This is a genomic window from Arthrobacter gyeryongensis (genome assembly GCF_039543785.1).
GTDB classification, from domain to species: Bacteria; Actinomycetota; Actinomycetes; order Actinomycetales; family Micrococcaceae; genus Arthrobacter; species Arthrobacter gyeryongensis.
This window is the reverse complement of sequence record NZ_BAABKK010000023.1, coordinates 1-40,632: the sequence shown is the minus strand read 5'-3', so window position 1 is coordinate 40,632 and position 40,632 is coordinate 1. Positions and strand designations below refer to the sequence as shown.

Sequence of the window (40,632 nt, the reverse complement as noted above, 5' to 3'; positions counted from 1 at the left end):
CTTTAACATGAACTGCTCCCCGTAAGTCAGAACTGAATTCTCAGTCCAACTTTCGGGGAGCAGTTCACGCTCTGTGAAGAGTGCGGACCCGGCCTTCGTCGTGAAAATGTTCCCTTGAGTACGGTGCCGCTATGCCGAGCGGCGCTCCCCGCGACGTTCGCGCAGGATGTTCAGGCGGTCTTCGAGGATCTGCTCGAGCTCGGGAAGGCTGCGGCGTTCCAGCAGCATATCCCAGTGGGTGCGGACGGCCTTTTCGTTGGTGTCAACGGGGCGTTCGCCATCAACCAGGAGCGCTTCCTTGCCGGTCTTGGAAACCCAGACGGGAGGGATCTCGGCTTCGGAGGAGAAGGTAACGAAGACCTGCTCTCCGTCCGCGCAGCGGTATTCAACCCGCTGACGCGGCGCCGGCTCCACACCGGATTCGGTTTCCATGCTCTGGGCGCCAAGACGCATGCCCCGCAGGCTGCGATCGCTCATGATTACTCCCTCTGTCTGTTCGCGGAACCATGCTCCGCGCTAGCCGGGCGCCGCAAGGCGCCGCCCGGACTACTGTCTGCACACGTTGCATCACTAGATGAAACGCCTGACCAAGCGTTAATGTTCCGTTCGGATTGAACCGGCCGGACAAATACACCATAGTACGCGGATCGAAGCTGACAGGACAACGCGAAGGGGACCGGCCAGGGAATTTGGCCGGTCCCCCTGCAAACTATCCGCGGTTACGCCGACGGTTCTTGTGTGGAATCGCTGAACAGGTCGGCGACGCCTGATCCGCCGTTGGCGCCACCCAGCGCACCGCCGATGCCTTTGAGGGCTTCACCTACCTCGCTGGGGATGATCCACAGCTTGTTGGATGATCCCTCCGCAATCTTCGGCAGGATCTGAAGGTACTGGTAGGCCAGAAGCTTTTGGTCCGGGTTGCCCTTGTGGATGGCGTCGAAGACCTTCTGAATGGCCTGGGCTTCGCCATCGGCGCGGAGGATGGCCGCCTTGGCGTCACCCTCTGCCGCCAGGATTGCAGCTTGCCGTTGCCCCTCGGCCGTCAGGATCTGCGATTGCTTGGTTCCTTCGGCGGTCAGAATCGCAGCACGACGGTCACGCTCGGCCCGCATCTGCTTCTCCATTGAGTCCTGGATGGAGTGCGGCGGGTCGATCGCCTTGAGTTCGACCCGCGAAACGCGGATTCCCCAGCGTCCGGTGGCTTCGTCGAGGACCCCCCGGAGCTGGCCGTTGATCTGGTCGCGGGAGGTGAGCGCTTCTTCAAGATTCAAGCCGCCCACGACGTTGCGGAGCGTCGTGGTGGTGAGCTGTTCAACAGCCTGGATGTAGTTGGCGATCTCGTAGGTCGCGGCCCGGGGATCCGTGACCTGGAAGTAGACCACGGTGTCGATCGAGACAACCAGGTTGTCCTCGGTGATCACCGGCTGGGGCGGGAAGGAAACCACTTGTTCGCGAAGATCCAACAGCGGCAGCAGGCGGTCGACAAACGGGATCAGGATGGTGAGCCCGGGGTTGAGCGTGCGCTGGTACTTACCGAGGCGTTCTACGACGCCGGCGCGCGCTTGCGGGATGATCCTGATCGAGCGGACCAAAACGATAATCACGAATATGACGAGAACTAGCAGCACGATCGCGGCTGCAGTTCCTCCCAAGCTGTCCATACATCTCCTTCATTCCCCAGTTACGTTTTTGATGCGGTTAAGTGCGGTAACGGGCCGATCGCTCGTCGTCGAACGCAGCGGCTTGTGCCATGGCGGGACACTGCTCAGTGCGGGCTGTCTTCCGCTGTGGAGGCGACTACCGCCGTCGCGCCGTCGATCCTGGTGACCTGCACGGTCTGGCCGGCGTCGATGATTCCAGCCGCGCTGCGGGCGCTCCACACGTCGCCGCCGATCTTGACCAGTCCGGCGGTCGCGGTGACCGGCTCCATGACGAGCGCTGATTGGCCGATCAGGCGATCCACATTGGTACGTTGCTCGGCGGGCCCCTTGTGCAAATGCTTGAGTGCGATAGGGCGGACGAACGCGATCATCAGCAGGGACACGATGCAAAAGACGACGATCTGCAACCAGAGATCGGCTCCGGCAAAGTCAGCGACGAGGGCAGCCAGCGCGCCGGCCCCGAGCATGATGAAGAAGAAGCTGAGCGTCAGCATCTCCACTACGGCGAAAGCCAGAAACACCGTGAGCCAGAGGGCCCACCAGTTGCTGCCAAGCCATTCAAACATCGTTCCCCCTGTTTCCGGACCTGCGGCAGCAGCCGGCCTGATCCGGACTGCAGCGTCGGCAAGATCACAGTCGCTGTTTTTCCATCCTAGCCCGGCGCGAAGGTTCCCGTTAGGATCCGTCCTCCGGGGCTGTGAAAACGCTGAGGGTGAACTTCGCAGTGGCGTGGACGGACGTTTCCGTGGCCGTCGACGCCACGAGGGCGGGACGTTCAAGGTGGTGGCCTGCCGGTCCCATGAAGGCGACATCGGCGAGGTCCCGGCCGTCCAGCTTGAGGTCCACGTCGAGTTGAATGGTGTCCGCGAGGGCGAAGAACTCCTGCATGGACTCCGCAAGACGCTCGTCTTTACCCGGTTCAATGCCAAGCATTCCGGTCCGTTCGGCAATCTCCCCAAGGTGTCCATTGCGCGGAGTCACCACGATCACCCGGCCGCCGGGACGCAGCACCCGGGCAAATTCCGGGGGATTCCGCGGTGCGAAGACCACGATGATGGCATCTACGGCATGGTCGGCGATCGGCAGGGGACGCCAGATGTCCCACACGAGATTGATGGCGCCGGGATTCAACCGTGCTGCGCGGCGGAGGGCGAACTTCGAGATGTCGATGCCGATTGCCGCTGTAGGAGTGCGGTCCAGCACTGTGCGCAGGTAGTGGCCGGTGCCGGTCCCTGAATCCAGGATGAGGGATCCCGCCGCCGACAGTACCGGTGACACCAGCTCCGCGATCGCCTCAGCGAGCGCAGCGTAATGGCCCGCGCCCAGGAAGTCGTTGCGGGCTGCGACCATCTCTGCCGTGTCGGCCTCGAAGACCGTGCCCTTGCCGCTGAGCAGGTTGAAGTAGCCCTGTTTGGCGGCGTCGAAACTGTGGCCGGCGACGCAACGCAACGAAAACGGCGCTGGCCCGCTCAGGCCGAACGGACCCTGGCATACCGGGCAGCGCAGGGCAGGGACGGCGTCGGAAAGCATACGGACAATCCTACGGCGGCCGGAGTGGCACATATCGTCATGCCATGACGGCCGCTAGGCTCACCAGCGTGAAAGCCGAACAACTCCCGCTGCTGAATTCCGTCTCCGCCCCCGCCGCCCATCCCGACGGCACCCGCGCCGTCGTGTCGGTGACGCGGCCCGACTTCGACGCCGATGCGTACGTCGGGCAACTTTGGAGTGTTCCCTTTGACCCCGCGATACCGCCCCGTCGGATCACCCGTGGCTTCCGGGACACCGCACCCGCGTTTTCGCCCGACGGCCGCGCGTTGGCATTCCTCCGGGCGACGCCGGACGGCAAGCCGCAACTGCATGTGGTCGAGGCCGACGGCGGGGAGCCGCAAGCGATCACGGAACAGAAGTTGGGAGTCTCGGAGTTTTCCTGGGCGCCCGATGCGCGCAGGATTGTGTTTTCCTCACGGGTTCCCGAAGAAGGCCGTTACGGAACGGTTGACGGGGTCGGGGCAGGCAGCGAAGACGCACGGTTGATCACCGACAACCAATACAGGCTCAATGGACTGGGCTACACCGCGGACAAACCCGCCCAACTCTTCGTCGTCGACGTCCCCGAGCTCGGAGCGGAACCTGCTGTGGTTCCTGTGGGGAGGGCCGCCAAAGCCCGCGGGGCGGAGGCGGCGGCACAGTTGCCGCCTGCGGTGCAGTTGACGTTCGGCGAAGCCGACCACACTTCGCCGTCCTTCAGCCGCAACGGCGAGAGCGTCTACTTTGTCGCCTCGCTCCATGAAGGGCACGACGCCGATATCGCCTCGGGTATCTATAGCGTCCCCGCCGCGGGCGGCGAGGCGACAGCGCTGCGTCCAGGCGCTGCGCCGCAGTCCGTCCAGGAAGCCTGCGAATCCGCGAACGGTGAATGGCTGTTCTTTACGGCACAGGACCTCGGCGACGACGGCCTGGACTTCGTCGCGAGGAATACTGCCCTGTACGTCATGCCGGTCCGGGGCGGCAAGGCAACGATGCTGAGCGACGTCGAAAACCAGGACATCGGCGGCCGCCTCGAAGCTTTTGGAATCGATGGGGTGCTCGCACTCAACACGAGCCGTGGAAGCGTGCAGCTGATCCAATGGACGGCCGACGGCGAGAGCGAGGTCCTCGTCAAGGAGCCCCTGGTAGTGATTGGCGCTTCCGCGGTGGGCGAGCTGGTGTCTGTCTCTTACGGTGACGCCTTCAGAAATGGTGAGCTCGGCGTTCTGGAGAAGGGTGGACTCCGGGTCCTCACCGATTTCACCAAGGCGCTCCGGGACGAAACAACCGTCTTTGAACCGCATGAGTTCACTGCCACCGGCCGTGATGGCTATCCGGTCCATGGCTGGGCGGTCCTGCCGGAGGGGCCCGGCCCCCACCCCGTGCTGCTCACGATCCACGGCGGCCCTTTCGCCCAGTACACGGGGGCCTTCTTTGACGAAGCCCAGGTGTACGCCGAGGCGGGATACGCCGTGCTGATGTGCAACCCGCGTGGTTCCGCCGGGTACGGTCAGGCGCACGGCGGCGCCATCAAGGAAAAGATGGGCACTGTGGACATGTCGGATGTGCTCACCTTTCTGGAGGGGGCACTGGAAGCCTTCCCGGCGATGGACAGGGAATCGATCGGCATCATGGGCGGGTCCTACGGCGGGTATCTGACTGCCTGGGTTATCGGCCACGAACACCGCTTCAAGGCAGCAATTGTGGAGCGCGGATTCCTTGACCCTGTGAGCTTTACGGGTTCCTCGGATATCGGATGGTTCTTCGGCGGTCAATACACGGGCGGCTCGCCCGAGCAGATGGCGGCCCAAAGCCCCATGGCCGTGGTGACTGCAGTCCGCACGCCCACCCTGGTGATCCACAGCGAAAACGATCTCCGATGCCCGGTTGAACAGGGCCAGCGCTACTTTGCCGCGCTCAAGGCGCAGGGCGTGGAGACGGCGTTGCTCCTCTTCCCCGGTGAAGACCACGAACTATCGCGGTCGGGCACGCCACACCACAGGCGACAGCGCTTCGGGCAGATCCTCGCATGGTGGGCAAAGCACCTGCCTTCCGCAGTGAACCCGCCGCGCGAAGACGGTTCAGCTACCGCCTGAGGAAGCCCAACCCGCGGCTTGCCTCCTCGATTCCGGGGTACGCCCAATGGGCCGAATATTCTGCATCGTTTGCCAACGACCGGAGCTCGGCGCGGTCCAAATAGAGTCCGCCGTGCAGGTGGTCGGTCTCGTGCTGGACTATCCGGGCCTGCCATCCGGAGAATGCGGCCGAGGCCGCACTGCCGTCCGGACGCTGGTAGTGCAGGCGAACGTCGCGGTGCCTTGTGACCACGGCCTGGAATCCGCGCATCGACAGGCAGCCCTCATAGAACGACGCCGTGGATGTCCCCTCGGGCTCGTAGCGGGGATTCAGTATCGCGAAGAAGCCCAGAGGCGTCCTTTGCCGTAGCTCCGAGGCAACAGGATCAACATCGAAATGGTCTTCGAGCACAGCCAACTGCAAGGGGATGCCGAGCTGCGGCGCTGCGAGCCCCACACCGGGAGCGGCATGCATGACATCCCGCATCCGCTCGATCAGCTGCGCCAATTCGGTGTCCCCAAGCTGGCCGTCATAGGGAGCGGCCCGCTGGCGCAGCACGGGATGGCCGACCTGCACGATGGGCGGGAGCCCATCGAGACCGAGTAAGTCCAGAACTGCGCTGCGGATTTCCGAGGCAGTAAACGTCGTGTCCGGGCCGGAAGTCAGGGGGCGGGTCTCAAAGTCCATGGATTGAGCTTAGTGTCAGTGCATCGTGAATCTCCGGGCAACAAGCTCCGAGAACATCGGCAAGGTGATTGCCCGGCCGATCAACGCGTTCCTTGCGCTGAGGACCTTAGGCGGCAAGGGTCGGCCCAGCGCCATGTTCAGGCTGGCCTGCCAGATGGCTTTCTTCGCCGCGCGCTGCCGGTCGCGCTCGAAGCCCGCGAGTTCTTTGCCGGCAGGGCCTCCCACCGATGTTCGCAACGCTTCGCCGACAATCGGCGCGAGGGCGACGGCGTCCAACCAGCCCAGGTTCATGCCTTGACCACCGATCGGGCTGATCTCGTGGGCGGCGTCTCCAATCAGGGCGACCCGTCCATGGACCATCCGGGAGACCAGCCTCGAGGTGACGCCGAAGGCACTGATCATCGTATTGCTTGCGGAGTCCACCGCGCTGCCGGTCCGCTTTTTGATGAGGGCGGCGAGCGCGTGGGGAGTGGGTTCCTGGCACGGGGCACCAAGCCGGACAACCCAACGGCGGATGCCTCCCGGCAAGGGAAAGGACTCCACGATTCCGCCCGGTTCAAGGAAAAGGACCGCGTTGTTGCCGTACACCGATTCATCCCGGAAATCACCCATGACGTAGTAGTCGGGATAGGTGCGCAAGCGAGGCTCCAGTCCCAGTCCTGCGCGCACTGCTGAATGGACGCCGTCGGCAGCCACGACGAAGCGGCCCAGAAACTCCATCGGAGCCCCCTCTTGCTGTCCCCGCAGACGCAAGCGCCCGCCGTCGTCGACAACTTCCTCGACCTGCACGCCGCGGTGGAGCGCGTTCGGATCGAGGTCGATCACCCTGGACTCAAGGGCGTTTGTGGTGAGATATTGCGGAACGGAGAGGATGAAGGGGTACTCGGACGAGGGGCGGGCAAAGTCCATGTCGGCAACTTTCCTGCCGCCGCTGTACGCGGCGCCGTGGGTGATCCGGACACCTGAAGAGACCAGCGGATGCGCGGCGCCTACTGCGTCCAAAGCTGCGAGGGCGGGAGGATGGATTCCGATGGCACGGGTCTGGCGGCTCGACGTCGCGCGCCGTTCCAGAACTGCGACGCGGTGTCCGTCTTGCAGCAGCAGGGCTGCCATGAATAGCCCGACAGGTCCGGCTCCAACCACCACGACGTCAAACATCGGGGACCTCTCCGGGCCGGTAGACCAGCAGGTTGTGCCATAAGCCGCTCGGTTCTACCGTCCACGCCGGGGGAGTGGCGGTACGGAGTTCCGCTGCGGTGTAGCTCCGTCTGATGGATGTGAGGCCGTCACCGTGGATATAGGATCCAATGCCAAGTGGCCAGGATGCGGCCCAGAAAAGTGCGTACGCCACGCGGCTGCGCTTGAGGTCGTTGTGCAGGGCGATCCGGCCGCAAAGCTGTTCGGAGTCGTGGAGGAACGAGGCGAGTTCCGAGGTAGTCAAGTGGTGCAGGACATGGTTGGAAATAACGACGTCGAACGTGCGCCCCTCTGACACGAGCTCTGAGCTGAGGGCCTTTCTGTAGTTGACGCCTTCCACGGGCGGGGCAGAGTTCGCGAACAGGAAGGCGCGTTCGTCCGGGTCGATTCCGGTAACTTCCAGGCGGTAGCCGTCTGCCGCGGCCCTGCGCGCGAGGCCGCGGGCGACGTCTCCACCGCCGCAGCCGATGTCAAGGACCGTGGTGGGGGCCGCCGTCGTGAGCAATGGCTTGATCCGTGAGCTGTAGGTGTCCCGCCAGCCGGACACCACAGCGTTGACGATCGGAAACCGCGCGTAACTCCGGTTGAGCCTGTCAAGCTCGCAATCGGGCCGGTCCATGTCTTCAATTGCGGTCACGTCCCGTGCACCGAGAAAGCCGCCTGGGCGGCGGAGGGCAGGCATCACAGAGCCGGTATCACAGAGCCGGGGAGACCCGGGTGAATAGTCCAGTCTCCACCGTGAGGCCGGGCCCGAATGCCATGGAACAGATGCGTTCCTCCCGCTCTGCCGGAGTTTGTCCGAGGATGTGCTTCAAGACGAAGAGAACGGTGGCACTGCTCATGTTGCCGTAGTCGCGGAGGACTTCGCGCGCGGGAAGCATTTGCTCTTCGGTGAGTTCAAGTTTCGACTCGACTTTGTCGAGGATGCTGCGGCCGCCGGGATGGATGGCCCAATGCGTAATGTCCCGGTAGGGGAGTCCCGCCAGGGACGGGTCCCGGGCAAGCAGCGGCTCGAGCGCGCCGGTGATGTGTTCCTCGATGATGTGCGGCACGTACGTGCCGAGGACCATTTCGAAGCCTTCGTCGCCAATGTTCCAGGCCATCGCTTCTTCGCCGACCGGCGTCAGGACAGTTTCGAAGTGATCCAGCCTGATCACCGGGTCCGGCCCCTCAGGTTCACGGGACGTCACGACGGCGGCCGCCGCGCCGTCCGCAAAGATCGCCGATCCCATGATGGTGTCCGGATCATTCGAGGTCCGGACATGGAGTGAGCAAAGCTCTACGCAGATAACCAGGACCACCGCAGAGGGATCGGCCTGGCAAAACTGCCGGGCCGCACGGAGTGCGGGGAACGCGGCATAGCACCCCATGAAGCCAAGGTGATAGCGCTGCACGGCGGGGCTGAGTCCGAGGGCCCGGACTACTTTGTAGTCGGGGCCGGGATTGAAAAATCCAGTGCAGGAAACAGTAATGACGTGGGTTATGTCAAGTAAATCGATATCGGGACATTTCCCGACGGCGGCTTTGGCGGCCTCAATGAACAATTTGGTAGCTTCGACGGCAAATATTTCGTTGCGGACTTTGGTGCTGGGGCTAAGTACACGGCCGGTGGCGGGGTCGAAGAACGAGGGATTCTCGGAGTGGTTGTCCAGGGACAATTCGGCGACGGCGGTGAATCGGGTATCGATCGCTGCTGAGTCAAAGCATGTTCGCACGAGCCTGGATCCGAGCCGTGTCAGCCCGGGTTGGGATGCAAAAACGTCGCGCGCCTGTGGTTGCACAAGCACTGTGGGCGGTACGGCAGTTTCCAGAGACCTCACGTAGACCGGCATGCTTCATTGTTGGCGACGAAGATGCCGTTGACAATGGCAGAGTGTGGAAATGTGGACGTTTTGAGGAGTCCCGGCTGTTTCCCGGGGGTCCGCGGACTCAATCGCATTCAGGGCTTCCAAAGCTTCTGCGACACAAATTGAAGCGACGGGCCACTAGTTCTAATAGCAGCCCATTTGTCCGTTTTGCCGAGTTCGCCGAGCGGCTGGACGGCAACTGGGCAGTCCTTAGTGCATTTGGGGAGGTGCGCAGGTATGCAGGGGGATCTGGATGTCGGGGGTGCGCTTGTCAAAGTGAAGCGGTTGCGCCTGCGTTTGGCTGAGCTGGACCGCCAAGTGGGCGTGGTCGACCGGTTGCTCGACCAGGTCGTGAAGCTTGCTTTGGAGCTGTACCAAGCGAGGGCGTGGAAGGCCTTTGGCCTGAATACGTGGGCTGAGTTGGTGGAGGCTGAGCGGCTGGTCCTTCCGAACCTGGGAGGCAGCGCCCGGGTGAGTGTCGCCATGGAGTTGGCCGCCGGAAATTTGTCGCTTCGTGCCATCGCCCCGGTCCTGGGCGTATCCCACGAGACCGTGAAGACCCTCCTCGCAAAGGGCGTTGCGGAGGGTGGAACGCTGCCATCCGTGAGATTGTCACTGGACGGCAAAATGCGCCGCATTGCACCCGCAGTACCAAAGAATGTGATCGCGGGCGAACTGGTTCACTCGGATTCCAACTCTGATTCCAACTCTGATTCCAACCGGGGAATCTTCGATGTGGAGGGGTTTTTGGCTGACGTCGGCGCCTTGGGCGTGGATCACGGTCCTTCCGACGCGGCTGTGCTGGCGGAACTCCAGCTGCGGGAGTTGATGGATTCCATCCGGAGTATGGGAACCTCCGAGCTTGTCATCCAGCGGTTGCCCGAGGCACATCCCGCACGACGACGCCGGCTGGCCGCCCAGTTCCACGCGGCGGCGGAACTGATGAGCGATGTTGCGAGGCAGTGGGGTGTCGCCGCGTGAGTCCCGGAACCGATGGGCGGTTGTCGACGTCGGCCGAACGCGACGCCCTCCTGCGGGACCTCGTAGCAAGATGGCAGCGGGAAGGCCGGAACGGTCCATCGGCCCGGCTGCTGTTCGGTTCGTTTCTTCCGGCGCTATTGTCCCGTTTCCAGCACGAGTTCTCCTCGATTGCCCCCGAAGATGCACTGTTCTATGCCACGGAAGTTCTTTGCGACCGGGGGATTCCCGTGGACGTCCCGTCTTGCGCGTGGCTGCTGACGGTTGTCCGCAACGGGCTGCGAACCTGGACGGTCAGCCAACGCCACTGGCTCTCAGAGCGAGATGTGCGGGATGGCGTGTGGGCAGACGTGAAGAAGAACCACGCCCTGGGGGAGGGGGCGCCGCTGGTGTCGGTGTACGGCCATGAGTGCGAATGGCCTCAGCTTCCGTTGGCCATTTCGCCAATGCCCGCCGGTTCATCGCCTCTCTGGGATGAACTAAAGACGTTGTTGATCAGGGCTGGCTGGGATCGCGACGTCGCAGAGCAGGGTCTGCAGGTGATCGAACATCGAGCATCCAGGCATATGGAGGAGACCTGCTTCAGATCAGAGCCGGAAACCGCGCTCTCCCGTTTGGAAACGAACAGGGCGTTGAGCTGCGTGCCCAAGGGGCACAAGAGGGCGCTCGTGGACTTCGTGTGCAGCGAACGCGGATATCTCTGGGGCCGTCTCCAAGGAATTTCCCCTGCCAACGCTCTTTCCCTGCCCGGGGTCCAGGAGGCGTTGGCTTCGCTGGTATGGAGCAAGGCGAGACCCAAGAACGCCCGAACCGGGAGCTACGCGTCACTTGGAATGCATTCGCGAGAGGACATCCCTGCCTGACGGAGCCAAACCCGCTCTGGTCCGGCGTGCGGAGTCATGGCCAGGGGATTGCGGTGGCCACGGTGTTGTTGGCGAACTGGGCATGCCCGGCAATCGTCACGAAGGGACTGGCAAGATCACAGGTGACGACCCGAAGTAGGTGTGGGCCCTCGGTGGCAAAGGTGTCTGCCGGCAGGGACGTTTTGCCCAATGATTCCAAACCGATGATCTTGTATCTGCAGGTAGCGCCGGCGTTGTCGGATACGTAGAGGGGCATGCCCTTGGTTACCAGGACGAGGGAAGCCATCGGCGCGAGCGACCCATCCGGGAAGTTCACGTGCCCGGCCAGCAGGGTCGATCCCTTCGCGGCACACACAGCCGCCGACCCTCTGTAGCGGGCAGCTTTGGAGGCATCCGGGACCACCAGGTAGCCGGAACCGTCACGGCCTTGGTCCACGAGCCCTACTTTGAGGTCCACGCCCGGGATGGAAAGCGTGTTAGGTGGAAGGTTGCGGATCGCGGCCGGGCCGGTGAACGTGTCCGGTCCTGCGGCTGTAAACGGCGCCAGCACAGGTGCCTGCGGAGCCGCTGGGGGAGCGGGTGGTGAGGTGAAGGCCAAGACGCTTGCGGTGGCTCCGGCCACGCTACAGGTGACGACCGTGGTCAGTGCAACGTTATTCCACCGGGCGCGGGGATAGCTGCGGGTTTTGATCATTTGTATTTTCCTTGGGTGTGGGGCGGGGCACCCGGTCATCAGCATGGGTGGCTGGATCCGGGTGCCCCGCGTCAATCTGACAGCTGGGTGCTTCTAGTCAGCATGTTCGTCCGCTGGGACGTTGTCCGTTTCAACTCCGCGGTTGTCGAAGCGTTTGCGGTACAACAGCCCTGCTCCTCCGAGGAGAGCCAGTGCGAAGGCGGTGCCGCCCGCGATCAGCAGCGGCATGTTTGGCCCGGCTTCCCGTGCGGTGCCGGTGGTGGGCGCGAATCCGGTGTTGACCATCAGGGCCGGCTTGTGGGGCGTTACGGTGACGGCTTCGGGGAAGGCGATGACAGTTTCGTTCTTCTCGCCGCAGTTGCCCTTATGCAACTGCGCGGTGAAGGGTGCCTTGCCCTCGCCCTTATCGATCGTCAGCTTAAGTTCCTCGACGTATCCGTAGGTGCCCTTGTGGGCGATGGTGTGGCTCGGGTAGGTGATTTCACCCGCACCGGTGACGTCCTTGTCCGGGGAGGACCAGGACGGGTTGGCGCAGACGGCCTGGGCGGAGCCGTCGGTCGAGTCGTCAAACTTGTACTGGTTCACTTTGGTGGTGACTTTGATGCCCGTACCGGAAGGGATGGTGCCCGAGACTATTCCGATGTCGTGGGCCACGAGCGGCACGGTGCCGTTCTCGGAGGCTTTGGTGATGATCGAAGGTTTCTTGACCGGGACGGTTTCGTTGGGCAGCAGTTCCTTGCCGTCCCACGCCTTGGTGGACTCGGTACCGTCGACCTTCTCGGAGAAGTACAGATTGGCATTCAGGCCTTTGGACCATTTCTCGGCGACGATTTTCTCCCATGGAACCTCGACGGCCGCGGTCTTGAATTCGCCGTTCCCGGCGACCTTCGTGGTGACGGTACCGATGACGTCGGCATCAGCAGGAACGGTGTCGGTCCCGCCGGCAACCGGGGCGGCGGAGGTCAGAACCAGATCCGTGGTCACGGAGAGTTCCTTGCCGGGCTCGTTGCCGGTCACGGTGATGATGTCGAAGATCTTGCCGTTTTCAATGGCCGATGCCTTGGTCACCACCGCCGGCTGGTACTTCTGGATGGTCTCCTCATGAGGATCATTGAAGCCAGCGGTCCAGTCAGCACGGAAGTACTGCTGTAGCTCGGCGGGCTGGGCCCCCTTTGAGAAGCGGGCCACAGGGTAGTAATAGCCGGCCCTGTCCGCGTTTTTGTCAGCGGTCACCTTCACGTCACCCGGTCCCGTTGCGGTGCCGGTTCCGGAGGCAACCTTCACGACTGCAGCCGGAATCTGGGCGGTCGGGGCGAGTCTGACCGGGCTGTAATACCAGTCGATGTCGAAGCGGGCCGGCACGTTGCCGCCGTTCACGAAAGCCCAGTCATTGGTGTTTCCCGTGGACGTGTTCACGTGCAGGACGTCCACCAGGGGCTGGCCGCCCTCCACAAACCGGGCCGCGGTCGAGGCCGCTTCGGGTTGGAAATCGAAGATCACCTTGGCGTCGGCTGACGTTCCCGCGACGGGTTGAGCCCCGCCGGCAACGAGAAGGTTCTGGAAGCCGGGCACCGAATACGTGGTAGCCGACGACCCGGGTGCGTCGATCGTCAGCGTCACGGACACCGTTCCGTTTCCGGTAGCCGCGAAGCCGAGCGGATCTCCGGTATGGAGGTTGACTGCCTGGGAGTTCGTTCCTGCCCACACGGCGGGGCCGTTCAGGATGGCGCGGGCCGAGAACCCGCCCAGCTTGTTCCCGGCCGCGGAAACCAGTTCCGTCGAGGTGACCGTGCCGCCGCGACCGTTCGCGTCCATCGAGAGCTTAGGTTGCGTGGAATACGGACCCGAATTGGCTTGGGCGTCGGCGAGCATCGCCGCCGCCTGGGCGCGGACACCGGGCAGTTGCGGATCTGATGAGTCCCGGAGGTTAGGGTAGGGAGCCCCGTTGCCGTTCCACGGCACGTTGAACCTCGGATCTGCGAGCTCGTGCGCCAAGTACGCCAAGGCGGCGTGGTTAGCAGGGTCACCCTGGTACTTCTGGATCGCGTAATTAAGCTGCGGGTTTCCCAGGGAACCCACCGCCCCGGATCCGGCGGGCCCGGCCGGGATCCCGACGTCGAAACAGAAAGCCGTGGGATCCCCGGCGGCACCGTTCAGGTTCAGGGATCCCAGCCACATCGACCAATCTCCAAACGCCCGGGGCGGCGGAGCCTGGACGGTGATGCCCGATCGGTGCATGCCCGGCAGGTCAGTTGCGGCGTGCGCCGCAGGCGCCGCCAGGATGCCACCGGTCCCGATAGCGGAGAGGGCCAGGGCGCCGGCGGCTGCCAAGGCACCGGTCTTGACGAACGCCGACCAGCCCTTTGCCTGTCCCGGCGGGTTGCCCGCGTCTCGTTCGAATCTTCCTTGAGTCACTTATGTCCCTTTCTCTTCAACCGCGCCCATACACGCGATGACCACGCTTCGGGTGGTCCTGTTTGTAGAGAGCCGGACAAATCGCAATCCGAGAGAAGGGTGTAGTTCTCGACTGTCAGTTTTTGAGGGAGACATTTTTCAGAGCCTTCAACTGTCAGAAGTTTGACAGTTGAATCGCTGGCTTTGCGCGGACCTCTTTCATATTTCCAAGGACATCGGGCTGGTGTTTCCGGTAGTCGGCATGGCGGTCAGGGTTCTTGACCCGGTGGGGCAGGATGATGGAATTCTTCTGCATCGAGGGCACTTTGAAGCCCGAGACCGCAAGAATCCCGGCGTGGCGGTCGATTCTTGCGCTTGTTGTCACCGGCCGTGTCTTGGACTGCGGCTACGTTCTGGCCGCAGTGACGAGTCGTTGTCCGGCCAGTGTTGCAGCGTCGTCAGGTTCTTGCTTGTGCACGAAGGTGTTGGCGTAGGCCGGGGATGGCGAAGTCGACCTTCCCGTGGCCACTTGATTCGATAAGACCCGCGGCTAAGAGCCTCGCTCGGTAGTTCGCGACAAGGTTGGTCCTTGCTCCAAGGCGGTGCCCAATGTCTGCCGCAGTGGAGGGTCCATTGTCTTCGGCCATAGCGAGCAGGAAGTCCACGTCCTTCGGGGAGGCCGTGGCCAAAGCTGCCTCAATCACGGTCCGGGCATGACGGCGCTGTGCCGCGTCAATCGCATGCCCGACTTCGATTTCGGTGAGTGTGCCGCCATTGTTCTCGGCTTCACGCCATAGGAAGTATCCGACGAGTTGGATCAGGAAGGGGTAGCCTCCCGTGGCCTCGGCCGCCCGGCGGACCGAGTCGGGTGACAGTCCGATCTCCGCTCTGGCGAAGGTCGCGGCGTAGGAATTCTCAACTTCCATGACCGCTGCGGCATGGAGGTCGATTTTGTCCGCCCGGCGGAGGAAGGTCGCCACGCCTTCGTTGAGGAGATCAGAGACCGCGGCCGGCAGGCCGGCGAAGACCAGACCAATGGGGAGCCGGTCCTGGATGAAATGCTGCACGCTGGCGGCTAGCTGCGCCAATTCATTGCGGTCCGCCGCATGGATCTCGTCAACGGTGATGATTAGACCTGACTTGCGCTCATCCAGAAGTCGCAAAAGACCTTCTCCGAGGGTCCGCCAGGCGACCTGCCGTTCGGGCGGAAGCTGGGTGGTAATGCTGAATCCAGCAGCGGCAATGGCGGTAATTCGGCGGGTCTGCGGGCCCGTGCCAAGCTCCTCAGCAAGTTGCCGCATGGATTCCCCGATGCGCCCCATAAAGCCTTCGGTCGCTGTCTCGGAAATGACTGCCCAGCCCTGTTCGCGGGCAAGATCATGGGCTGCGCCGATCATGACGGTCTTGCCGATGCCGCGTGCTCCCGTGAAAATAGTCAACAGTCCCGGGGCCCCGGAACCCAGACGCAGTCCGTACTCAAATTCGTCCAGCACGCCATTGCGCCCGAGTATTTCCGGGGGAGTAGCACCGGCCGAAGGGCGGAAAGGGTTGTCCATCGGCGCTCCCGTGAGTCGTTGTGTATCTTGTGAGTTTGCCCGCTGCCAGCTTACACCTGGCGATGTGAGTATCTATGAGTTTTGTGAGTTTGATGGCTAAGGTGCGAAGGCTTTTCCCAATGTCCGGTGACCAGCTGACGCCATCACCTCACGGCCATGGTGACGCGTCACCTCGGCCGTCCGTTCCATGCTGGCATTTTCGTTCAGAGAGTGACGGATGGCCTGTTTCGCAAGAACTGCGTCGAAGACACTGACGCAGCTTTCACGCGCATGGGGACGGCCGGCTGCATGTTGACTGGCATCGACGATCCCGGCTATGCCAGCTCCCGGCGGTGCGCCTTTGGGAACGCCCGAGTCTTCGGTTATCGGGAATGTCGCACCCAATGCAACTCCCAAGGAACCGGAGTTCCGAGCCTTGACCTAGCGGGGGGCTGCAGACGTCGGAGCGGTGTTCGATGCGGCGGACGGAGGACGCGCGCTTCGATATCCAGGGTGAACAGCACGCGGTAGTCGCCGCGCCCTGCGGTGTGGAGTTCTTTCATGAGAGGCTTGCTCAGCCGGGGTCCGCTCGCGATCTGCTTGAACGCGCTCGTTCGTCTCGTCAGCTGCCCGCACCGCTGGCCGACCAAGGTCACATGGATTCCTGCTTCGGCCACTCTCTTCGGCGCGCGAAGGATGACGGACGCTTCTTCGGGCTGAGCTGGGGGGAGACCGCCCAACGCATCTTTCCTCGACGAGTATCGGCTAACGCGGCTTGTAGACGTCGGACCGGTGTTCGATGCGGTGGACGTACAGGATGTGCTCTTCGGTGTCGAGGGTGAACAGTACCCTGTAGTCGCCGCGCCGTGCGGTGCGGAGTCCGAGGAGTTCGTTCGTGAGGGGTTTGCTGAGCCGGTGGGGATTGTCGGCAAGTGCGCCGGTGACGAATTCGATGATCGCGGTTGCTGCTTTCTCCGGCAGTCGCCGGAAACCCTTCAGTGCCGGGCTCGTGACCTCAACGTTCCATCGGGCGGAACCAGTGGATTCTGCGTCGGTCACCGCGGCGGCAGCCCGAATTCACGGCGAAGGTCTGCGCCGCTGGTCGTGTTGCCCTCGACGATGTCGCGCCGGGCCTGATCCAGGTCTTCGCGGATGCCCGGCTGTGAGAGCCAATGAATGGTCTCCTGCAGGGATTCCAGGTCATCGGCGGACATCAGCACCGCTGACGGGTGCCCATGCCGGGTGATCTGGATGATCTCGTGCGTCGTGTCTGCTTCCTCCACGAGGGCGGACAGCTTGTCCTTGGCTTCGCTGAGCGGTACGGTTCTCATGCTGGGAATTATAGCCTGATATCAGGCCATCAACTAGCCTGACTTTTAGCCACCCTAACTGGCATGCGCGGGTATTCATGGGCCGGGAGTAAAGGCCTGTCGTCACGCGCTAGCGACAAGCGCAAGACGGGAGTTGTCCGTTCTCATCCAATCTGTCAGTGCTGACCTGGGAACTGACAGGTTGGATGAGACAATTCCAGCGAATTTTGACTCACTGAAGCTGTCAGTTCCGTATGGGCCGGCCACGAGAAGAGAGTCGATCGCGGAGCCCTCCAACAGTTATCGCCATCGCTGCAGGCCGTTGCCCGCGCGGCTGCAAATGTCTCCTGGATCCCGCAAATCGCGCCGACAAGTTGAGTGAGAATCTCGCAAAATCCGTAGGCTCACACGTTGAATGCGAAAACTGACATCCGGAATGAGAACGCCGATAATCTACATTATGTAAAGTTGAAGTGATCCAATTGCAGAATCTGCAGATTAGGACCCGCTGATACGCACTCCCCGGTTTCGGCTGCCTGGAGGTCGAAGTCCGCGCCGTTACAGGGATTCGTGGCCGCCCGGCGGCGCGCTGGGCAACAGCCCGGGCATGTAAAGGTCAACAGGTTCGGAGTACCGTGCAGCCAGATAATTCCGCTGATTTCCAAGGTTTCCTTGACACGGATTCGCATTTTATGCATTCTGAGAGCATTATTTGCAGACGCATCGGAGGCATGGTGGACCCCTTGGAGGGCCGGCTGATCAGGCTTCCGCTGCGTCAGGGAGCCTTTTCCGCGGACGCGGTGTTCGAGGACATGCTCACTGGCTGGAAACAGCAGCAGCTGGCACGGAACTTCACGGCCGGCACGATCCGTGGGCGTGAGAGCCTGGTCCGACGGTTCGTGGATCACACCGGGCATTTTCCGTGGGACTGGACCGTCGGTGACGCCGATGAGTTCTTCGCCCATGAGCGCTCGATCCTGAATCTGGCGTTCGCCACCATCCGGGCCTACCAGACCCATCTGAAGGTGTTCTGCGACTTCCTGACCGATCCGGTCTATGAGTGGGACCGGGTCTGCGTTCAGGGGTTCGGCCGCTCCCCCGCCCAGATCATCACCGAATTCAACCGGGCCCGGCACGCCCAGAACAACGAACAGGCACCCACCAAACGGCCGTTCGCCCGGGCCGAGCTTCAGGGCTTCTTCGACCTGGCCGACCTCGAGGTCGAACGGGTCCTGGCCTCCGGGCGTAAGGGCGCGGTCGCCGCCTACCGGGACGCCACAGTGTTCAAAACCGCCTACGCGTGGGGTCTGCGGGCCAACGAGGTCACGCACCTGCAGACCGTGGACTTTTCCCGGAACCGCCGGGCCCCGCAGTTCGGCGAGTTCGGTGTCCTGCAGGTCCGATACGGCAAGGCACAGCGGGGCTCACCGCCCAAGAGACGCTCCGTGCTGACGGTCTTTGACTGGTCTCCCGATGTCTTGGACACCTGGATCCGGAGCGGACTGCCCTGGCTGGCCCCGGCGGTATCGGAAATCTTCCCCACTGCCAACGGACTGCCGGTTCCCAAGTCCAACCTGCACCGCCGCTTCCGCGACTATATCGATGAACTCGGCTACGCGCCGGGCCTGGACATTCATTCGCTGCGCCGGTCCTACGTCACGCATCTCTTCGAGCACTTCGGCTTCGACCACACGTTCGTCCAGCGGCAGGTCGGCCACGAACACGCCTCGACCACCTCCCTCTACACATCAGTCTCCAGCGACTACCAAACCAGCGAGCTCAACCGCGTGCTCGAGGACATGATCGAGAAGGCCGTCAGGCCGAAGGAGGAAAGAGAATGAAACGGGACATCGAATACCGGTGGCGGGCCCGGGAACTCATGGCACGGAACGGCATGCGCAACACCCGCGAACTCGTCGAACCCCTACGGGAACGCGGCATCACCCTCTCAGAATCACAGATCTACCGCATGGTCAGCCAGAACCCCGAACGGATCTCCTTCCAGCTCCTGGCTGCCCTCTGCGACATCTTCGGCGTCGAAGCGAACGAACTCTTCACCTTCACCGCCGCCGACGCCAGGTCCAAACGCCAGAAGCAGGCCGCCGCCTCCGGGGAGAACGTCGTCCGGTTCGCTGACGCCTACAAACCCGTCAGGGCCAGGATCCTTGACGACGACTAACCCCGGCACCCGGGGCCGACCCCGGTCCCAGGGCGACCACCGGTGCGACCGATGCGGACGCATGGCCGCGAAAATCCGCGTGACCTGGCCCGACGGAGCCATCTGCGGGATCTGCTTCACCACCGCCCTGCGCACCCGTGGATCCTGCCCCGACTGCGGTGAAGAAAGGCTGCTCCCCGGCAGGACCACCGACGGCACCGACATCTGCCGGGACTGCGCGGGCATCACCACCAACATGACCTGCGACGATTGCGGCAGCGAAACCGAACGATTCCGCGCCGGCCACTGCATCCGCTGCGTCCTCCGGACCGACCTGGAGGGACTGCTCCACCCCCACACTCCCCCGGACCTGAGCCTCAAACGCCTCATCGGAGTGCTCGCCGGCGCGGGCAGGCCCGAGAGCGTCTACACCTGGATGCGCGGGGCCAACACCAAGGAACTCCTCACCGGGCTCGGCACCCGCACCATCGCGCTCACACATGAGTCCTTTGACGCTCTTCCTGCGTCCCGGTCAGTGGAATACCTCCGGGAAATGCTCATCCATCACGGCATGCTCCCGGACCGGGACCGCCAACTCGCCGCCTTCGAACAATGGCTGGCGGTCCGCATCCATGACCTCGCCGAAACACCTCACATCCAGGCGCCCATCGAACGGTTCGCCCGCTGGCACCACCTCAAACGCCTCCGCCAAATGGCCGGCCCGGGAAAGTCGCTGAACACGGCCGTCCGCTCGGCCAAACAGGAAATCACCGAGTCCGGGAAGTTCCTTGCTTGGCTCGGCGCCGACCATGGACTCGCCGTCGCCGCTACGAGGCAGGCCCACGTGAACGAGTACCTAGCGGCCGGACCGTCGACCCGATACGCCATCCGCACCTTCATCGTCTGGCTGATCAAGAACAAGGAAATCCGCAGGCTCGAGATACCGCACCGCTACGCCGCCACGAAGCCGCTCATCACCCAACAGCAACGCCTCGCCCTCGTTCGGCATTGCATCGAATCCACGGCATCGCCCTTGGGATTCCGGGTCGCGGGGCTGATCCTGCTGCTCTTTGGCCAGCCCGTCGGCAAGATCGCCTCGTTGAAATGCGCGGACCTGCAGGCCTTGCCCGAGGGTCTTCACCTGGGCCTGGGCAACATCCCTGTTCTGGTTCCGGCCCAGATCGCCCCGATGTTCTGGGACTACCTCAATAACCGGCCCAATCAACAGACCGGCAACCGCGGCAGCCAATGGCTCTTCCCCGGCACACTGCCAGGCCAGCACATCCACGCCGACGCGATGATGGGCCAGCTCCGTGCCCTCGACATAGACCTCGGCGGGGCAAGAAACGCCACCCTGCGCAGCCTCGTCCAGGAACTGCCCCCAACGCTGGTCGCGAATGCCCTAGGCTACAGCCATCAGGTCATCCACAAACATGCGGCCGACGCCTCAGTCCCAATGGCCGGCTACGCGGGGAAATGCACGCTTCCCTAAGCGGCGGCGATGACGCGGAGCGGGTCAGCGTGCGACTCAGTTCGTGAGGCATGTTCATGGCGAAGAGTTTTAACGGCGGGTTATTCATTCCCGGGAAGATATGGGGTCAAGGACCTTGGGTCGTGCTGACACCGACAAGTTCTCACCTTGAGTTTCAGATGAGATTCCGGTGGCTCAGGCGGTTCTTCGGTCCCTGGCGGATGGATCGAGCAATGGTCCGGGAGGTATACGTGAGCAAGCCACGGGCTTTAGACCCTTCGCTGCGCGTGAACTTCCTTGGCGAAGACAGCATGCCGTGGACTTTCATGACTGAAACACCGCAGGACATTCTTCGGTGCGTCGAACAACTCGGCTACCCGGTTCGGTCCGGCGACTTACAAGGCTGAAGCAATAACATATGGGTTCAGCGATGACTCGGCCCGCAGATGCTCGAAACGTTGTGAAGTAGCGAACACATCAGACCACTCCCCGGGCCGCCTAGCCATCACGCTCAACAATGAATAGGACTCAGGCCGATAAGTCAGGTTCCCGCTTGTCAGATTGACAGGACATATGAATTGTTCAATTCAGCTTAGCATCAGGCCTTTTTGTCCTGTCTCATCTAAAGTTGCCCAGTCTCACTACAGATGGACTCACTACAGATGGACCATTAGATGAATCTGTCTCACCACAGTTGCTTTGGCGCTCTGAATCAAAGGCTAACAGAGCCCGATAGTTGCCAGTTCGTTAGCAATCTGTACCAACCCTTGGCGATGCTCGTGGCGTATCTCGCTGGGCTTGCGGTAGGAACCCAGGCCATAGCAGTCGTACGTGACTTTGATTGAACCAGCTGGAAGGTGCTGGTCAAGCTGCTGGGCGAAGACTGACTTCCCCACCCCACCAGAAGCATGGACGATAACCGGTTGGTTTGAATCGCAAATCTTTCGAGCCAGGTCTGCGTATTGTGCTCTGATGATGATGGCGGCAGGAGCGAGCAGCCGGGAAGGTGCGGGAAGAAATGCATCCTCAGTAGTGCCCAAAGCGACGAAAACGTCAGCCCTGGTGATGGTGGACTTGTCAACGGTTGTTGCCCGCTTCGTGATGGCTTCTTTTAGTTTGAGAACGGCCTCAGGGTCGCTTCCGGGCAGGTATGAGGCAACATCTTTTTCAAACGCTGCTATCAGTGGCAGGAGTGAAGGAGCATCAGTGTCGACGACGAACGCGCTACAAAATTCTGCTTCCAAGTTGGAATCATTTAGGTCTAGATACCTACGCAGCAGTGCGACTTCGTCGCGGTTCTGAGGAGTCTGACTTCGCGACGCAACGTCGTGGAGCGCCTGCAGCACTCGGCTATGTACGCTGCGGTTAGAGACGAACTCAAATCGTGCCGTCGAATGGCAGGGAGGCTGGAGCTTCTGGAGCTCCTTGAATCTGGCTGCGAAACCCTTGAGTGTCTTTTTGAGGCCGGACATAGTCCACGGTTCTTGCGACTGCACCGTCGAGTGCTTCAGCTGTCGATATATGACCCTGCCGCCAGCAGTAAGGTCTTCTGATTCCAAATACTCTGCAACGTCCACGACATGGGCCCCTGCCGTAGGCGCTTCGAGACCCTCAAGCTCGAAGCTGGAAGGGCCTTCTATGGCAATGGACACGATGTTGGTGCCGGGGCGCAGGAGCTCCAAACATCGCTGGGCAGCCCAGAAGTAGTGAAACTGATCGCCGTCCCGGCTGGTCCTAACTAAATCCGTGGCTGTCATGGCTGTTCCCAGTCGAATGTTGGGGTCCGCCGCGCAGCAGCAGCCAGTTCCCTGCGGACTTCAGCTGCAAACAGGTCATCATTCGTTCGGCCCACGGCACCGCTCCCCCACACTGATCTATCTTTTAGCGTTCTAGGTTGGTCATTCCGATGGACCAGCGCAACTCGACGGAACTGGGTGGTGACGCTCCGCAGCGCCTGACCGCGGACGACCTCGTTCTTGACACCGCTCTGGAGGTCGCCGTATCCGCGGCGGGAAGAACTGGGTCCCGGGAATCTGCCATGCATTTGATCCTATCGATCAAGGTGCGCATGACACCGCAGCTACCGTGTCATGCCCAGTCCGGATGACCGCACGGGTCTACCGGCTGTAATCGGAACGGCGTCGGGCCCGTCTCGCGACTGGGCATGATGGCAACTCCGACGAACATGAGTGGAGGATGCGACGAGCGGAACTGAAGACAAATGCCCTCGGGGTTAACGGGCAGGCAGTAGCGCTGCCGTTGCACCCCTGCGCTCGGCAGTAGGCAAGACACGTCGGGTTTGGGTACACCCGAACCTGACGTCAGGGTTCAACTCAAACACCGTCAGAATAGGGTTGATAAGGCATTTCATACACGCCCCGGTCGCCACTCTTAGATGCCAACCTGACAGAAACTGGCCCACATGTGCTGAACTCTCAGGAGTACTGTTCGCAAAGCTGAAAGAAGGCGAAGGTTATGTCGAGCTTGTACTCATCTATCTCATCAGCTTGATCATGCGCGCTAGCAAATGAGTGCCGCCGTCCGATTATCTCAGCAGCCGTACTGATTGGCAGTCGTGAAAGTGGAAAAGCCTCCTCTCATTCAGGTCGTCCCTTACCCAAATGATGAGTCCGTCGCTTGTTCTTGTCTCTACAGTGCCAACACACTCTCCCGTCATCGCCAGGTGGAATGACGCGACGTCTCCTGGGGCGAGGGTTGTCCAAATCGACAGGGGGTGCTTTGCAATCTCTTCGTTTTGCTGGTCCTCTATCAGGCGCGCGTTACCTTCTTGCTGTTTGACGGGATGATCCTTCGGTGGGTCCATGCCTATTTCGTCGATATGCGCGTTGCTTCTCTGCTTCACATCATGTCGATTTCGTGGGTGAGGCCATAAGGGATACCCGGGCTCAGGGTGACTATGAAGGTTGTGAAGTCGACCCTGGTTACGAGAATCCCGCACCGGGTAGCTTCCTCGCGGAGAAGTAGAGTGGCATGCTCTAGCTGTCGGTCCCTCGAAGCTCTGTCTTCGATTTTGACAGTGATTATGGACTTCGCCATTGATATAGTCAATTTCCTTTTCGTCGCGTAATTGGCACGCCATTTCTTGGGATTAACGCTGCGATGCAACTCTGAGTCGGCTGGCTTCCAGGCGCCTAGGTTGGGTCGTTGATGGTTATTCCGTCGAATGTGGCGAGGAGCTGAACACTGCCAGATCGTTGGGCTAGCGATTGCACTTGAATCAGGTGCCGCTGCAGGGGGCTCCCGGGTTTAGGACAGGTCTGAAGGCATGTCTGGCAGGTAGGGACGCCATGGTCTCCTCTCGACGTACAGGCCTTCCCATGGACCGGCCTTCAGCACATGCAAGGGAGTGTACGGATGGGACTCCAAAGGAGCAGTGGGTGGCTTCGCCGGTCGGGAAAACCAGCTGATAAGACTAATCGCAGCGACGGTGAAATTGCAGATTCGATCCATTCCGTTCTCCTCCCTCGGAGCGCGGGCGGCCAAGTCCAGATGAGCCCGGGCATGAACCCGACGGCTTCCTTTGCTTCTGCAAATCTGACGCAACAGGTCGAGACTCTCCGCAAAGTCCAGCTCGCTCATTGCAGACCGGTCCCGTGCTGATGTTCGCGGGCCAGTTCTGTGATGGGCGTGTCCGCCTCCATGTAGTCCCAGCCTCGGTTCGATCTTTCGAGAAACGGAAGGAACATCCTCGTCAACGGAGTGCTGCGTGAACGCGTGAACTCCACCCTGATGCCCATCCGCGCGACGCAACCCTGCGCAGCGATGAGATCGACAAGTCGGGGCACAAGCTGATCACGCGTCTGTCGATCCCGGCCTGCAACTAGATCGCATATGAGGAGCGTTCCCGGGACAGGCCACCCTTCCTGGCAGTGCCAGATCGAGCCCAACGGGAGCGTTCGGATCACGACGGTCACCAGGTGCGGGTCCACGCTCATAATCTGTGAATACTCTTCGCTCATGTCGCGAGCCAGTGCCTGCTTTTGAAGCGCCGTGAGATCAGCGGTGATGTCCAGTTGTAGTGACGGCATGGTCGATGGTTCCTCTCTGTTAAAGCGGGCAGACTGGGCTCGGCTTCTTGAATGCTGCCAGCAGACGCCCTTCAATGCGGGGTTCCGACCGAAGGAGCTGCGAGGCGCTCGGCGCCAACGGCACAGACGTCTACCTGGTCAGGATCCACAAGCGTGTGCCTCCTGCCCCACTACTTAGCACTGCTCCTCTTTCCGAGGAGACGAGACTCCTGCCAACCGATATTGCCGCCGCTTCTGATCGGCTGCGGACCATGGGCTTAGTTGAGCGCCGCAATGACCTCCGCGACCTTGTTCTTGGCGTCGCCGAAGAGCATCTGCGAGTTGTCGCGGAAGAACAATGGGTTCTGCACGCCCGCATACCCGGCGGCCATGGAACGCTTGAAGACGATGACTTCTTTGGCGTCCCATACGCGCAGAACTGGCATGCCCGCAATAGGGCTGCCGGGGTCTTCGGCGGCGGAAGGGTTGACGGTGTCGTTGGCGCCGATGACCAGTACGACATCGGTTTCGGCTAGGTCGCCGTTGATCTCGTCCATCTCGAGGACGATGTCATAGGGGATTTTCGCCTCGGCCAGCAGGACGTTCATGTGACCCGGGAGGCGGCCGGCTACGGGGTGGATGCCGAAGCGCACATGGACCCCTTTTTCGCGAAGCTTCCTGACGAGCTCAGCCACGGGGTGTTGCGCCTGTGCGACGGCCATTCCGTAGCCCGGGGTGATGACCACCGAGGATGCGTTGGCGAGCAGCTCGGCGACCTCGATTGCCTGGATTTCGCGGTGCTCGCCGTGGTCTTCGTCTTCGTTCGCTTTCGCCGTGATACCGAAGCCGCCGGCGATGACGGAGAGAAAGGACCGGTTCATGGCCTGGCACATGATGTAGGACAGGTACGCGCCAGATGCGCCTACCAGTGCGCCGGTGATGATGAGGAGGTCGTTGTTGAGCAGGAACCCTGAGGCAGCCGCGGCCCACCCGGAGTACGAATTCAGCATCGACACAACGACGGGCATGTCGCCGCCACCGATCGAGGCGACAAGGTGCCAGCCCAGGGTTAGGGCGAGGGCCGTTACGGTTCCGAGGAGCCATACTTGGGGGTCGAGGACGAACCAGATAGTGAGCCCAACGAAGACTATCAACGCGCCGACGTTGATGATGTTCTTTCCCGGCAGCATCAATGGGGTTGACTTGATCCGGGCTGACAGTTTCAGGAATGCAACGATGGAGCCAGTGAAGGTCACTGCCCCGATGAAGACGCCGACGAAGACTTCGGCGTCATGTATGTGCAGCAGCGCAATTGCTTCGCCGTTGCCGGCGCGGCTGCCACCTCTGTTCTCAAGATAGCCATTCCAACTGACCAGCACGGCAGCCAGTCCCACGAAGGAATGCAGAAGCGCGATGAGTTCGGGCATCCCGGTCATCTCCACGACCTTGGCACGCCAGAGGCCAATCACGGCACCGATCAGGACCGCGACAATGGGCAGGGCGATGCCGTAGCCGAGGCCGGTGTCGACGACGAGTGCTGTGGTCGCCGAGATGGAGATGGCCATGCCGGCGAGGCCGTACCAGACGCCGTTGCGTGCGGTCTCGTGTTTCGAAAGCCCGGCGAGGCTGAGGATGAAGAGAAGCGCTGCGACGAGGTAGGCCCCGGTCGCGATGGTGGCCGGGGTCATGTCAGGCACCCTTCTGGAACATGGCGAGCATTCGGCGTGTGACGGCGAATCCTCCGAAGATATTAATCGAGGCAAGGAGCACCGCTGCGAACGCGAGTGTGCGGACGGCGCTGTCGTCAATGCCGTGCTGCAGCAGCGCACCTACCACGACGATCCCCGAGATCGCGTTGGTCACCGACATGAGCGGGGTGTGCAATGCGTGGGCGACCTTGCCGATGACATAGAAGCCGACCACGATCGATAGGGCGAGCACGGTGAAGTGCTGCGGGAGCGGTGCTGGTGCGACGGAGGTCATCACTAGCAGCGCTGCCGCCCCGATCCCGGTCAGCCTCCACTTCACGGCGGGAGCGAGACGCTTCGGAGCCATAGCTCCGGACTTAGCAGCAGGTGCCGCAGTGCCGGTGGGCATAGGAGCGGCGGAGACCTGCACGGGCGGGGGCGGCCACAGGACGCCGCCGGCCTTGACTACGGTGATCGCGCGCAGCACCACGTCCGCAAGGTCGAGCACGACGCGTCCGTCTTTGCCAGGCGTGAGCAGCTTCATCAGGTTGACCAGGTTGGTGCCGAACAGTTGCGATGCCTGAGTTGGCAGCCGTCCAGGCAGATCTGTGTAGCCAATAATTGTCACGCCGTTGGACGTCATGATTTTTTCGCCCGCCACTGAGCCGGCGACGTTGCCGCCTTGGGCGGCGGCCATGTCGACGATGACGGAACCTGCTTTCATCGAGGCCACATCGGCCTCTGTAATGAGCTTTGGTGCCGGTCGTCCAGGGATGAGCGCGGTTGTGATGATGATGTCGACGTCGGCCGTCTGCTCCGCGTAAAGCTGTTTCGCGGCCGCGTCGTAGAGGCCAGACGTTGCTTTGGCGTAGCCGTCCGATGAGCCCTGATCGTTCTCCTCGGGAACTATGACCGGGACATATTCTCCGCCCAGCGATCTCACCTGGTCGGCCACCTCGGGACGTGGGTCCGTTGCCCGCACGATGGCACCGAGCGATCCGGCTGCACCGATGGCTGCCAACCCAGCTACACCGGCGCCAGCAACGAGCACCTTCGCCGGCGGCACTTTGCCCGCCGCGGTTACCTGACCTGTGAAGAACCGACCGAACTCATGGGCCGCCTCGATCACGGCACGGTATCCGGCGATGTTCGCCATGCTCGACAGCACGTCCATGGACTGCGCCCGCGAGATTCGCGGCACCGCGTCCATTGCCAACGCCGTGACCGGCCCGTTCGGCGCTGCTGTGATTGCCTCGATCAGCTCCGGGTCGAAGGCAGGAGAGAGCAGACCGACCAGGATTGCGCCCGCCTTGAGCCTAGCGATCTCCCGGGTGCTTGGCTTGTTGACTTTCAGTACGACGTCAGCAGCCCAAGTGGTCGCGCGGTCAGCGATCATTGCGCCCGCTTCGGCATATGCTGTGTCGGAGAAACTCGCCAATCTGCCCGCACCTGACTCGACGAGGACGTCGTATCCCAGGCTTATCAGCTGTTTCACCGTGGCCGGAGTGGCCGCGACCCTCGTCTCGGCCGCAGTGGTTTCCGCGGGAATTCCTATGTGCATTTGTGCTTTCTCCAAGTGATTAGTTGGCCAGGTCGGCCAAGGCGTACTGACAGTCGCCAGATTTCGGGCCGTACGGACGTGGTGCTGTTCTGCGTTGCGGGAGAGAGGACTTCAGAACGCTGGCACCGGGGATGTGTCCCGGGATGAACAGAATTATGTGAGCAATCGACGAGAGCCGAGGAGAATTACGATCCCGGCCCTTCCAGGGACCGTAACTGGTGGCCGGTGAGCCTGTCGCACAGCTTTCAAGTCTCGTTGCCTTCGCCTGCGATCCACAGTAGGGAGTTATCGGAAGCGCCTTGTCGACCATCCCGGTCGCTAAATGGTTTCCAGTGAACCAATCCTCTAGCCTTTGCCCGATCAGCTGGCTCCAGTCGTCAAGGAACCCCAGCCACTCGAAGTTTTTACCGGCCCGGTTTCCACTTTCCGTCCCATCTCCGGCTCACCTTTCTCCATCAAAGCCCGCAGCAGCGGGTTCTCTAGGCGATCCTGACCGATTGACGTGCAGGCTCGGAGTCCGCTCAGTTCGCCGGGTTGGGTGCCGATCGAATCCGTTGTCCTCGGAGGGCGCGCTCTCCTTCGAGGGCAACCTCCCTTCGTCCTGGCAATGTGGTCCTTCCGGCGGATTCATTTCCTCAAACGTGGGCAGGATCTCGTCGGGATCTAAGACCGCCTTGAAGCCCAGCCTTTCGGTTGCCTGGATGTTGTCCAAACTGGAGGTGTTGAGCTTAGGGTTGTTGACGTTATCTCCTCCGACTACCTCGAGCAGCGGGCGGCGTGGAATTCTTTCGTTCGCTGCCGCCCGCTGCTCCCCCGCCGCGTCGTGGACCCTGACATCGTAACGATGGAATTGAGCCCGGAAATTGACTCCTTAGCTCCGAGAAGGGTCCATTTCCGCGCTCTGGTTTGGCGACGGGTCCGTGGCGACGGATTTCAGGGTCTTTTTCGACCACTTCTTGGAGCCGGCCCACGCGGCCAGCGCCAGCACAATCAGGACAAGTTCCGCGATTAAGTACTTCGCTTCCTGGCTGCCGAGTGCGAGAGCTGTGAAGGCAATGACAATAAGTGGCGGCACCGGCCACAGCGGCATGCGGAAGGGTCGCGGCTCATTCCGCAAACTGCGGCGGCTGGACAAGGCGGCCATACCCACGCACAAGTACACCGCGGCGATCACTGTACCTGCAAAGATAATCAGGAAGTCCAACGCGGACGCAACTATTAGAATGGCGGTCGGCACGACCAGCACCAGCACTGCCGCACCAGGGGCACGGAACTTGTTGAGTCGTCCAATGACGCGGTTGACAGCCGGAGGCCAGACTCCGTCGCGGCCGGTTGTGTAAACACCGCGTCCGAAGTACATGAGCATCGACACCATCGCGTTGAATAGGGCTACCGTCACACCGATGCCGATAACAGTCCCGGCGGCGGGGCCCAGCGCAGACTGCACCGAATAAATCACGGGAGCAGGTGAGCTGAAGAACGTCGCAAGATCCGGAGCGGCGATCACCGCAGCAGCCAACGGGACCACGATGAGCACGCAGGCGAGGACTGCAGACCAGATGACCGCCTTCGCAACGTTCCTCGGCCCTCCCTTGAGCTCCTCAGCAAATCCCAGTGCGGCGTCGTATCCGTTGATGACGTTGAAGGCTGGAGCGAGAGTGCCGAGCATGACAGCAAAAGTGAGGCCTGTCAGTTCAGTGCCGTTCAGGAGAACGGGATTGAAAGTAACGGCCGCGAGGTCTTGGTGCGGATGTATCAGAGCAGCCACCGTGATGATCCCGAGAACAACGAACTCGACGATGACCATAGCGGCAGTTGCCCAGGCGCCGACCTCCACCTTGGTCAGGGCGAGAGCGGTGGCGAGAGCAAGCATCACCAGTGCCACAACGGGGTCCGGGAAAGGAATTCCAGGCACAAGGTCACGAAGGAACACGGCCATACCGAGGGCGAGGCTGGCTGGGATAATGACGCCCTGGATCAGGTAATTGAACATGGTTATCCATGAGATCGGCCCCGGCAGGACTCGACTGACTAGGGAATACATGCCCCCGGCGATCGGGAACATCGCCGCAAGCTCCGCTAGGCAAAGCGCAATCATGATAACTACTACGGACAGGATCAGCGACGCGCCGATCGAGAACGTGCCCCCCACGGCAAAAACGCCGGCCGACAACAACAGAACCGCCATGGTTGGTGAGACGTCGGCCATGGCCAGGCCGACGACTTCGGGCACGTTCAGTCTGCGCTCGAGCTGCTGGGTGTAGCCGAGTTGCTCGAGTCTGGACTTGCTTTCCGAAGCGGCATCTTCTTTGGTGCTCACTGGATTCTCCTAGGCTTAATTTTTTAGCGTGCTAACGGATGGAAACACCGATGGATCCGGCGGGTACGCAGGTCGTACGGCCGCCGTCGGCTGTCAGGTGGGTGCCAGTCACATAGCTGGCACGGTTGGAGAGCAGGAATACGACGCACTCGGCGATCTCAGCCGGGTCGCCGATGCGCTGCATAGCGACGCTTGCGGCGTTGTCAGCAAGTTCCGCCTCGGGGTCCTCGACGCCGTCGAACTCCGCGAGGAACATAGGGGTTTTCGTCGTCCCTGGGCATACGGCGTTTACGCGAATTCCCCAGGAGGCCAGTTCTGCGGCGGCGCTGCGGGTCATGGCAAGGATGGCGCCCTTGGTGGCCGTGTAGGCGACGTAGCCGGCCTGCCCCATGATGGCCAGTTCGGACGCAGTGTTGACGATCGCGCCAGTTTGCCGAGGTTGCATGACGCGCGCTGCCTCACGCAGCACATAGAAAGAGCCGGCGAGGTTCGTTCGAACGAGTTGTGCAAAGACCTCGTCGCTGGTCTCAATGAGTGGAGAAACGATCGAGATGCCGGCGTTGTTGTGCACGGCGTCTATGGGTCCCAATTCGGTTTCGGCCCGCTCGAAGGCGGCACGGACGGCGGCGGGATCTCCCACGTCGGCGCCGATGGCGAGCACTTTGCCACCGTGCTTCTCGAGCCGCGCCCGTGCGCCATCCAGGTCATCCTCTGGCCTCGACACGATCGCGACAGCAGCGCCCTCGCGTGCCAGGGCTTCCGCGGTGGCCAATCCAATTCCAGAAGCCGCACCAGTTACCAGAGCGACGCGGTTGCTCATCTCACGCATGGGGTCCTACTTTCGATTTGTGGTTGTGATTGAGCGGGGCGCTCAGAAAATCCGGGCGGACCGGTACTGACGAGTCGACTTTGACACGTGCCGCCAGTTCGGCGCCCGTAAGAATTGCGACATCACCAGTTTCTTGCGCACCCACGATCAGTTCTCGTAATGCCTCGACCCGGGAGGGCCGGCCGGAGAGGAAGGGGTGGCAACACAGGACGAACAGTCCGCCGTAGCGACGCATCGCCTGCAGTTCCAAAGACCACACCTCAAGGGCTTTGCGTGGTGACTCGATGGCGTTGCCAATTGGCGGATCCGGCAGGTAGGCGTACTGCGGGAAGTCGTCCAGCGTCCAGTGGAGTGGAAGTTCGACGAGGGTTCCGTGGGGAGTTGTCAAAAGATATGGACGGTCGTCATCCATTAACGTCGAGTCATAGCTGAACCCATTAGCAGCGAGTATGTCAGCGGTGTGAATGCTGGGTGAGGAGAGTGGGCTCCGGTGCCCGACGGGAGAGGCACCCACTTGCTTTAGAGCGTGAAGACCGCGTTCGAAGTCCTCGCGCTCCTCCTCCGGCGACATTTCGACCAGCCGCCTGTGAGCGTACGAGTGATGGCCGACCTCGTGTCCGTGCGCGAGGAGGGATTCCACTACCTGTGGCCACTGCTCGGCTGTGCGGCCCGGCACGAAGAAGGTTGCGCGTACGTCTAAGTCCTTCAGCATGTCGAGGATCCTGGGAACTCCGACCTGAGGACCGTACGCCTGATGACTCATTACACCCGGGTGGTTCGAGAAGTGTGCACCCTCCGCCAAGACGCAGGACTCGGCATCGACGTCAAAGCTCAGCATCATCGCTGCGGCCGCGCCTTGGAGCCACGTCCCGTCGGTTCGCCCGGGGGTGTTCATGCGATCTTCTCGGTTGAACGGATCCATTCGATCTGCTCGATCAGTCCGTCCTCGAGACTCCACGCAGGAACGTATCCGAGGTCACGCTTCGAGGCGGTCAGGTCGTACTCACCCTGAACGTCCCATTGAGGGATGAGCCCGGGCCTGACATCGAACTGGCTCCCGGGGATCAGCTTTTCAAGCAGGCGGGCCAGGGTGGTGACGTCGACCCTGCGGCCTCCACTGACGTTGTAAACGGCCTGTTGGGGGGTAGGCACGGCGGCGGCGAGCCGTGCTGCGGTAGCGACGTCTTCCACGTAAATGAACTGGAACGGGTGGTCGCCGCCCTCCTCCAGGACGAAGCGCTGGCCCTTGAGGCCTGCACGGATCATGTCACCGAGAAGGCTCGGCATCCATAGGCCAGGACCGAATACCTCCGTCACGCGCAGAGAGACGATCTCCATGCCATATAGCGAGTTGTAGACCCGTCCCATGTGTTCGTTGGCGAGCTTCGTCACGCCGTATGGCGTCGTTGGCTCAGCGTGGGCGTCCTCGCTCACCGGCAGACTCGGTTCGACATTTCCAAGTGCACATTCCGAGGAGAAATTCACGATGCGACGCACGCCGGAGGTGCGGGCTGCCTCGTAGACGGCAAAGGTTCCCTCCGCGTTGGCTGCGAACGTTGTCCAGGGTAGTTCGATGGAAACGCCAGGGTGGCTCTGACCGGCCGTATGAATGATCCTGTCGACCTTGTACTTAGCTATCGTTTCCGTCAGGCGGGAAACATCGAAAAGTTCCCCCTGCACCGCGTATACGCCCTCGCGAGTGTCCTCGCTGTAATCCCGGTTGTAGCTCACTACCGTCGTGCCTTCACTCACCAGCTGATCTACCAGATGACGCCCTACGAAGCCTCGAGCGCCAGTTACAAGTGTTGCCATGGGGTACACCTCCTTCACCACTTCTTGTAGATGGCCGGGTCGACGACAACCGGCTCTTGCTTGCGACGATCGGCGTTCGGGTCGGCGAGGACGGCCTCGGCCAGTTCCGCGCCGGTCTTGAAGGCGACGTCCCCTCGGTCGAGAATTAACTCGATCATCGTTCGCAGATTGCGGGCTCGGCCGGCCCGTCCTGACAGGAAAGAATGCGCGGTCAACTGGAATAGCCCGCCGAACTCACGCATCCCGTCGAGTTCAGCCGTCCAAACTGCCAACGCCTTCTCAGGTTCCTCGATGTTGTAACCCAGATGCGGTTCGGGGAGGTATGCGTACTGCTCCCAGTCATCCATCGACCAATGCGGCGGCAGTTCCACCAACGGCCCGTGATTGGTTTCAATCACGTACGGACGGTCGTCGTCCATCAGGCTGGTATCGTAGGTCAGCCCGAATTCGGCTGCCAGCTCAGCGCTTCTCCAGGTCGCGCACCACATCGGGGCCCGGTAGCCGGAGGGGCGGATGTCGAGTCGGGCAAGCGCTTCAAGCCCCATCTCGAACTCCTGGCGTTCTTCTGCAGCTGTCAACTCGGTTGAGGGGCGGTGACTGTAGCTGTGATGGGCAATGTCGTGACCACGTTCGGCAATGTCAGTGATCGCCTCTGGCCAGCGTTCAGCAGAGATCCCTGGAACGAAAAAGGTGGCCTTAAGGTCGAATTCGTCGAGGATGTTGAGCAGCCGCGGGAGTCCGCGACGTGCGTCGAACGCCTGATGGGACATGGCCATCGCGTTCTCAGCATGCCGGCGGCCTGCAGCGAGTACAGGGGTTTCGGTGTCCACAGCGAAGGTGAGCATTGCGATGGCTGCGGAGTCGCCGAGCCACGATGTGTCGTTCACGGCGGTTGAATTGTTCTCGGACGGTGAGTTAGCAGTGGATGACATGAGCACTCCTCTTTGGTTGATGAGAAAAGCATGCGCTAGTGGCACGGCCCACATCAACGGACGCCCTGTCATACGTCAAAGCTCTTCTGTGGGACACTATGTCGTATGGTTTTGATCCTCCGGCAAGTTATCGAGCACTCCTCCCTGAGTCCGGCCCAGCCCGTTCTTCTCAGCGGTGAACAGCACCTGGATCACCCTGTCCGCTGGGTCCATACTGCGGACCTCTACGACATTGCGCCGCTGCTTCGCGGCGACGAGGTCTTGCTCACCAATGGGGTCGGCCTCGTAGGCGTCAGCGAGATGGACCGTCGTGTCTATGTGCAGAGGCTGGCAGAGCGGCGCATTGCAGCCCTATTCTTTGAGGTGGGGCGGTCCTTCGCCGAGGTCCCAGTGGATATGATCGCCGAGGCGCGGGAGCTCGGGCTTCCAGTCGTAGAACTCCAGCCAGTGCTGCGCTTCACTGAGGTCGCGGAAGCAGTCAATAGTGAGCTCATCGACGATACAGTTACCCGTCTGCGCCATGCCGACGAGACCTCACGGGCGCTGTCGGAAGCCCTGGCTCGCGGAGCCACGCTTAAGGAACTTGTCGCACAAATCGGCGGCGTCCTCGGAACCTGGGCGGCACTTCGTGACCACACTGGGCAGGTGATTGTTGGAACTGAACCGAGTGGCAATTCTGCTCCAGCGGAAATAGCGGAAGTGCCCGTCCTAGTTGATGGGATGGCATGGGGACGACTGCGCGTCGGTTGTGCTGGACCCCCGGCCGTGCTCGTGTCGGCCGTCTTGGACCGCGCGCCGACAGTACTAGGACTGTGCTTGATCAGGGAACGACAGGAAGTTGCCGGAACTCTGCGCGTCCAGCAAGTCCTACTCGAGCAGTTGGTTGCCGGAGATGTGCTGGACCCATCGATCCTTCAGGACAGGCTTCGGGCAGTCGGAGTTGCGACTTCGCAGCATCACTACGTGTGCGTCGTCGTCGATCCCGACCGGGTGCCTGATGCCGCGCGGCGGCTCGATCAATTGGTCAGCCAGCTGGGTCATGGGATCTTCGGCTTCGTTGACGGCGTCCTCTGCGCGGTGCTCGCGAGACGACAGGGAGCGACAACAGCCAACCTTGCCGCCACAGTACACGCTGAGGCGAGAATGGCGTTGGCTCGGGATTCCTCTATGAGCGCGGTGGTGGGTCGCACGCTTCGGACATATACCCAATTGCCGGCAAGCATGGCCGAAGCGCGGGCGATGTTACGCCTGGGCCATGGCCTGCGCGCGCGGGACACCGTGCTTCGAGTGCAGTCGCTGGCGCTGGAGAACCTGTTGTCGACCGCCGGGGACCGAGACGCGCTCCGCAGATTTGTGGATCAACAGATCGGGCCCCTGCTCGAGGCAGACACTGCAAAGCAGTCGCAACTGACCAGGACACTAGCGACGCTCCTGGAGTGCGGCGGCAATAAAGCCGCGGCGGCCGAGCGACTCCATTTGAGACGGCAGTCCCTCTATTACCGTTTGGAGCAGATCAGCAGGCTGATCGAAGTTGACCTTGATGACCCTGCCGAACTCACCACCCTTGCCGTAGCCCTTCGCGCACACAGGATGCTGGGAGCTCAGTAGGAATCGGCGAGAAGCCTTCAAAAGCACGGAGGGGATTCCAGCGAAGAGTCATGCACTCCCCCAAGCTTCTTGCCTGGCTGACCAGCCGCATCGGCCTGCATCCACGGACTTTCGCTTCTGCCACCGTAACGCTGCTCGGCTCCCCAGTCAGCAGGCGAAAACGCCGGGGGCAGCGACGCTCATCAGCGAGGTACTTCCCGGGAGCTGATTTGCACTGCAGTGGGATTCGACGAGCCGGAACGAGAACTCTTTATCGCCCATGCCGGGTGGGTACAAATGATCGGCTGCCCCCCGGATAAAGCAGCACGTCACTAGACCTCGGACAGGACTGTGGACCCGACCGTTTATCGGGCCGAGTCCACAGGGGCATGTCATTTGAATGCCTGTTGGGATCTGGGGTACTTAGTACTCCGGGTAAAGCGCTTCTGAGACCTCCACAGGGACTAGCGGAGCTGCAAAAAGCGAAGGATCGGCCAGTGCAGCATCGGCCAGCGCTTCACATGTTGTGAATCTGACGTCGCCACTCTCGAGTGCGTGTTCGATGACAGATCGTAGTGCCTCTATCCTGCCCGCTCGTCCGCTCAAGAAGGGATGGCACGTCAGCATGAAAAGGGCTCCGTGGCGGCGCATGGCATCTAGTTCATGAATCCACATATCTGACACGATCAGCGGTGACTGGATTATCTCCCCAATTTTGGGATCCGGAAGGAACGCGTATTGTTCCCAGTCATCCAGACTCCAGTGTGGCGGAAGCTCTGCGATGACGCTGGATGCCGTTTGCACTAGGTAGGGGATGTCGGAGTCCATCAGGCTGGAATCGTATTTGAGCCCGTACTCGGCTACCAGCTCAGTTGTGTTCCAAGATGCCTGCCAAAGGGCCGCCCTGTGTCCCTGAGGGGAGATTCCGAAGCGTCCAAGGGCTACCATCGCTTGGTCGAAGTCTTTTCGCTCCTCGTCGAGGCTCATGCTCACAGCTGTGCGATGGGTGTGTGAGTGGTGTGCTATTTCATGACCTGCTGACAGGATGTCTTCCACCACCTGGGGGTACCTTTCGGCGGTAATTCCAGGGATGAAGAAGGTTGCAGGCTGCTGGACGTCTCTAAGCAGCTGAAGGATTCGGGGAACTCCGACTTTCGGGCCAAAGGCCTGATGGGACATAGCCATAGCACTTTCGGCATGACGTCGTCCTTCTGCAAGTATCGGGCTTTCGGCGTCAACGTCAAAGGTTAGGGCAGCGACGCAGGCGGCACCCTGCCTCCACGATGTCATATCGGTGGCACTGCTGTTTGCATGCATTGTTAGTACTCCACTCTGGTATTAGCTGATAGTTGGCGCTTTCGTGTTTAGGACTTGGACGCGAGGCAGGTTTGAATCCATCGAAGATCTGAGTGCCGCTTGTTGCAGCACGGTGATGACCTGCCCGTCCAAGCCAACACCTAGCCGATCAACGGGGGCGACGATGGAGATGACAAGGGGCCTTCCGGCTCCAAGAACCGGAACGGCGTAGCAGCGTGTACCCAGCTCCTGGTCATCTTCATCTATGAAGTAGCCGTTCGATTGGATCTTTCGTATCGCGGCCATTGTTCCTCGCCGGTACTCTTCGCCCGATGTTCCTGCGTGCCGCGGCTCTGCCCTAGCCAAGGTTCGTTTGATCCGATCGTCCCCTAGCTGAGCCAGAAGTACTCTGCCCGCGGGGGTCTCGTGGGCAGGGGTAGGTTTTCTGATATCCACGGATGAACGAAGTCCTTGACGTGACTGGACCTGGACCGTATGAACGATCGTGTCACCATCCAGCATTGCCAGCGTTGCTGTTTCACCGAGCTGGGACACCGCCGAAGCTATGGCGGGCCGCATTGCTGACATATGCTGTCCAAACGCCCCTTCTCCTAGGCGGATGAGGCCAGGACCGAGGGCGTAGCTTCGATTCTGCAGTTGACGCGCGTACCCGAGGTCAACCAGAGTGCGCAGCCGCCGGTGGGTGCCTCCCATGCTCACTCCGAGGCCTTTGGATAACTGGCTCACCGTCGCATTACCCCCCAACACGACGATATGTTCAAGCAGGGCAAACACGCGTTCGACTGACTGTACGTGTCGCATTCTTGTCCTCTCATTCGGTTCTCCTGCCAGCAAGGAAACATGGCACGCTAATTGTTCTCCCCGTTGATACCCGCAGGTTTATCTTGGGAGAGGCTAAGAATTAGTTCGCCCACGGAAACCGCGTGTCTCATTCGATCTCATCCCTGGACCAGGCCCCGGTTAGTAGTGCCCGCGCATAAGGCCCCGTTTCAGTGCATTTATTGCGTCATGCCAAGCGCTCTGACCGCCGGAGCGCCCGTCCGGCGGCTGCACACTCGCCGGCGTCCGCCCATGCCTTGCACTCGATGTTGAATGCCGATCCTTGCCGTTCCCGGCGTTCGGAGACGGAGCCCCTGTTGAGCTTGAGCCGGCAGAAGTAGATGACATAAGCGCTCCTTTGCGTTGTAAGAAGAGCATGGCTTACGAGACACTTCGCATCAACGGTCGTTGTGTCATACGTCAAAATCGATTCTTGTGACGCTATGCCTCACGCCTAAAGGTCAGGGCCGTTTTTTTGCACAGAAGTACGGGGCACTCCGCGCAACCGGGAAAGGCTGTAAAAGGGCAACGGGTGGGTGTTGGCCTATCAATGCGGTCTTTGTCGCGCGGGGATTGGGATCACTGAACTTTCCCGGGCGCAAATTACTGGTGCCCCGCAGGGACCGTGGGGCACCAGTAATCAAGCTGGCCGCAGAAAGCTCGACACGGTCGTCGAAGGGGATCACACATTCTCACGAGACACGGGGACCAGGCCGCACTTCGATGACCGCCAAGGGCATCTGATCCTTGACTACCGGTGTTGCCGGATCGCCACCGTCGAGCAGCTGGCGGGCGTTCTGAGTCTGGCTCTTGGTGAACTGTTGCCGACGGCCGCCCAGGTCCCTGCCGGCCGCAAGGCGTTGCTTAGGCTGTCGTTGATCCGTTCCCGTTTGATCTCCAGCTCCATCTGCCGCCAGCGCAGCTATCACCGGCGTTATCTCCGTAGATCCATAACCAAGGAGATAATCATCCAGGTCCGGTTCGCGTCTCCTAGATGTGCTCGCAGGAATAAACCCTCCTGCGGCCGATAGCGGAGATTATGACAAAGCTGGCGCGCCTGGAAAGGGGCGGCCGGCTTCGCGGGCCTCCCAAACAGACGCTGAGGTATGTCCCCTGCTTAGTGTCCTGTCTCATCCAAGGTGGCCCAATCTCACTACAGCTCGCCCATCCCGCCAATCTGTCTCACTACAGTTGACCCGACGGTCAAAATTCCTTGTATTGCCGCGGTTCTTTAATCGACAGCTCACCCAGGGATTCTTCACCTTGGTCCAACTGTAGTGAGACGAAATCGCAAAATTTGTCTCACTACAGTTGACCCAACCCGCGACATTCCGGGGTTTTCGTGGGTCAACTTAGATGAGACGGGACACTTAGTTCCGCGTTGGCACGGTTCCTGGGCCGGGAGATTCCGCGGATTTGTAGGTGATGCTCGCCAAGGCCGAGTTGCAGATGCTGTTCGATCATGCGGACGACCAGGCCGAGCTCATCGCGGCGTCCATGACAACACCGGAGAAGAGCACCCGAGCTCCGGTGCACTCTGCCATACAAGAGATCACCGAAACCATCAAAATTCCTGGCCTGGCTCTGGGAAACCCACCAGCGGACTGCCGCGAACTGCAGCCAGCAAGACGTCGAAACCTGGCTCGCCACTGGAACCACAACCAGAAAAGCCATCCGCACGTTCATTGTCTTCATCAAGAACACCGGCACAAACCACCGAGTGGAGATGGGCCACTTCACCGCAAAAACGCGGCCCACGATCACCCAGGACCAACGACTGGCCTGGCTGCGGGAACTGCTCACCGGCACCGGTGAATCCCTGCCCTACAGAATCGCCGGCGCCCTACTCCTTCTCTATGCCCAACCACCGGTCAGGGTTGCCAAACTCCGGATCGAAGCCATCGAGACCAACGAAACCACGGGCAAATGAGGGTCACCTTAGGTCTCCACCCAGTGCCCATCCCCGAGCCTGTCGCGGAATTCCTTCGAGAGCACCTGGCAAGCCGGCCCAACCTCAGAACCGGCTCAGATACCCAAAGCCCCTGGCTCTTTCCCGGAACACGAGCCGGCCAGCCTCTTCACCCGAACACCTCTTAGCCTCACCGCCGCCACTGGTCGCCGACGCCCTCGGATACAGCCACCAAGTCGCGTTCCTCCACGCCGACGCAGCAGGCGACGCCTGGTCCCGCTACGTCAACAAGCGGACAGTAAGGAAAGGCGAACCAATATGGCGGAGCCTGCAGTCGCCAAGGGGCCTCCCGGCGCGGTGATTTTGGAGGAAGAGATGAAACTTATCAGCGCTGACGGACCAAGTCTCGAGCTGACAGTCGATGGCTATCAGTTCCCCGCGACCGACCATGCCGCAGCGTCCAAAGACTGGGACGGCAATTGGCTCTACATACGCGGCCGTGTGTCGCTTCCAGATGGGCGGACCCACCAATTCAGGGATCCATGCCTCACTACGTGGGAGTGGTTGGGTCCCCGGGTAGGAGTCCAGTGTTTGTGTGAGTTTCGTGTCCGAGAATGGACGCAGGAGGAATTTCACGCATCATGGCACGCAGACACACCCCCGAGCAGGTCATCGCGAAGGTCCGGCTGGGGCAGAAAATGCTCAACGACGGACGCCCGATGGTCGAAGTCATCAAGGAACTCCAGATCACCGAGGCGACCTGGTACCGGTGGCTGAACCAGTACGGGTCCGAGAAGAACGCCGAGGCATCCAGGCGGACCAGGGAACTGGAGAAGGAGAACGCCCGGCTCAAGCGGCTGCTGGCTGAGAAGGAACTGGCCATCGACATCCTGAACGAGGTCGCGAAGGGAAAATTCTGAGCCCCGAACCGCGCCGCCGTGCCGTGCGCATGGCAGTGGAGAAGTTCGGGGCGTCCGAGCGCCTTGCCTGCAGAATTCTGGGCCAGAACCGGTCCGCGTTCCGCAAGAAGAAACCCGACATGGGATTCCAGGAGGCCCAGTTGCGGGCGGACCTGAGGGCCGTGGCCGTGAAGCATCCCGCGTGGGGCTGGCGGAAGGCCCGCTGGCACCTCCTGGCCCAGCCTGCATGGGACGGGGTGGCGCTGAACAGGAAGCGGGTCCGCCGACTCTGGCGTGACGAAGGCCTGGCCTGTAAACCCAGGGCACGGAAGAGGCGCAGGACCGGGCCCGGCGCCGGGGAACAGAAGCGCCTCACCGCCCAGTATCCGATGCACGTGGTCAGCTTCGACTTCCAGTCCGACGTGACCTCCTGCGGCCGGCACATACGGTTCTTCTTTCGTCTCGACGAATACACCCGCACCGCCCTGGCAGTCATTCCGCGCCGGTCCTTCAAGGCCTCCGACGTGGTC

34 protein-coding genes and 1 pseudogene are annotated in these 40,632 nt (G+C 61.5%); 10 read left to right on the top strand and 25 right to left on the bottom strand.

Translation table 11 applies throughout. The annotated features are described in order from the left end of the window. Positions 1 to 129 precede the first annotated feature (129 nt). The 4 genes from ABEA18_RS15760 to ABEA18_RS15745 all read right to left on the bottom strand — a co-directional run bounded on the left by ABEA18_RS15760 (position 130) and on the right by ABEA18_RS15745 (position 3,191). On the bottom strand, positions 130 to 477 hold the full coding sequence (locus tag ABEA18_RS15760) for an RNA polymerase-binding protein RbpA (RefSeq protein WP_059389983.1): 348 nt from the start codon (positions 475 to 477) through the stop codon (positions 130 to 132). A gap of 242 nt (positions 478 to 719) precedes the next feature. Continuing rightward, positions 720 to 1,661, bottom strand: coding sequence for an SPFH domain-containing protein (locus ABEA18_RS15755; protein WP_345450570.1), 942 nt, complete (start codon positions 1,659 to 1,661; stop codon positions 720 to 722). Positions 1,662 to 1,765: 104 nt separating this feature from the next. Beyond that, positions 1,766 to 2,227 (bottom strand): NfeD family protein, encoded by a 462-nt coding sequence (locus ABEA18_RS15750; RefSeq protein WP_345450568.1) that lies wholly within the window; start codon positions 2,225 to 2,227, stop codon positions 1,766 to 1,768. Between the two features lie 109 nt (positions 2,228 to 2,336). After that, positions 2,337 to 3,191: a methyltransferase domain-containing protein gene (locus ABEA18_RS15745; RefSeq protein ID WP_345450566.1), complete on the bottom strand. Its 855-nt coding sequence runs from the start codon at positions 3,189 to 3,191 to the stop codon at positions 2,337 to 2,339. A 44-nt stretch (positions 3,192 to 3,235) separates the two neighbouring features. On the opposite strand from ABEA18_RS15745, the gene ABEA18_RS15740 reads away from it, so the two are divergent. Continuing rightward, positions 3,236 to 5,287, top strand: a complete 2,052-nt coding sequence (locus tag ABEA18_RS15740; RefSeq protein WP_345450564.1) for a S9 family peptidase — start codon at positions 3,236 to 3,238, stop codon at positions 5,285 to 5,287. Here ABEA18_RS15740 and ABEA18_RS15735 read toward each other — a convergent pair. The 4 genes from ABEA18_RS15735 to ABEA18_RS15720 are packed head-to-tail and all read right to left on the bottom strand — an operon-like array spanning position 5,277 to position 8,983. Then, positions 5,277 to 5,954, bottom strand: coding sequence for a peptide deformylase (locus ABEA18_RS15735; protein WP_345450563.1), 678 nt, complete (start codon positions 5,952 to 5,954; stop codon positions 5,277 to 5,279). The genes ABEA18_RS15740 and ABEA18_RS15735 overlap by 11 nt on opposite strands. A gap of 15 nt (positions 5,955 to 5,969) precedes the next feature. Then, entirely contained in the window at positions 5,970 to 7,112 is a 1,143-nt protein-coding gene (locus tag ABEA18_RS15730; RefSeq protein ID WP_345450561.1) for an FAD-dependent oxidoreductase, read from the bottom strand. Further along, entirely contained in the window at positions 7,105 to 7,833 is a 729-nt protein-coding gene (locus ABEA18_RS15725; protein ID WP_345450559.1) for a class I SAM-dependent methyltransferase, read from the bottom strand. The genes ABEA18_RS15730 and ABEA18_RS15725 overlap by 8 nt, the downstream gene beginning before the upstream one ends. Positions 7,834 to 7,846: 13 nt before the next feature. Next, positions 7,847 to 8,983 carry a type III polyketide synthase gene (locus ABEA18_RS15720; protein ID WP_345450557.1) on the bottom strand — a complete coding sequence of 379 codons (1,137 nt, stop codon included), beginning with the start codon at positions 8,981 to 8,983 and terminating at the stop codon, positions 7,847 to 7,849. A 252-nt stretch (positions 8,984 to 9,235) separates the two neighbouring features. Between ABEA18_RS15720 and ABEA18_RS15715 the strand changes: the two genes are divergently transcribed. Both ABEA18_RS15715 and ABEA18_RS15710 read left to right on the top strand, forming a co-directional pair. Continuing rightward, positions 9,236 to 9,979 (top strand): hypothetical protein, encoded by a 744-nt coding sequence (locus ABEA18_RS15715; protein WP_345450555.1) that lies wholly within the window; start codon positions 9,236 to 9,238, stop codon positions 9,977 to 9,979. After that, positions 9,976 to 10,839: a hypothetical protein gene (locus ABEA18_RS15710; RefSeq protein WP_345450553.1), complete on the top strand. Its 864-nt coding sequence runs from the start codon at positions 9,976 to 9,978 to the stop codon at positions 10,837 to 10,839. The genes ABEA18_RS15715 and ABEA18_RS15710 overlap by 4 nt, the downstream gene beginning before the upstream one ends. Positions 10,840 to 10,873: 34 nt before the next feature. Here ABEA18_RS15710 and ABEA18_RS15705 read toward each other — a convergent pair whose 3' ends face one another. The 6 genes from ABEA18_RS15705 to ABEA18_RS15680 form a co-directional block, all read right to left on the bottom strand. Continuing rightward, positions 10,874 to 11,533, bottom strand: coding sequence for a class F sortase (locus ABEA18_RS15705; RefSeq protein ID WP_345450551.1), 660 nt, complete (start codon positions 11,531 to 11,533; stop codon positions 10,874 to 10,876). Between the two features lie 93 nt (positions 11,534 to 11,626). Beyond that, complete coding sequence (locus tag ABEA18_RS15700; protein WP_345450550.1) at positions 11,627 to 13,948, bottom strand: hypothetical protein; 2,322 nt, start codon at positions 13,946 to 13,948, stop codon at positions 11,627 to 11,629. A 154-nt stretch (positions 13,949 to 14,102) separates the two neighbouring features. Beyond that, positions 14,103 to 14,312, bottom strand: a complete 210-nt coding sequence (locus ABEA18_RS15695; protein ID WP_345450548.1) for a hypothetical protein — start codon at positions 14,310 to 14,312, stop codon at positions 14,103 to 14,105. Positions 14,313 to 14,385: 73 nt separating this feature from the next. Continuing rightward, positions 14,386 to 15,483, bottom strand: a complete 1,098-nt coding sequence (locus ABEA18_RS15690) for an ATP-binding protein (RefSeq protein WP_345450546.1) — start codon at positions 15,481 to 15,483, stop codon at positions 14,386 to 14,388. Positions 15,484 to 16,227: 744 nt separating this feature from the next. Next, the gene (locus ABEA18_RS15685; protein WP_345450544.1) at positions 16,228 to 16,521 is read right to left on the bottom strand and encodes a type II toxin-antitoxin system RelE family toxin; all 294 of its coding nucleotides are present in this window, start codon (positions 16,519 to 16,521) and stop codon (positions 16,228 to 16,230) included. After that, the gene (locus ABEA18_RS15680; RefSeq protein WP_345450542.1) at positions 16,518 to 16,793 is read right to left on the bottom strand and encodes a type II toxin-antitoxin system Phd/YefM family antitoxin; all 276 of its coding nucleotides are present in this window, start codon (positions 16,791 to 16,793) and stop codon (positions 16,518 to 16,520) included. The genes ABEA18_RS15685 and ABEA18_RS15680 overlap by 4 nt, the downstream gene beginning before the upstream one ends. A gap of 671 nt (positions 16,794 to 17,464) precedes the next feature. Between ABEA18_RS15680 and ABEA18_RS15675 the strand changes: the two genes are divergently transcribed. From ABEA18_RS15675 to ABEA18_RS15665, 3 genes are all read left to right on the top strand, one after another. Further along, positions 17,465 to 18,613, top strand: coding sequence for a tyrosine-type recombinase/integrase (locus ABEA18_RS15675; protein ID WP_345450541.1), 1,149 nt, complete (start codon positions 17,465 to 17,467; stop codon positions 18,611 to 18,613). Beyond that, on the top strand, positions 18,610 to 18,951 hold the full coding sequence (locus tag ABEA18_RS15670; RefSeq protein WP_345450539.1) for a helix-turn-helix domain-containing protein: 342 nt from the start codon (positions 18,610 to 18,612) through the stop codon (positions 18,949 to 18,951). The genes ABEA18_RS15675 and ABEA18_RS15670 overlap by 4 nt, the downstream gene beginning before the upstream one ends. A 61-nt stretch (positions 18,952 to 19,012) precedes the next feature. Beyond that, positions 19,013 to 20,422, top strand: a complete 1,410-nt coding sequence (locus ABEA18_RS15665; protein ID WP_345450537.1) for a site-specific recombinase — start codon at positions 19,013 to 19,015, stop codon at positions 20,420 to 20,422. A gap of 698 nt (positions 20,423 to 21,120) precedes the next feature. On the opposite strand, the gene ABEA18_RS15660 is transcribed toward ABEA18_RS15665, so the two are convergent. The 9 genes from ABEA18_RS15660 to ABEA18_RS15620 all read right to left on the bottom strand — a co-directional run bounded on the left by ABEA18_RS15660 (position 21,121) and on the right by ABEA18_RS15620 (position 33,571). Beyond that, on the bottom strand, positions 21,121 to 22,158 hold the full coding sequence (locus ABEA18_RS15660; RefSeq protein WP_345450535.1) for a hypothetical protein: 1,038 nt from the start codon (positions 22,156 to 22,158) through the stop codon (positions 21,121 to 21,123). 1,839 nt (positions 22,159 to 23,997) lie between these two features. After that, positions 23,998 to 24,450: a tautomerase family protein gene (locus tag ABEA18_RS15655; RefSeq protein ID WP_345450533.1), complete on the bottom strand. Its 453-nt coding sequence runs from the start codon at positions 24,448 to 24,450 to the stop codon at positions 23,998 to 24,000. A 257-nt stretch (positions 24,451 to 24,707) separates the two neighbouring features. Continuing rightward, positions 24,708 to 26,117, bottom strand: a complete 1,410-nt coding sequence (gene pntB / locus ABEA18_RS15650) for a Re/Si-specific NAD(P)(+) transhydrogenase subunit beta (protein WP_345450531.1) — start codon at positions 26,115 to 26,117, stop codon at positions 24,708 to 24,710. A 1-nt stretch (position 26,118) separates the two neighbouring features. Next, positions 26,119 to 27,678 carry a Re/Si-specific NAD(P)(+) transhydrogenase subunit alpha gene (locus ABEA18_RS15645; RefSeq protein WP_345450529.1) on the bottom strand — a complete coding sequence of 520 codons (1,560 nt, stop codon included), beginning with the start codon at positions 27,676 to 27,678 and terminating at the stop codon, positions 26,119 to 26,121. A gap of 871 nt (positions 27,679 to 28,549) precedes the next feature. After that, on the bottom strand, positions 28,550 to 29,998 hold the full coding sequence (locus ABEA18_RS15640) for an APC family permease (RefSeq protein WP_345450527.1): 1,449 nt from the start codon (positions 29,996 to 29,998) through the stop codon (positions 28,550 to 28,552). A gap of 31 nt (positions 29,999 to 30,029) precedes the next feature. Then, the gene (locus ABEA18_RS15635; protein ID WP_345450525.1) at positions 30,030 to 30,827 is read right to left on the bottom strand and encodes an SDR family NAD(P)-dependent oxidoreductase; all 798 of its coding nucleotides are present in this window, start codon (positions 30,825 to 30,827) and stop codon (positions 30,030 to 30,032) included. Next, positions 30,820 to 31,749, bottom strand: a complete 930-nt coding sequence (locus ABEA18_RS15630) for a polysaccharide deacetylase family protein (RefSeq protein ID WP_345450523.1) — start codon at positions 31,747 to 31,749, stop codon at positions 30,820 to 30,822. The genes ABEA18_RS15635 and ABEA18_RS15630 overlap by 8 nt, the downstream gene beginning before the upstream one ends. After that, positions 31,719 to 32,639, bottom strand: coding sequence for an NAD-dependent epimerase/dehydratase family protein (locus ABEA18_RS15625; protein ID WP_345450521.1), 921 nt, complete (start codon positions 32,637 to 32,639; stop codon positions 31,719 to 31,721). The genes ABEA18_RS15630 and ABEA18_RS15625 overlap by 31 nt, the downstream gene beginning before the upstream one ends. A gap of 14 nt (positions 32,640 to 32,653) precedes the next feature. Further along, positions 32,654 to 33,571, bottom strand: a complete 918-nt coding sequence (locus tag ABEA18_RS15620) for a polysaccharide deacetylase family protein (RefSeq protein WP_345450519.1) — start codon at positions 33,569 to 33,571, stop codon at positions 32,654 to 32,656. 105 nt (positions 33,572 to 33,676) lie between these two features. Between ABEA18_RS15620 and ABEA18_RS15615 the strand changes: the two genes are divergently transcribed. Continuing rightward, positions 33,677 to 35,179, top strand: coding sequence for a PucR family transcriptional regulator (locus tag ABEA18_RS15615; protein WP_345450517.1), 1,503 nt, complete (start codon positions 33,677 to 33,679; stop codon positions 35,177 to 35,179). Between the two features lie 402 nt (positions 35,180 to 35,581). Here ABEA18_RS15615 and ABEA18_RS15610 read toward each other — a convergent pair whose 3' ends face one another. Together ABEA18_RS15610 and ABEA18_RS24695 are read right to left on the bottom strand one after the other, a co-directional pair. Further along, entirely contained in the window at positions 35,582 to 36,475 is an 894-nt protein-coding gene (locus ABEA18_RS15610) for a polysaccharide deacetylase family protein (RefSeq protein WP_345450515.1), read from the bottom strand. Positions 36,476 to 36,496: 21 nt separating this feature from the next. Next, the gene (locus tag ABEA18_RS24695) at positions 36,497 to 37,276 is read right to left on the bottom strand and encodes an IclR family transcriptional regulator (RefSeq protein ID WP_425550544.1); all 780 of its coding nucleotides are present in this window, start codon (positions 37,274 to 37,276) and stop codon (positions 36,497 to 36,499) included. A gap of 1,744 nt (positions 37,277 to 39,020) precedes the next feature. On the opposite strand from ABEA18_RS24695, the gene ABEA18_RS15605 reads away from it, so the two are divergent. The 3 genes and pseudogenes from ABEA18_RS15605 to ABEA18_RS15600 form a co-directional block, all read left to right on the top strand. Next, the gene (locus ABEA18_RS15605; protein WP_345450514.1) at positions 39,021 to 39,224 is read left to right on the top strand and encodes a hypothetical protein; all 204 of its coding nucleotides are present in this window, start codon (positions 39,021 to 39,023) and stop codon (positions 39,222 to 39,224) included. 297 nt (positions 39,225 to 39,521) lie between these two features. Continuing rightward, positions 39,522 to 39,980: a WapI family immunity protein gene (locus ABEA18_RS24690; protein WP_425550543.1), complete on the top strand. Its 459-nt coding sequence runs from the start codon at positions 39,522 to 39,524 to the stop codon at positions 39,978 to 39,980. Further along, a pseudogene (locus ABEA18_RS15600) lies at positions 39,902 to 40,632 on the top strand (transposase); the annotation flags it as partial. The gene ABEA18_RS24690 and the pseudogene ABEA18_RS15600, both read left to right, overlap by 79 nt.

Excerpts from the sequence above, each read along its gene's own strand:
- ABEA18_RS15670 (WP_345450539.1), top strand. The coding sequence starts at position 18,610 with ATGAAACGGGACATCGAATACCGGTGGCGGGCCCGGGAACTCATGGCA.
- ABEA18_RS15735 (WP_345450563.1), bottom strand. The coding sequence starts at position 5,954 with ATGGACTTTGAGACCCGCCCCCTGACTTCCGGCCCGGACACGACGTTT.
- ABEA18_RS15610 (WP_345450515.1), bottom strand. The coding sequence starts at position 36,475 with ATGCATGCAAACAGCAGTGCCACCGATATGACATCGTGGAGGCAGGGT.
- ABEA18_RS15660 (WP_345450535.1), bottom strand. The coding sequence starts at position 22,158 with ATGACAGCCACGGATTTAGTTAGGACCAGCCGGGACGGCGATCAGTTT.
- ABEA18_RS15675 (WP_345450541.1), top strand. The coding sequence starts at position 17,465 with ATGCATTCTGAGAGCATTATTTGCAGACGCATCGGAGGCATGGTGGAC.
- ABEA18_RS15605 (WP_345450514.1), top strand. The coding sequence starts at position 39,021 with ATGGGCCACTTCACCGCAAAAACGCGGCCCACGATCACCCAGGACCAA.
- ABEA18_RS15705 (WP_345450551.1), bottom strand. The coding sequence starts at position 11,533 with ATGATCAAAACCCGCAGCTATCCCCGCGCCCGGTGGAATAACGTTGCA.
- ABEA18_RS15645 (WP_345450529.1), bottom strand. The coding sequence starts at position 27,678 with ATGCACATAGGAATTCCCGCGGAAACCACTGCGGCCGAGACGAGGGTC.
- ABEA18_RS15715 (WP_345450555.1), top strand. The coding sequence starts at position 9,236 with ATGCAGGGGGATCTGGATGTCGGGGGTGCGCTTGTCAAAGTGAAGCGG.
- ABEA18_RS24695 (WP_425550544.1), bottom strand. The coding sequence starts at position 37,276 with ATGCGACACGTACAGTCAGTCGAACGCGTGTTTGCCCTGCTTGAACAT.
- ABEA18_RS15745 (WP_345450566.1), bottom strand. The coding sequence starts at position 3,191 with ATGCTTTCCGACGCCGTCCCTGCCCTGCGCTGCCCGGTATGCCAGGGT.
- ABEA18_RS15620 (WP_345450519.1), bottom strand. The coding sequence starts at position 33,571 with ATGTCATCCACTGCTAACTCACCGTCCGAGAACAATTCAACCGCCGTG.
- ABEA18_RS15760 (WP_059389983.1), bottom strand. The coding sequence starts at position 477 with ATGAGCGATCGCAGCCTGCGGGGCATGCGTCTTGGCGCCCAGAGCATG.
- ABEA18_RS15630 (WP_345450523.1), bottom strand. The coding sequence starts at position 31,749 with ATGGATCCGTTCAACCGAGAAGATCGCATGAACACCCCCGGGCGAACC.
- ABEA18_RS15665 (WP_345450537.1), top strand. The coding sequence starts at position 19,013 with ATGGCCGCGAAAATCCGCGTGACCTGGCCCGACGGAGCCATCTGCGGG.
- ABEA18_RS15740 (WP_345450564.1), top strand. The coding sequence starts at position 3,236 with ATGACGGCCGCTAGGCTCACCAGCGTGAAAGCCGAACAACTCCCGCTG.
- ABEA18_RS15655 (WP_345450533.1), bottom strand. The coding sequence starts at position 24,450 with ATGCCGTCACTACAACTGGACATCACCGCTGATCTCACGGCGCTTCAA.
- ABEA18_RS15615 (WP_345450517.1), top strand. The coding sequence starts at position 33,677 with ATGGTTTTGATCCTCCGGCAAGTTATCGAGCACTCCTCCCTGAGTCCG.
- ABEA18_RS15690 (WP_345450546.1), bottom strand. The coding sequence starts at position 15,483 with ATGGACAACCCTTTCCGCCCTTCGGCCGGTGCTACTCCCCCGGAAATA.
- ABEA18_RS15730 (WP_345450561.1), bottom strand. The coding sequence starts at position 7,112 with ATGTTTGACGTCGTGGTGGTTGGAGCCGGACCTGTCGGGCTATTCATG.
- ABEA18_RS24690 (WP_425550543.1), top strand. The coding sequence starts at position 39,522 with ATGGCGGAGCCTGCAGTCGCCAAGGGGCCTCCCGGCGCGGTGATTTTG.
- ABEA18_RS15635 (WP_345450525.1), bottom strand. The coding sequence starts at position 30,827 with ATGCGTGAGATGAGCAACCGCGTCGCTCTGGTAACTGGTGCGGCTTCT.
- ABEA18_RS15680 (WP_345450542.1), bottom strand. The coding sequence starts at position 16,793 with ATGAGAACCGTACCGCTCAGCGAAGCCAAGGACAAGCTGTCCGCCCTC.
- ABEA18_RS15750 (WP_345450568.1), bottom strand. The coding sequence starts at position 2,227 with ATGTTTGAATGGCTTGGCAGCAACTGGTGGGCCCTCTGGCTCACGGTG.
- ABEA18_RS15725 (WP_345450559.1), bottom strand. The coding sequence starts at position 7,833 with ATGCCTGCCCTCCGCCGCCCAGGCGGCTTTCTCGGTGCACGGGACGTG.
- ABEA18_RS15720 (WP_345450557.1), bottom strand. The coding sequence starts at position 8,983 with ATGCCGGTCTACGTGAGGTCTCTGGAAACTGCCGTACCGCCCACAGTG.
- pntB (WP_345450531.1), bottom strand. The coding sequence starts at position 26,117 with ATGACCCCGGCCACCATCGCGACCGGGGCCTACCTCGTCGCAGCGCTT.
- ABEA18_RS15625 (WP_345450521.1), bottom strand. The coding sequence starts at position 32,639 with ATGGCAACACTTGTAACTGGCGCTCGAGGCTTCGTAGGGCGTCATCTG.
- ABEA18_RS15755 (WP_345450570.1), bottom strand. The coding sequence starts at position 1,661 with ATGGACAGCTTGGGAGGAACTGCAGCCGCGATCGTGCTGCTAGTTCTC.